The 57,261-nt window shown below is 63.7% G+C and carries 50 protein-coding genes and 2 tRNA genes (1 of these 52 only partly in view); 33 read left to right on the top strand and 19 right to left on the bottom strand.

Features of this window, described 5'->3' with window-relative positions; translation table 11 throughout:
• The 4 genes from carA to JQ628_RS31095 form a co-directional block, all read left to right on the top strand.
• Positions 1 to 1,166, top strand: partial view of a glutamine-hydrolyzing carbamoyl-phosphate synthase small subunit gene (gene carA, locus JQ628_RS31110; protein WP_212229417.1) — the 3' portion only. 25 nt of this gene lie to the left of the window's left edge; only the last 1,166 of its 1,191 coding nucleotides appear in the window; its start codon lies beyond the left edge, outside the window; its stop codon occupies positions 1,164 to 1,166.
• Between the two features lie 92 nt (positions 1,167 to 1,258).
• Positions 1,259 to 2,353, top strand: coding sequence for a mandelate racemase/muconate lactonizing enzyme family protein (locus JQ628_RS31105; protein ID WP_212229415.1), 1,095 nt, complete (start codon positions 1,259 to 1,261; stop codon positions 2,351 to 2,353).
• Between the two features lie 66 nt (positions 2,354 to 2,419).
• The gene (locus JQ628_RS31100; protein WP_212229413.1) at positions 2,420 to 2,947 is read left to right on the top strand and encodes a cupin domain-containing protein; all 528 of its coding nucleotides are present in this window, start codon (positions 2,420 to 2,422) and stop codon (positions 2,945 to 2,947) included.
• A 413-nt stretch (positions 2,948 to 3,360) separates the two neighbouring features.
• A complete protein-coding gene (locus tag JQ628_RS31095; RefSeq protein WP_212229411.1) occupies positions 3,361 to 4,827 on the top strand; it encodes a DUF1254 domain-containing protein in 1,467 nt (488 codons plus the stop codon).
• Between the two features lie 163 nt (positions 4,828 to 4,990).
• Here JQ628_RS31095 and JQ628_RS31090 read toward each other — a convergent pair whose 3' ends face one another.
• On the bottom strand, positions 4,991 to 5,518 hold the full coding sequence (locus JQ628_RS31090) for a Dps family protein (protein ID WP_212229409.1): 528 nt from the start codon (positions 5,516 to 5,518) through the stop codon (positions 4,991 to 4,993).
• Positions 5,519 to 5,631: 113 nt separating this feature from the next.
• Here JQ628_RS31090 and JQ628_RS31085 point away from each other — a divergent pair, with 113 nt between their 5' ends.
• The 5 genes from JQ628_RS31085 to JQ628_RS31065 all read left to right on the top strand — a co-directional run bounded on the left by JQ628_RS31085 (position 5,632) and on the right by JQ628_RS31065 (position 11,810).
• Positions 5,632 to 6,330, top strand: coding sequence for a class I SAM-dependent methyltransferase (locus JQ628_RS31085; RefSeq protein ID WP_212229407.1), 699 nt, complete (start codon positions 5,632 to 5,634; stop codon positions 6,328 to 6,330).
• A gap of 65 nt (positions 6,331 to 6,395) precedes the next feature.
• Positions 6,396 to 6,472: transfer RNA gene (locus JQ628_RS31080), tRNA-OTHER, on the top strand.
• 291 nt (positions 6,473 to 6,763) lie between these two features.
• Positions 6,764 to 10,228 carry a carbamoyl-phosphate synthase large subunit gene (gene carB / locus JQ628_RS31075; RefSeq protein ID WP_212229405.1) on the top strand — a complete coding sequence of 1,155 codons (3,465 nt, stop codon included), beginning with the start codon at positions 6,764 to 6,766 and terminating at the stop codon, positions 10,226 to 10,228.
• Positions 10,229 to 10,435: 207 nt separating this feature from the next.
• Positions 10,436 to 10,909, top strand: coding sequence for a transcription elongation factor GreA (gene greA / locus JQ628_RS31070; protein WP_212229577.1), 474 nt, complete (start codon positions 10,436 to 10,438; stop codon positions 10,907 to 10,909).
• 478 nt (positions 10,910 to 11,387) lie between these two features.
• Entirely contained in the window at positions 11,388 to 11,810 is a 423-nt protein-coding gene (locus tag JQ628_RS31065) for a DoxX family protein (RefSeq protein ID WP_212229386.1), read from the top strand.
• A 146-nt stretch (positions 11,811 to 11,956) separates the two neighbouring features.
• Here the strand turns inward: JQ628_RS31065 and JQ628_RS31060 are convergent, their stop codons facing one another.
• Positions 11,957 to 12,436, bottom strand: coding sequence for an Lrp/AsnC family transcriptional regulator (locus JQ628_RS31060; protein ID WP_212229384.1), 480 nt, complete (start codon positions 12,434 to 12,436; stop codon positions 11,957 to 11,959).
• A gap of 264 nt (positions 12,437 to 12,700) precedes the next feature.
• Here JQ628_RS31060 and trxB point away from each other — a divergent pair, with 264 nt between their 5' ends.
• The 3 genes from trxB to dapA all read left to right on the top strand — a co-directional run bounded on the left by trxB (position 12,701) and on the right by dapA (position 15,969).
• A complete protein-coding gene (trxB, locus tag JQ628_RS31055) occupies positions 12,701 to 13,666 on the top strand; it encodes a thioredoxin-disulfide reductase (RefSeq protein ID WP_212229382.1) in 966 nt (321 codons plus the stop codon).
• A 2-nt stretch (positions 13,667 to 13,668) separates the two neighbouring features.
• A complete protein-coding gene (locus JQ628_RS31050) occupies positions 13,669 to 14,592 on the top strand; it encodes a LysR family transcriptional regulator (RefSeq protein WP_212229374.1) in 924 nt (307 codons plus the stop codon).
• Between the two features lie 459 nt (positions 14,593 to 15,051).
• Positions 15,052 to 15,969 carry a 4-hydroxy-tetrahydrodipicolinate synthase gene (dapA, locus tag JQ628_RS31045; protein WP_212229372.1) on the top strand — a complete coding sequence of 306 codons (918 nt, stop codon included), beginning with the start codon at positions 15,052 to 15,054 and terminating at the stop codon, positions 15,967 to 15,969.
• A gap of 214 nt (positions 15,970 to 16,183) precedes the next feature.
• On the opposite strand, the gene JQ628_RS31040 is transcribed toward dapA, so the two are convergent.
• On the bottom strand, positions 16,184 to 18,562 hold the full coding sequence (locus tag JQ628_RS31040) for a heavy metal translocating P-type ATPase (protein ID WP_212229371.1): 2,379 nt from the start codon (positions 18,560 to 18,562) through the stop codon (positions 16,184 to 16,186).
• Between the two features lie 66 nt (positions 18,563 to 18,628).
• Here JQ628_RS31040 and JQ628_RS31035 point away from each other — a divergent pair, with 66 nt between their 5' ends.
• The 5 genes from JQ628_RS31035 to JQ628_RS31020 all read left to right on the top strand — a co-directional run bounded on the left by JQ628_RS31035 (position 18,629) and on the right by JQ628_RS31020 (position 22,431).
• The gene (locus tag JQ628_RS31035) at positions 18,629 to 18,904 is read left to right on the top strand and encodes a metal-sensitive transcriptional regulator (protein WP_212229575.1); all 276 of its coding nucleotides are present in this window, start codon (positions 18,629 to 18,631) and stop codon (positions 18,902 to 18,904) included.
• Positions 18,905 to 19,075: 171 nt separating this feature from the next.
• A complete protein-coding gene (locus JQ628_RS31030) occupies positions 19,076 to 21,478 on the top strand; it encodes a sensor domain-containing diguanylate cyclase (protein WP_212229370.1) in 2,403 nt (800 codons plus the stop codon).
• A gap of 140 nt (positions 21,479 to 21,618) precedes the next feature.
• Positions 21,619 to 21,834: a hypothetical protein gene (locus tag JQ628_RS31025; protein ID WP_212229368.1), complete on the top strand. Its 216-nt coding sequence runs from the start codon at positions 21,619 to 21,621 to the stop codon at positions 21,832 to 21,834.
• A gap of 134 nt (positions 21,835 to 21,968) precedes the next feature.
• Positions 21,969 to 22,103, top strand: coding sequence for a hypothetical protein (locus JQ628_RS34795; RefSeq protein ID WP_283815856.1), 135 nt, complete (start codon positions 21,969 to 21,971; stop codon positions 22,101 to 22,103).
• A 133-nt stretch (positions 22,104 to 22,236) separates the two neighbouring features.
• Positions 22,237 to 22,431 (top strand): hypothetical protein, encoded by a 195-nt coding sequence (locus JQ628_RS31020; RefSeq protein WP_212229594.1) that lies wholly within the window; start codon positions 22,237 to 22,239, stop codon positions 22,429 to 22,431.
• Positions 22,432 to 22,510: 79 nt separating this feature from the next.
• Here the strand turns inward: JQ628_RS31020 and JQ628_RS31015 are convergent, their stop codons facing one another.
• The 4 genes from JQ628_RS31015 to JQ628_RS31000 form a co-directional block, all read right to left on the bottom strand.
• The gene (locus JQ628_RS31015; RefSeq protein ID WP_212229366.1) at positions 22,511 to 23,191 is read right to left on the bottom strand and encodes a ParA family protein; all 681 of its coding nucleotides are present in this window, start codon (positions 23,189 to 23,191) and stop codon (positions 22,511 to 22,513) included.
• Positions 23,192 to 23,390: 199 nt separating this feature from the next.
• On the bottom strand, positions 23,391 to 23,702 hold the full coding sequence (locus tag JQ628_RS31010) for a hypothetical protein (protein WP_212229364.1): 312 nt from the start codon (positions 23,700 to 23,702) through the stop codon (positions 23,391 to 23,393).
• Between the two features lie 137 nt (positions 23,703 to 23,839).
• Positions 23,840 to 24,184, bottom strand: coding sequence for a hypothetical protein (locus JQ628_RS31005; protein ID WP_433996177.1), 345 nt, complete (start codon positions 24,182 to 24,184; stop codon positions 23,840 to 23,842).
• A gap of 122 nt (positions 24,185 to 24,306) precedes the next feature.
• Entirely contained in the window at positions 24,307 to 25,347 is a 1,041-nt protein-coding gene (locus JQ628_RS31000) for an alpha/beta hydrolase (RefSeq protein WP_349628145.1), read from the bottom strand.
• Between the two features lie 199 nt (positions 25,348 to 25,546).
• On the opposite strand from JQ628_RS31000, the gene JQ628_RS30995 reads away from it, so the two are divergent.
• From JQ628_RS30995 to JQ628_RS30985, 3 genes are all read left to right on the top strand, one after another.
• Complete coding sequence (locus tag JQ628_RS30995; protein ID WP_212229362.1) at positions 25,547 to 27,106, top strand: MFS transporter; 1,560 nt, start codon at positions 25,547 to 25,549, stop codon at positions 27,104 to 27,106.
• 277 nt (positions 27,107 to 27,383) lie between these two features.
• A complete protein-coding gene (locus JQ628_RS30990) occupies positions 27,384 to 28,025 on the top strand; it encodes an HD domain-containing protein (protein ID WP_212229360.1) in 642 nt (213 codons plus the stop codon).
• 53 nt (positions 28,026 to 28,078) lie between these two features.
• On the top strand, positions 28,079 to 29,029 hold the full coding sequence (locus JQ628_RS30985; protein ID WP_212229556.1) for an NADP-dependent oxidoreductase: 951 nt from the start codon (positions 28,079 to 28,081) through the stop codon (positions 29,027 to 29,029).
• A 63-nt stretch (positions 29,030 to 29,092) separates the two neighbouring features.
• On the opposite strand, the gene JQ628_RS30980 is transcribed toward JQ628_RS30985, so the two are convergent.
• From JQ628_RS30980 to JQ628_RS30970, 3 genes are all read right to left on the bottom strand, one after another.
• A tRNA-His gene (locus JQ628_RS30980) sits at positions 29,093 to 29,169 on the bottom strand.
• Positions 29,170 to 29,370: 201 nt separating this feature from the next.
• On the bottom strand, positions 29,371 to 29,799 hold the full coding sequence (locus JQ628_RS30975; RefSeq protein WP_212229358.1) for a phasin: 429 nt from the start codon (positions 29,797 to 29,799) through the stop codon (positions 29,371 to 29,373).
• Between the two features lie 249 nt (positions 29,800 to 30,048).
• Complete coding sequence (locus JQ628_RS30970) at positions 30,049 to 30,432, bottom strand: phasin family protein (RefSeq protein ID WP_212229356.1); 384 nt, start codon at positions 30,430 to 30,432, stop codon at positions 30,049 to 30,051.
• Positions 30,433 to 30,712: 280 nt separating this feature from the next.
• Here JQ628_RS30970 and JQ628_RS30965 point away from each other — a divergent pair, with 280 nt between their 5' ends.
• Positions 30,713 to 33,754, top strand: a complete 3,042-nt coding sequence (locus tag JQ628_RS30965; protein ID WP_212229354.1) for a PAS domain S-box protein — start codon at positions 30,713 to 30,715, stop codon at positions 33,752 to 33,754.
• 230 nt (positions 33,755 to 33,984) lie between these two features.
• Here the strand turns inward: JQ628_RS30965 and JQ628_RS30960 are convergent, their stop codons facing one another.
• Positions 33,985 to 34,302, bottom strand: a complete 318-nt coding sequence (locus tag JQ628_RS30960) for an ArsR/SmtB family transcription factor (RefSeq protein WP_212229352.1) — start codon at positions 34,300 to 34,302, stop codon at positions 33,985 to 33,987.
• A 62-nt stretch (positions 34,303 to 34,364) separates the two neighbouring features.
• Here JQ628_RS30960 and JQ628_RS30955 point away from each other — a divergent pair, with 62 nt between their 5' ends.
• Entirely contained in the window at positions 34,365 to 35,321 is a 957-nt protein-coding gene (locus tag JQ628_RS30955) for a threonine/serine dehydratase (RefSeq protein WP_212229350.1), read from the top strand.
• A 164-nt stretch (positions 35,322 to 35,485) separates the two neighbouring features.
• Positions 35,486 to 36,313: a metallophosphoesterase family protein gene (locus JQ628_RS30950; protein WP_212229341.1), complete on the top strand. Its 828-nt coding sequence runs from the start codon at positions 35,486 to 35,488 to the stop codon at positions 36,311 to 36,313.
• Here JQ628_RS30950 and JQ628_RS30945 read toward each other — a convergent pair.
• On the bottom strand, positions 36,252 to 36,737 hold the full coding sequence (locus JQ628_RS30945) for a Crp/Fnr family transcriptional regulator (protein WP_212229339.1): 486 nt from the start codon (positions 36,735 to 36,737) through the stop codon (positions 36,252 to 36,254). The genes JQ628_RS30950 and JQ628_RS30945 overlap by 62 nt on opposite strands.
• A 279-nt stretch (positions 36,738 to 37,016) precedes the next feature.
• Here JQ628_RS30945 and JQ628_RS30940 point away from each other — a divergent pair, with 279 nt between their 5' ends.
• The 5 genes from JQ628_RS30940 (at position 37,017) to JQ628_RS30920 (ending at position 44,011) form a co-directional block, all read left to right on the top strand.
• The gene (locus tag JQ628_RS30940; protein WP_212229337.1) at positions 37,017 to 38,366 is read left to right on the top strand and encodes a cytochrome c; all 1,350 of its coding nucleotides are present in this window, start codon (positions 37,017 to 37,019) and stop codon (positions 38,364 to 38,366) included.
• Positions 38,363 to 38,884 (top strand): (2Fe-2S)-binding protein, encoded by a 522-nt coding sequence (locus tag JQ628_RS30935; protein WP_212229328.1) that lies wholly within the window; start codon positions 38,363 to 38,365, stop codon positions 38,882 to 38,884. Before JQ628_RS30940 ends, JQ628_RS30935 begins: the two co-directional genes overlap by 4 nt.
• On the top strand, positions 38,881 to 41,109 hold the full coding sequence (locus JQ628_RS30930; protein WP_212229326.1) for a xanthine dehydrogenase family protein molybdopterin-binding subunit: 2,229 nt from the start codon (positions 38,881 to 38,883) through the stop codon (positions 41,107 to 41,109). The genes JQ628_RS30935 and JQ628_RS30930 overlap by 4 nt, the downstream gene beginning before the upstream one ends.
• 187 nt (positions 41,110 to 41,296) lie before the next feature.
• Entirely contained in the window at positions 41,297 to 42,283 is a 987-nt protein-coding gene (locus JQ628_RS30925; RefSeq protein WP_249128640.1) for a Fe(3+) ABC transporter substrate-binding protein, read from the top strand.
• Positions 42,284 to 42,391: 108 nt separating this feature from the next.
• Positions 42,392 to 44,011, top strand: a complete 1,620-nt coding sequence (locus tag JQ628_RS30920; RefSeq protein WP_212229554.1) for an ABC transporter permease — start codon at positions 42,392 to 42,394, stop codon at positions 44,009 to 44,011.
• 17 nt (positions 44,012 to 44,028) lie between these two features.
• On the opposite strand, the gene JQ628_RS30915 is transcribed toward JQ628_RS30920, so the two are convergent.
• The 4 genes from JQ628_RS30915 to JQ628_RS30900 form a co-directional block, all read right to left on the bottom strand.
• Positions 44,029 to 44,757 (bottom strand): class I SAM-dependent methyltransferase, encoded by a 729-nt coding sequence (locus tag JQ628_RS30915; RefSeq protein ID WP_212229552.1) that lies wholly within the window; start codon positions 44,755 to 44,757, stop codon positions 44,029 to 44,031.
• A 64-nt stretch (positions 44,758 to 44,821) separates the two neighbouring features.
• Positions 44,822 to 45,472, bottom strand: coding sequence for a GNAT family N-acetyltransferase (locus JQ628_RS30910; RefSeq protein WP_212229322.1), 651 nt, complete (start codon positions 45,470 to 45,472; stop codon positions 44,822 to 44,824).
• Positions 45,473 to 45,477: 5 nt separating this feature from the next.
• Positions 45,478 to 46,128: a 3-oxoacid CoA-transferase subunit B gene (locus tag JQ628_RS30905; RefSeq protein WP_212229320.1), complete on the bottom strand. Its 651-nt coding sequence runs from the start codon at positions 46,126 to 46,128 to the stop codon at positions 45,478 to 45,480.
• A gap of 22 nt (positions 46,129 to 46,150) precedes the next feature.
• On the bottom strand, positions 46,151 to 46,858 hold the full coding sequence (locus JQ628_RS30900) for a CoA transferase subunit A (RefSeq protein ID WP_212229318.1): 708 nt from the start codon (positions 46,856 to 46,858) through the stop codon (positions 46,151 to 46,153).
• A 246-nt stretch (positions 46,859 to 47,104) separates the two neighbouring features.
• On the opposite strand from JQ628_RS30900, the gene JQ628_RS30895 reads away from it, so the two are divergent.
• Entirely contained in the window at positions 47,105 to 49,036 is a 1,932-nt protein-coding gene (locus JQ628_RS30895) for an AsmA family protein (protein ID WP_212229316.1), read from the top strand.
• A 120-nt stretch (positions 49,037 to 49,156) separates the two neighbouring features.
• Here JQ628_RS30895 and JQ628_RS30890 read toward each other — a convergent pair whose 3' ends face one another.
• Positions 49,157 to 50,920 (bottom strand): peptidoglycan-binding protein, encoded by a 1,764-nt coding sequence (locus JQ628_RS30890; protein WP_249128632.1) that lies wholly within the window; start codon positions 50,918 to 50,920, stop codon positions 49,157 to 49,159.
• Between the two features lie 845 nt (positions 50,921 to 51,765).
• On the opposite strand from JQ628_RS30890, the gene JQ628_RS30885 reads away from it, so the two are divergent.
• Both JQ628_RS30885 and JQ628_RS30880 read left to right on the top strand, forming a co-directional pair.
• Entirely contained in the window at positions 51,766 to 51,981 is a 216-nt protein-coding gene (locus JQ628_RS30885; protein ID WP_212229307.1) for a hypothetical protein, read from the top strand.
• Between the two features lie 35 nt (positions 51,982 to 52,016).
• A complete protein-coding gene (locus tag JQ628_RS30880) occupies positions 52,017 to 52,970 on the top strand; it encodes a sulfonate ABC transporter substrate-binding protein (RefSeq protein ID WP_212229305.1) in 954 nt (317 codons plus the stop codon).
• Between the two features lie 31 nt (positions 52,971 to 53,001).
• Here JQ628_RS30880 and JQ628_RS30875 read toward each other — a convergent pair whose 3' ends face one another.
• Both JQ628_RS30875 and JQ628_RS30870 read right to left on the bottom strand, forming a co-directional pair.
• Complete coding sequence (locus tag JQ628_RS30875; protein WP_212229303.1) at positions 53,002 to 53,964, bottom strand: Bug family tripartite tricarboxylate transporter substrate binding protein; 963 nt, start codon at positions 53,962 to 53,964, stop codon at positions 53,002 to 53,004.
• Positions 53,965 to 53,992: 28 nt separating this feature from the next.
• Positions 53,993 to 55,033 carry an LLM class flavin-dependent oxidoreductase gene (locus JQ628_RS30870; RefSeq protein WP_212229299.1) on the bottom strand — a complete coding sequence of 347 codons (1,041 nt, stop codon included), beginning with the start codon at positions 55,031 to 55,033 and terminating at the stop codon, positions 53,993 to 53,995.
• Positions 55,034 to 55,160: 127 nt separating this feature from the next.
• On the opposite strand from JQ628_RS30870, the gene JQ628_RS30865 reads away from it, so the two are divergent.
• Together JQ628_RS30865 and JQ628_RS30860 are read left to right on the top strand one after the other, a co-directional pair.
• Positions 55,161 to 56,099 (top strand): LysR family transcriptional regulator, encoded by a 939-nt coding sequence (locus tag JQ628_RS30865; protein WP_212229298.1) that lies wholly within the window; start codon positions 55,161 to 55,163, stop codon positions 56,097 to 56,099.
• A gap of 79 nt (positions 56,100 to 56,178) precedes the next feature.
• Positions 56,179 to 56,817: a nuclear transport factor 2 family protein gene (locus JQ628_RS30860; protein ID WP_212229296.1), complete on the top strand. Its 639-nt coding sequence runs from the start codon at positions 56,179 to 56,181 to the stop codon at positions 56,815 to 56,817.
• Positions 56,818 to 57,261 lie beyond the last annotated feature (444 nt).

Below are 57,261 nucleotides of genomic sequence, written 5' to 3'. Positions count from 1 at the left end.
CCTGGCCGGACCACAAGCCGACCGCGCTCCTCGTGCTTGCCGACGGCACCGTGCTGGAAGGTTTTGGCCTCGGCGCGGAAGGCCACGCCGTCGGCGAAGTCTGCTTCAACACCGCGATGACCGGCTATGAGGAGATCCTCACCGATCCCTCCTATGCCGGCCAGCTCATCACCTTCACCTTCCCGCATATCGGCAATGTCGGCACCAACGACCAGGATATCGAGACGGTGAACATGGCGGCAACGCCGGGCGCACGCGGCGTGATCCTGCGCAGCGCCATCACTGATCCCTCGAGTTACCGCTCGACGCGCCATCTCGATCAATGGCTGCGCGCGCGCGGCATCATCGGCCTCTCCGGCATCGACACCCGCGCGCTGACCGCGCTGATCCGCAGCAAGGGCATGCCCAATGCCGTGATCGCGCATTCCAGGGATGGCCACTTCGACCTGCACGGGCTGAAGGAAGAAGCGCGCGAATGGCCGGGGCTGGAGGGCATGGACCTCGTGCCGATGGTGACCTCCGCCCAGCGTTTCACCTGGGACGAGACGCCATGGGCGTGGGACAAGGGATTTGGCCGCCAGACCGAGCCGGAGTTCAACGTCGTCGCGATCGACTACGGCATCAAGCGCAACATTCTGCGGCTGCTGGCCGGTGAAGGCTGCAAGATCACCGTGGTGCCGGCGACGACATCCGCCGAAGACATTCTGGCGATGAAACCGGACGGCGTGTTTCTGTCGAACGGCCCCGGCGATCCCGCCGAGACCGGCAAATATGCTGTGCCGGTCATTCAGAAGGTGATCGAATCGGGCACGCCGACTTTCGGCATCTGCCTCGGCCACCAGATGCTTGGCCTCGCCGTCGGCGCCAAGACCAAGAAGATGCATCAGGGCCACCACGGCGCCAATCACCCCGTGAAGGACGAAACCACCGGCAAGGTCGAGATCACCTCGATGAACCACGGCTTTGCGGTCGACCAGGCGACGCTGCCGCCGGGGGCGACGCAAACCCACATCTCGCTGTTCGACGGCTCCAATTGCGGCATTCAGCTCGACGGCAAGCCGGTGTTTTCCGTGCAGTATCACCCGGAAGCCTCCCCGGGCCCGCGCGACTCGCATTACCTCTTCAAGCGCTTTTCCGATCTGATGCGGGCGAAGAAGCAGGCGTAACGGCGGCGCTGGATCAGCGCCGCCTATTTGTGATTGAATTTCCCTGCGCCGCGATCGGGCCAACATGATCCGGCGGGAAAGGGAAACGTCCAATGACCAGCCCCGACATGACCATCCGCGACGTGCGCGTGACGATGTTGCGCGTGCCGTGGGCCGATGATCCCTGGCTGAAGGGCGCGGCGCTCGGAGCTGCGCGCGACATTCTCATCTGCGAGGTCGAGACATCAGGCGGCATCACCGGCATGGGATATCTGTTCCTGTTCCGGCCCGGCATAAAGTCGATCGCCGCCTGTCTCGACGAGTGCATCATTCCGCGCGTGAAGGGCAAGGACGCGACCGCCATCGAGGCGATCTGGCGCGATCTGTGGACCGCGACCATGACCTATGGCCGCGGCGGCATCGCTGTTATGGCGATGTCGGCGCTCGACATTGCGCTGTGGGATGCGGTGGGTAAGCGGGCCGGGCTGCCGCTGCACCGGCTGTGGGGCCACTACCGCTCCAAAATTCCGATCTATGGCTCCGGCTGTTTTCGCGGCGCCGGCGGCGACGGCATGATCGAGAAGGCGCTGCATTACGTGAAACGGGGCTATAAGGCGATCAAGATGCAAGTCGCCCATGTTCATACACAAGCGCAAGACCTCGACAATGTGCGCCGCATGCGCGAGGCGCTCGGGCCCGACATCGACATCATGATCGACGTCAACATGGGCTGGAGCGCCGATGTCGCGATCGAGATGGGACGCAAGTTCGAGCGTTACGATATCTACTGGCTCGAGGAGCCGGTGCCGGCCGACGATTTCGCCGGCTATCAGCGCATCGCGGCAAGCCTCGACATGAGGATCGTCGGCGGCGAGACCCATTTTACGCGCTATGACCTGCGGCCATTCTTCATCAATCCCTGCCTGCCGATCCTACAGCCCGACCCGATGCGCGGCGGCATGACGGATTTGCGCAAGATCGCCACCCTCGCCGACACTTTTGGCGTGACCATTGCGCCGCATCTGTTTCCCGAACTCAACGTGCATCTGCTCGCTTCGATTCCCAACGGCATCTGGTGCGAAAACATGGGGCTGCTCGACGATCTCTGGATCGATCCGCCCGAGATTGCAGGCGGCATGATCACGGCGCCGGAGCGGCCCGGACACGGGCTGAGGTTCAAGGAAGAGGTGTTTCGGTTCAGGATCTAGCGGGAACGGTTTGCCAGATGCCAACTTGATTGTCCGGAAGCTCCCACCAAATGCAGGAGAACCGCCATGTCCGTTGTTAACGCCGACGCAAAACCCCTCACCATCATATTCCCCGACGACGGCCTCGTGCCCAACAATCCGATGCCGTTCCTGGTCTACAAGGGCGCGGTCGATGTCGGCAACGATCACCCGGAAAAGACCATCGAAGGATTGTTCGGCGCCAATGGCTGGGGCGCGATGTGGCGTAACGGCGTGTACAATTTCCTGCACTATCACGCCACCGTGCACGAAGTGCTCGGCATCGCGCGCGGGCATGCGAGCGTGCGCTTTGGCGGCGACAAGGGCGAGGTGCTCGAGATTTCGGCCGGCGACGTTGCGATCCTGCCCGCCGGCACCGGACATCAATGCATGTCTGCAAGCCGGGATTTCTCGGTGGTCGGCGCCTATCCGCCGGGGCCGCCGATGGACCTCCAGCGGGCGACAGCGGAAAATCATGCCAACGCGCTGAAGACGATTCCGAAGGTCGCGGTACCCACGACCGATCCGGTGCTCGGCGCGGAGGGGCCGCTGGTGAAGCTGTGGAAGCACCGCTGATGGAGAGGCGTGCGATCAAATCGCGCGCCCGACGATCGCTACGAAGCTGCGATCAGCTTGCAGGAAAACGCGCCAGGAGTCGGTGAGATCGCGCAGACGATCGTCCCATCCAACGCGTTGGGTTTTCGATAACTTGGACCTGAAACAAGATCATGGTCAGCATTGGAACCCTGTGCTAGCCTGATGCTCGTGGAGGTAGCTGAAGCAGCCCTTCGACGTCGTCATTAACGATACGCTCTTTGAACCAGCGCGAACCTGTCTCGATACCTGCGGGCGCCAGCGGCGTCTTTGCGGCTGACGTTGTTTGTCTTGCACGCAGCGTCCGGCCGAAACGAGAGAGCCAACCGATCTTACTTCACAAAGGGGATGAATACCTCAGGCACGACAAACGAAGTCAGAATGGAGTGTTCGACATGTTCCGGCGTTTCCTGAATCTGACATTTTGCCTCTGTCTTGCAGCATTCGTCGCGCCGTCGGCGCGGGCGCAAGGCACATCGTCAGCCATCACCGAGCAGGAGGCACGCGCCATCGCGGCGGACGCCTATGTCTACTTTTACCCCCTGCTATCGATGGACATCACGCGAAAGCAGTTCACCAATGCCGAGCCGAGCAAGGGCGGCTTCAAGGGCCCGATGAACACGTTCGTCAACGTGCCCGAATATCCGCCGGCCGACTTCAAGGGCGTGGTGCGGTCCAACTTCGATACACTGTATTCGTCCTCATGGCTGGACATGAGCAAGGAGCCGGTCGTCATCTCCGCGCCCGATACCGACGGACGCTATTATCTGCTCCCCATGCTCGACATGTGGTCGGATGTGTTCGCCTCGCCCGGCTGGCGCACGACCGGCACCAAGGCGGGGACCTACCTGATTACGCCCCCGGGCTGGCGGCCCGATCTGCGTGACAAATTCGCCGAGGAGTTCAAGCTTCCCAAGGACACCCAGCGCATCGATGCGCCGACGCCGTATGCCTGGGTGATCGGCCGCACCAAGACCGACGGCCCACCGGACTACGATGCGGTCCACAAGATCCAGGCCGGCTACAAGGTCACGCCGCTTTCGGAATACGGCAAGCCGCCGAAGCCGGTCGAGGTCAAGATCGACCCAGGCGTCGACATGAAGACGCCGCCGAAGGTGCAGGTCGACACGATGTCGGGCGACGCTTACTTCGCCTATGCAGCCGAACTGCTGAAGCTGCATCCGCCGCACATCACCGACGAGCCGATCATCGCGCAGATGAAGCGGATCGGCATCGAGCCCGGCAAGAGTCTCGACGTCGCCAGGCTCGATCCGGCCGTGCAGCGGGCGCTGAAAGCTGCGCCGGAAGAGGCGCAGAAGCTGATGGCGTGGAAGGTACCGACGCTGGCGCGGGTCGCCAACGGCTGGTCGATGAATACGGACACGATGGGCGTTTACGGCAACTACTATCTGAAGCGGGCCATCGTCGCGCAAGTCGGGCTCGGCGCCAACCTGCCGGAGGATGCCATCTATCCGCTCAACCTCGGCGACGAATCCGGCAAGCCGCTCGACGGCGCCAACAAGTATACCATCACCTTCGACAGGAGTACCGCGCCGCCCGTGAACGGCTTCTGGTCGATCACGCTGTACGATCCCGAAGGATTCCAGGTGGGCAACGCGCTGAACCGGTTTGCCGTCTCCAGTTGGATGCCGTTCAAGTACAACGCCGATGGTTCGCTCGACATCTACTTCCAGAACGAGAGCCCGGGAAAGGACAAGGAGGCCAACTGGCTTCCTGCGCCGAAGGGAGCCTTCAATCTAACGATGCGGCTTTACGCTCCGAAATCAGAGGCCCTGACCGGAAAATGGAATCCCCCGCCGGTCGTGAAATCGCAGACGACGATCGGACTGTCGGCTCAATGAGGGCTGGGCGCGCCGGAGTCGCAACCGGCGCACCAGATGCTTTGACACAGGCGAGGCTGCTCACCTCGAAACAAGCGACCACTCCACCTTCTCCCGTTGTGAAAGAAGGTGGAGTGAGTGACTCCGATTTCGCGGAGACGCCCTCGCCCCGCGCCATCATATCCTACGCCTCGTTGGCGCCTTCCTGGCGGCTGGCTTCGAACAGGAACCAGGTGCGGCGCTCGGCGGCGTCGATGAAGTTTTCCAAAATGCTGGTGGTCGCGGAGTCGTTGTACTTGTCGGCCACCTCGTGCGCCTTGCGCATGTTCACCACGGTCTTCTTGTTGTCTTCCATCAATTCGCGCAGCATCTGGCGCGGCGGGACATAGTCTTCGTCGTTGTCCTTGATGGTCTGCAATTTGGAGACCTGACCGATCGAGCGCAGCGTGGTGCCGCCGATCTTGCGGACGCGCTCGGCCAGTTCGTCGATGGTGCCGAAAATCGCCTCGCCCTGCTCGTCCAGCATCAGATGATAGTCGCGGAAATGCCGGCCGCTGACGTGCCAATGGAAGTTCTTGGTCTTCAGGTAGAGCGCAAACGCATCGGCAATCAACGGGTTGACGGCGGCGGAGATCTTTTCGACCGCCTCCTGCGACAGGTCGGTGGGCGTGTCGAGATCGGGGGAAACTTTGTCGGGCTTGGCTTTGCTCACGGGGACACCTTCCTGTAGGAAACCGGGCAGACGGCATTGGACACTGCCTAACGCCTGATATAGGTGCCGGTTCCTGCCAATGGAACCCGCTGAATTCGCCGGACACCCTGCCGATGGACGAATGGATCGACTATTACGATTCCACGCATACGATCTATGCCAGCAAGCTGCACCGTGACCTGCATTTTGCGGTGATCGCGCGCGACATCATCGGCTACATCGCCTCACCCGACGCGGTCGTGCTCGACTATGCCTGCGGCGAGGCGCTGTCGGCGGCAAGGGTCGCGGACGCCTGCGGCAAGCTCTATCTCGCCGAACCGGCGCCCGGCGTGCGCGGCCGCCTGATCGCGCGCTTTGCGCCCAATACCAAAATCCGGGTGCGCTCGCTCGAGGACGTACGCAAGATGGCGGAAAAATCGATCGATCTCGCCGTCATGAATTCGGTCGCGCAATACATGACGCCGGACGAGCTGGACGCGGCGTTCGTTACGATGAAGCGGATACTCAAGCCGGCCGGACGCCTCGTGCTCGGCGATATCCTGCGACCCGAAGTCGGCATGTTTCGTGACGTGGTGGCGCTGTTGCGGTTTGCTGCGAAAAACGGATTCCTGAAGGACGCGCTGGTCGGACTGATCTCGACCGCGCTGTCCGACTACCGGCAATTGCGCACGCGCATCGGATTGCAACGCTACAGCGAACAGGAAATCGTCGCCAAGCTGGAGAAGGCGGGCTTCACCGCCGCCCGCGCCCATCAAAACATTGGGCACAATCCGTGGCGAATGACTTTTGTCGCACGGCATCCCCTTACCTAGCTGGTATTAGGGTTAACCAAAAGTAGGCATTGGCAAGCTTTCACAACTTGGGCGATGATCCGATCGGCCCGGTGGCGGAACGCGTCGACGCGGGAGCGGTGCAACGCTCTTTATCCTGGTTCAAATCCAGGCCGGGCCTCCACGCTTCGCGCTGACGGGCTACGCGTGGCGCAGCCACGCTGGACCGGCGGGGCAAAGCGTGTCCGGCGTAGCTGAGCACAGCGAAAGCGTAGACGGACTGAGGCAGCCACTCCCGACCATCCCTCCCAGCTCACCCAAAATGCCCGTTGATGGCCCGTTTTTGGGGGTTTCGCGGGTGCGGAAACTGGTCTAAAGACCTCCCGCGCGCGAGGGGCTCCCTCACGCTGTGGCAAGGGGACGCGCGGCCAGCGCGCCCTTTTTTTGTGCCTAAATCCCGCATCCGTGAGACTTGATGCCCAAACGAACCGACATCTCCACCATCCTGATCATCGGCGCCGGCCCCATCGTGATCGGCCAGGCCTGCGAATTCGATTATTCCGGCACGCAAGCGGTCAAGGCGCTGAAGGAAGAGGGCTACCGCGTCGTCCTCGTCAATTCCAATCCGGCCACCATCATGACCGATCCGGAGCTGGCGGATGCGACCTATATCGAGCCGATCACGCCGGAGATCGTCGGAAAGATCATCGAGAAGGAGCGCTACGTCATTCCCGGCGGCTTTGCGCTGCTGCCGACCATGGGCGGACAGACCGCGCTGAACTGCGCGCTGTCGTTGCGCAGGCAGGGCACGCTCGACAAATTCGACGTCGAGATGATCGGCGCCACGGCAGATGCGATCGACAAGGCGGAAGACCGTCAGCTTTTCCGCAACGCCATGGAAAAGATCGGCCTGCAAACGCCGAAATCCCGCCTCGCCAACGCATCCGCGCTGAAGAAGTCTTACCGCGACCAGTACCAGGCCGAGCGCGCCAAACTGTCCGGCGCCGCGCTGGAAGAACTCGACCGGCAATGGACGCTTAACGAGAACGAGCGGCGCAAGCTGTACCAGCAGCATGCGCTCGGCGAAGCGCTGATGGCGCTGTCCGAGATCGGGCTGCCCGCGATCATCCGCCCGTCCTTCACCATGGGCGGCACCGGCGGCGGCATCGCCTACAACAAGGAAGAGTTTCTCGACATCATCGAACGCGGCCTCGACGCCTCCCCCACCAACGAAGTCCTGATCGAGGAAAGCGTTCTGGGGTGGAAGGAGTTCGAGATGGAGGTGGTGCGCGACAAGAAGGACAATTGCATCATCATCTGCTCGATCGAGAACGTCGATCCGATGGGCGTGCACACCGGCGATTCCATCACCATCGCGCCGGCGCTGACCTTGACCGACAAGGAATACCAGATCATGCGCGACGCCTCGATCGCGGTGCTGCGCGAGATCGGGGTGGAGACCGGCGGCTCCAACGTGCAGTTCGGCATCAACCCGGTCGACGGCCGCATGGTCGTGATCGAGATGAACCCGCGCGTGTCGCGCTCCTCCGCGCTGGCCTCGAAGGCCACCGGCTTTCCGATCGCCAAGGTCGCGGCAAAGCTGGCGGTCGGCTACACGCTGGATGAGATCGCCAACGACATCACCGGCGGCGCGACGCCGGCCTCGTTCGAGCCGACCATCGACTACGTGGTGACGAAGATCCCGCGCTTTGCGTTCGAAAAGTTTCCCGGCGCGTCTCACACGCTGACGACCTCGATGAAGTCGGTCGGCGAAGTGATGGCGATCGGCCGTACCTTTCAGGAGAGCCTGCAAAAGGCGCTGCGCGGGCTCGAGACCGGCCTCACCGGCCTCGACGAGATCGACATCGAGGGGCTTGGCCAGCACGACGACAAGAACGCGGTCCGCGCCGCGCTCGGCACGCCGACGCCGAACCGCATCCTGCAAGTGGCGCAGGCGATGCGGCTCGGCTGGTCCAATGAAGAGATCTTCAATTCCTGCAAGATCGATCCCTGGTTCCTCACCGAGATGCGCGGCATCATCGAGATGGAAGCCAAGGTGCGCGCCAATGGCCTGCCGCCGAACGCATTCGGCATGCGCACGCTGAAGGCCATGGGCTTTTCCGACGCGCGCCTTGCCGTGCTGGCCGAGAGCACCGAGGCCGAAGTCACCGCCAAACGTCACGCGCTCGGCGTCCGTCCCGTGTTCAAGCGAATCGACACTTGTGCCGCAGAGTTCGCCTCGCCCACGGCCTATATGTATTCGACCTATGAGGCGCCGTTCGCGGGCAATCCGGCCGACGAAAGCGCGCCGTCGGACAAGAAAAAGGTCATCATCCTCGGCGGCGGTCCCAACCGCATCGGCCAGGGCATCGAGTTCGACTATTGCTGCTGTCATGCCTGCTTCGCGCTCGACGATGCGGGCTATGAAACCATCATGATCAACTGCAATCCGGAAACGGTGTCGACCGACTACGACACCGCTGACCGGCTGTACTTCGAGCCGCTCACCGCGGAAGACGTGCTGGAGATCGTCGCGACCGAGCGTAAGAACGGCACACTGCATGGCGTGATCGTGCAGTTCGGCGGCCAGACGCCGCTCAAGCTGGCGCGCGCGCTGGAGGCGGCCGAAGTGCCGATCCTCGGCACCTCGCCGGATGCCATCGATCTTGCGGAAGACCGCGACCGCTTCAAGCGCGTGCTCGACAAGCTGCGGCTGAAGCAGCCGAAGAACGGCATCGCCTATTCGGTCGAGCAGGCGCGGCTGGTGTCGGCCGATCTCGGCCTGCCGCTGGTGGTGCGTCCGTCCTATGTGCTGGGCGGCCGTGCGATGCAGATCATCCGCGAGGAGACCCAGCTCAACGACTATCTGCTCGGCACCCTGCCCGAGCTGGTGCCCGCCGACGTCAAGGCGCGCTATCCCAACGACAAGACCGGGCAGATCAACACCGTGCTCGGCAAGAACCCGCTGCTGTTCGACCGCTACCTGTCCGATGCAACGGAGGTCGACGTCGACTGCCTCTGCGACGGCCAGGACACGTTCATCGTCGGCATCATGGAGCATATCGAGGAGGCCGGCATTCACTCCGGCGACTCGGCCTGCTCGCTGCCGCCGCATTCGCTCGATGCCGACATGATCGGCGAGTTGGAGCGGCAGACTCGCGAGCTCGCGCTCGGCCTCGACGTGGTCGGCCTGATGAACGTGCAGTACGCCATCAAGGACGGCGAGATCTACGTGCTCGAAGTCAACCCGCGCGCCTCGCGCACGGTGCCGTTCGTCGCCAAGGTGATCGGCACGCCGGTCGCCAAGATCGCGGCCCGCATCATGGCGGGTGAAAAGCTTGCCGACTTCAATCTGAAGAAAAAGAAGCTCGGCCATGTCGGCGTCAAGGAATCGGTGTTCCCGTTCGCGCGCTTCCCCGGCGTCGACACCGTGCTTGGTCCGGAGATGCGCTCGACCGGCGAGGTGATGGGCATCGATCGTTCGTTCGAGGTGGCGTTCGCGAAAAGCCAACTCGGCGGCGGCACCCGCGTGCCGCGCAAGGGCACCGTGTTCGTCTCGGTTCGCGAGACCGACAAGGACCGCATCTCGGGCGCGGTGCGGCTGTTGCACTCGCTGGGCTTCAAGGTGATCGCAACGTCAGGCACCCAGCGCTTCCTGACCGACTACGGTGTGCCGACCGAGAAGATCAACAAGGTGCTCGAAGGCCGGCCGCATATCGTCGATGCCATCACCAATGGCGACGTGCAGCTCGTCTTCAACACCACCGAGGGTCCGCAGGCGCTGGCCGACAGCCGTTCGCTGCGGCGGGCTGCCCTCTTGCATAAAGTGCCGTATTACACCACTCTTTCCGGGGCCGTGGCGGCGGCCCAGGGCATCCGGGCCTATCGGGACGGAGACCTTGAGGTTCGCACGCTCCAGAGCTACTTTTCCGAGAACTGACCGTTAGCCGGGCCGAATCGCCCGCTAAGTGGTTGGCGAAAAAGCCGGTTGGCTGGAACTCACCGCTTCCGTGGATGTTGAATCGGCCCTTAACGGGGCCGAAAATTACTGGATTTTGCAGGCCCTGGATTCGGGCCTTCCTGGGCCCGACCAGAACAAGCGTCTCATGTGTGCCACGGCTCGCATGAGGGAAGGACGAGAGAGATGATGGAAAAGGTTCCGATGACGGCCGGCGGCTATGCCGCGCTAACGGACGAATTGAAGAAGCGCCAGTCGGAAGATCGTCCGCGCATCATCGAGCATATCGCGGAAGCGCGCTCGCACGGCGACCTATCGGAGAACGCGGAGTATCACGCGGCCAAGGAAGAGCAGTCGCACAACGAGGGCCGCATCGCCGAGCTCGAGGACAAGCTCGCGCGCGCCGACATCATCGACATCTCGAAACTGTCCGGCGACACCATCAAGTTCGGCGCCACCGTCACGCTGATCGATGAGGACACCGACAAGAAGGCGGTGTGGCAGATCGTCGGCGAGGTCGAGGCCGACGCCAAGAAGGGCCGCATCTCGATCACCTCGCCGCTCGCGCGCGCGCTGATCGGCAAGAAGAAGGGCACCACTGTGGAGGTGGTGGCTCCCGGCGGCGCCAAGGCCTACGAGATCACCAAGGTCGAGTGGCGATAGGCACGGCACGCCACCTGAACGCCTGACAACAACCGGCGGAGAGCGACATGCGGCATTTCGGTTTCGCGGTCGCTCTTCTCGTTTTATGGGCTACGAATGCTCGCGCCGCGGAGATCGAAATCCCGCCCGTGCGCACCCCGCAAAATGTCTCGATGCAGAAGGGTCCGCCGAATTGCAGCCGGTGGACCGACGAGTGCGTCAATTGCACGCGGGGCGCGGGAGACGAAGCTCCAGTCTGTTCCAACATAGGCGTTGCGTGTCAGCCCAAATCGATCCGCTGCCTGAGCTCCGAAACTTCAAGCAAGTAGAGATTTCAGGCAAGCGGCAAGTCACTCGCAGGTGACCGCGTACACTTCGGCCGCGGCATTATTCCCCGATGCTGCTTCGCAATACATAAAGCTTTTCTTATCGCCGCGTGCTTTTCCTCCGCACGCCGACGCGATACGAATTATTGCGTCTCAAACTTGGGGGATACATCATGGACAAGTTCGATCAGTTGATGGCGAAGTTTCAGCCGGCGGCGCTGAGCCTGCTTCGTTTCATCACCGGCCTGCTGCTGCTTCAGTTCGGCATCGCAAAAATCCTGAAATACCCGGTTATTCCGGAAGGCAACGCCTACGCTTTCCTCAACAAGGTGCAAATGGGAACGCTTCCCGGCACGGCCGGCTTGCTCGAGTTGATCCTGGGCGCCCTTCTCGTGGTCGGACTATTCACGCGGCCCGTCGCCTTCCTTCTCGCCGGCGAGATGGCGTTTGCCTATTTCATCGGTCATGCGCCGAGGAATTTTTTCCCGCTGATCAACGGCGGCACGCTCGCGATCATGTTCTGCTTCGCGTGCCTGTATCTGTCGACCGCCGGCGGTGGCCCATTCAGCCTCGATGCGATCATGCGGAAGAAGTGACGTAGTTCGTCATTGCGAGGAGCGTCGCGACGAAGCAATCCATAGCTCCACAAGCCGAGAAATGGATTGCTTCGCGGAGCCTGTCATCGGGCGCGCAGTCGCGCGACCCGTTGGCTCGCAATGACGATGTAGGGACAGCCGGGCTCTCAGCCCGCCATCTTCAAATCGAGCGGCACCGCCGCCTCGTATTTGGAATTATGCAGCACCAGCGACGTCCTGACATTGCGCACATGCGGCGCGGCGGTCAGGTGCGTGACGAATTCCTGGAACGTCGCCATGTCGGGCGCGACGCATTTTAGGATGAAATCGACCTCGCCCGACAGCATCCAGCATTCCCGCACCAATGGCTCGGCGCGCACGAATTCCTCGAACGCGCGCAAATCGGCATCCGCCTGGCTGGAGAGGTGAACGGAAGCGAAGACGGTGACGTCGAAACCGAGTTTTCGCGGGTCGAGCAGGCCGCGATAGCCCTGGATGTAGCCCTCCTCCTCCAGGGTGCGGACCCGGCGCAGGCAGGGCGGCGGCGAAATGCCGACGCGCTTGGCCAGTTCCACATTGGTGATTCGGCCGTCGGCCTGGATCTCGCTGAGGATTTTGAGATCGATTTCGTCCAGATTCTTCGACACGCCGGTTCCGGTCCTTACGTCCAATTTTGGGGCTCCATGCCACTGCAACTCTCTTAGCGCGGCGAACATATATTGCGCAATTTTATTGCGCGTGCACTGCGACATTTCTCACAAATGAGGGAAAATTCGCCGAGATGGATTGCAAAACTTGCATAGCTAGCCACATGTCTTAGACTTGGAAATGACAATTTCGGCGCCGCCGCGCTGCCTTTCCGGGCAGTTTCCCCCGACGCGCCGGCCTGCCCCATTCGAAAGCACAGCCACATGCCAGCCCCTATCCATGCCAAGGTCGTCATCATCGGTTCGGGCCCGGCGGGATATACGGCGGCGATTTACGCTGCGCGCGCGATGCTCGAACCGGTGCTGATCCAGGGCATCCAGCCGGGCGGCCAACTCACCATCACCACCGACGTGGAAAACTATCCGGGCTTTGCCGACGTCATCCAGGGACCCTGGCTGATGGAGCAGATGGAGAAGCAGGCGGCCCATGTCGGCACCAAGATCGTCACCGACCACGTCAACAAGCTCGAGCTGTCGCAGCGGCCGTTCCGCCTCACCTGCGACAGCGGCGACGTCTATCTGGCGGAAACGGTGATCCTTGCCACCGGGGCGCAGGCGCGCTGGCTCGGCATTCCCTCCGAAGAGAAGTTCAAGGGCTTTGGCGTCTCGGCCTGCGCGACCTGCGACGGCTTCTTCTATCGGGCCAAGGAAGTGTTTGTGGTCGGCGGTGGCAACACCGCGGTGGAGGAAGCGCTGTTCCTCACCAACTTCGCTTCCAAGGTGACGATCGTGCACCGCCGCGATCATTTCCGCGCCGAGCGCATTTTGCAGGACCGCCTGTTCAAGAATCCGAAGATCTCCGTGATCTGGGACAGCGCCATCGACGAGATCAAGGGCGAAGAAAATCCGAGCAAGGTCACCGGCGTGCGGCTGCGCAACGTCAAGACCGGCGCGCTCACGGAATTGCGGGCCGACGGCGTCTTCATCGCCATCGGGCACGCGCCCGCGACCGAGCTCGTGAAAGGCCAGATCAAGCTGAAATCGTCCGGCTATGTCGAGGTCGCGCCGAACTCGACCGCAACTTCGGTGCCCGGCCTGTTTGCGGCCGGCGACGTGGCCGACGAAACCTACCGCCAGGCGGTGACAGCAGCGGGCCTCGGCTGCATGGCGGCACTCGAGGCTGAACGGTTCCTCGCATTACGCGCGAGCGATCGCGCAGCGGCAGAATAATCATGGCACGATCACGGGACGGATTTACGGATATGGATTGGGACAAGCTGAAGGTGTTTCACGCGGCCGCGGAAGCTGGCAGCTTCACGCATGCCGGCGAGCAGCTTGGGCTTTCGCAATCGGCGGTGTCTCGGCAGGTCTCGGCGCTGGAGCAGGAACTGGCGGTCTCGCTGTTCCATCGTCACGCCCGCGGCCTGATCCTCACCGAGCAGGGCGACCTTCTGTTCCGCACGGCGCATGACGTGTTCATGCAGTTGCAGGCCGCGCGCGCCAAGCTCACCGACAGCCGCGAACGGCCGAGCGGCGATCTGAAAATCACGACGCCGCCGGCGCTGGGCATCAATTGGCTGATCCCGCGGCTCGACGAATTCACGGCGCTCTATCCCGATATTCGCATCTCGCTGATCGTCACGGATGAAGAGCTCGACCTGTCGATGCGCGAGGCCGATGTTGCGATCCGCACCCGCAAGCCGACCCAGCCGGACCTGATCCAGCGCAAGCTTTTCTCGATCGGCTTCCATGCCTATTGCTCGCCGGAATACATCAAGCGTTTCGGCACGCCGCGCACGCTCGACGATCTCGACCAGCACCGCATCATCATGCTGAGCGACACGCAGGTGCCGCCGCATCTCCAGAACCGGAGCTGGCTGATCGACGCCGGCCGCAACGGCTCGGGTCCGCGCGAGGCCTATTTCCGGGTGAACAACATTCTGGGCCTGGTCCGTGCCTGCCAGCAGGGCCTCGGCATCGCCGCGCTGCCGGACTATCTGGTCGAGGAAAACAACCGCCTCGTGCAGTTGTTCGGCGAATCGGATTCGGTCGCGATCGACACCTACTTCGTCTATCCGGAAGAGCTGAAGACCGTCGCCCGCGTCCAGGTGTTCCGCGACTTCGTGGTCAGCAAGGCGCAGCGCTGGCCTTCATAAAGCGCTACTCCCCGGTATTGCGCATGTCTGACATGCGGCCGCCATGCTTGCTGCAAGGTGCTGCGAAGGCCCATAGTATTTCCACGCTGAGCTTTCGCGTTGCGCATTTGTCCCCCTCCTCCAGTGGCGCGGACGTTCAGTAATCCCTCTTGGAAGGTGATTGTGTCGGCCTCACGTGGCCAATACCTTAAGCCGGGCTCTTTTGGGCCCGGCTTTTTTTCTGAGAATTTGAATTGGCAGTACACTGGCAATGTGTCCGGCTTCCTTGACACGCACGGCGTGTGCCCTCATCATGCGTCCATGATCACGAATTCGTGCACGGTCTCGAAAAAAGGTCTCCTTCCGGGGACTGGAGATCGCGCGCGCTGAATTCTGGCAAAGCCTACCGATCCCAAAACCCCGCCGTTCGGACGGGGTTTTTTGTTGGTCCCGTCTCCGGCTCACATGAGGAGATGGACTATGACTGATTTACGAAACCTGCTGCGGGGCCTGTGGCTGCCGCTGGTCACGCCGTTCCAGAACGGCGAGCTGGACGAGGCCTCGCTCAGGCGGCTGGTCCGCCACTACGCCTCAGGTCCCGTGGACGGGCTGATCCTCGCCGCCACCTCCGGCGAAGGCATGTCGCTGACGATGGCCGAGCTCGAACGGCTGGTGAGCCTGGTGCGGGCCGAGCTCTCGAACGGCAAGCGTTATGTTCCGATCTGCCTCGGCCTGTCGGGCGCCGCCACTCACCGGATGTTCGATGCGCTGGATGAGACGGCGGCCTGGCCGATCGACGGCTACCTGATCGCGAGCCCCTATTACGTCCGCCCCTCCCAGCGCGGCCTGCTCGCACATTTTACGGCGCTGGCCGGTCACGCCTCCTGGCCGATCGTGATGTACAACATCCCCTATCGCACCGGCGTGTTGATCGACAACGACACGCTGCTGCGGCTCGCCGAGCATCCCAACATCGTCGGCATGAAGGATTGCTGCGCCGACCGCGAACAGTCGATCGACTTGCTCCGGCGGCGGCCGGCAGGCTTTCGCGTGCTGACCGGCGAGGACGCGCAATATCACAACGCACTGGTCGACGGCGCCGACGGCGCGATCCTGCTGTCCGCCCATATCGAGACGGAGGCTTTTGCGGCGGTGCGCACGATGTTGTGGGAGGACAACCAGGAAGCGGCTAGCGCGCAGTGGCGGGCTGTGGCCGAGCTGACGAGTTTGCTGTTCACCGAGCCGAGCCCGGCGCCGGCCAAGTACTGGCTGGCAAAGAGCGGACTGATCGACAGCGCGGAGGTGCGCCTGCCGATGGTGGAGGTGAGCGCGGAGTTGGCGGCGCGGCTGGATGCGGAGATGGCGCGGCGAAGTGTTCCGCCAATTCGCGCGGCATAGAAGGTGCCGATCCCGCCCCCTTGTGGGGCGGGTGGCACATCGTGAGCGAGGCGAACGATGTGACGGGCGGGGGTCCGCGCACGGCAGTGCGCGAGAAAAGCACTTACGATTTACGTGGAGCAAGCGGCTAAGGGATTTTCTGCGCGCTGCCGCGCGCTACCCCCCGCCCGGCGCTTCGCGCCACCCGCCCCACAAGGGCGCGGGATAAGCAAGCTCAATCCAGCTTCGTCCTTGCCAGTCGCAGCGCGTTGCCGATAACGCTGACCGACGACAGCGCCATCGCCGCGGCGCCGATCATCGGCGACAGCAAGATCCCGAACACCGGGTACAGCACGCCGGCCGCGATCGGCACGCCGGCGGCGTTGTAGACGAACGCGAAGGCGAGGTTCTGGCGGATGTTGCGCATGGTCGCGACTGACAGGCGGCGGGCGCGCACGAGACCTATCAGATCGCCGGTCAACAATGTGACGCCGGCGCTTTCGATCGCGACATCCGTGCCGCCGCCCATGGCGACGCCGATATCGGCAGCCGCCAGCGCGGGCGCGTCGTTGATGCCGTCGCCGACCATCGCGACGCGGCGGCCCTCGCCGCGCAGCTTTTGCACCACCTCACTCTTGCGCTCCGGCAGCACGCCGGCCTCGACCTCGTCGATGCCGAGCCGCTTTGCCACGGCGCGCGCCGTGGTCGCGTTGTCGCCGGTCAGCATCACGATGCGCAGGCCTTCGCCGCGCAGCGCCGCCAGCGCGCTCTGCGCCGACGGTTTGACGGGATCGGCAATCGCGATGACGCCCGCGGCGCGGCCCTCGACCGCGACAAAGATCGCGGTGGCGCCGTCCTGACGCGCGGTCTCCGCGGCCGCGTCGAGCGCTTTTGTGTCGATGCCCACTTCACCCATCAACATGGCGTTGCCGAGCGCAACAGTCCTGCCCTCGATCCTGCCGGTGGCGCCCTTGCCCGAGGGCGAGGCGAAATCGCTGACATCGCCGACGGCCAGCTTGCGCTCGCCGGCAGCGTTGACGATGGCAAGCGCCAGCGGATGTTCGCTGGCGCGCTCCACGCTTGCCGCAAGCCGCAGCAGTTCGCTCTCGTCGAAGCCATCAGCCGGAATGATCTTCACCACCTTCGGCTTGCCTTCGGTCAGCGTGCCGGTCTTGTCGATGACCAGCGTGTCGATGCTTTCCATCCGCTCCAGCGCCTCGGCGTCGCGGATCAGGATGCCGGAATGCGCGCCGCGCCCGACGCCCACCATGATCGACATCGGCGTGGCGAGGCCGAGTGCGCAGGGACAGGCAATGATCAGCACGGTGACGGCCGCCACGAGCGCGTAGGTGAAGCGCGGCTCCGGTCCAAAAATCATCCAGGCGGCAAATGCCGCCACGGCAGCGGCGATCACGGCCGGCACGAACCAGCCGGCGACCTGATCGGCCAGCCGCTGGATCGGCGCGCGCGAGCGCTGCGCCCGCGCCACCATGTCGACGATGCGGGCGAGCATGGTGTCGCGCCCAACCTTTGCCGCGCGCACGACCAGGCCGCCGCTCTGATTGACAGTGCCGCCGATGACGCCGGCGCCTTCCACCTTCGACACCGGCATCGATTCGCCCGTCACCATGGACTCGTCGACCGACGAGCGGCCTTCGGTGACGACGCCGTCGACCGGGATCTTTTCGCCGGGGCGCACGCGCAGGAGGTCGCCGACCGCAATCGTATCGATCGCGACGTCCTCATCGCCCGCGGCGGTGATCCGGCGCGCGGTTTTCGGCGCGAGTCCCAGCAGTGCGCGGATCGCGCCGGAAGTCTGCGCCCGCGCGCGCAATTCCAGCACCTGGCCGAGCAGCACCAGCACGGTGATAACAGCGGCGGCTTCGAAATACACCGCGACCGCGCCATGCATGTCGCGGAAGGCTGGCGGAAACAGATTCGGCAACAGCGTGCCGATCACGCTGTAAACCCAGGCAACGCCCGTGCCCATCGCGATCAGCGTGAACATGTTGAGATTGCGCGTCTTCACCGAGAGCCAGGCGCGTTCGAAGAACGGCGCGCCGGCCCACAACACGACAGGCGTTGCCAGCACCAGCGAAATCCAGTTCGACCAGTTTAGCGGCAGCAGATGCATGAAGCCGAGATGGCCGCCCATCTCCAGCACAAAGACCGGCAGCGTCAGCGCCAACGCGATCCAGAAGCGCCGCGTCATGTCCAGGAGTTCGGGATCCGGCTTGTCGTCGAGCGAGACCTGCTCGGGCTCCAGCGCCATGCCGCAGATCGGGCAAGTACCGGGGCCGACCTGGCGTATCTCGGGATGCATCGGGCAGGTGTAGATGGTGCCGGCGGGCGCAGGTAGTTCCGGCTCGCGTGCTTTCAGGAAATTTTCCGGATCAGCCGAAAAACGCTCGCGGCAGCGTGCGCTACAGAAGAAGTAATCCTGGCCCTTCCAGGCGAAGCGATGCCTGGCGGTGGCCGGATCGACCTTCATGCCGCAGACGGGATCGATCGCGGTCCTGGTTTCATTGCCGTGCTTGCCGCTGCAACAGGAATGCGGCGTCGCGCCGTGCGCGTGGTCGTGATGGTGGTGATGATCGTGATGTTGGTGCGCCACCTGAATCTCTCTTCCGGCCACCACGGCGGCCTTGATCTTTATACCCTAGGGGGGTATATGACGCGCATGCGTGCAGAGATCAAGACCTCCTGTTTGAAACGACTCAAAAGGATCGAAGGACAGATCCGCGGCCTCGCCGGCATGGTCGAGGACGACCGCTACTGCATCGACGTGGTGACGCAGATCGCGGCCGCGAAGGCGGCGCTGCGCCGGGTCGAGGAGGAAATCTTGCGCGACCATGTCGCCCATTGCGTCGAGCACGCGATCCGGTCGGGCGACAAGGCGGACCAGCGCCGCAAGATCGCGGAACTGATGGATGTGGTCAGCCGCGCCGACAGATAGACGTCTGCGGCGCTTCGCGCGGCGGTAAGGTTGATTTGGAGTTACGAAACTGCCCGCGGATGCGCAGGTAGAATCACTATGCATGGTTCCGTTCATTACTCCTTACACAATTGATATTACTGATTGTCTTCAGCAATAGCGCGGCATTTCCGCCTCCGATGGTATCTTTTCATGCTGAAGATTTATAATTGCATCGCCTACGCCCACGACCTGAAGCTCGTGGTGCTCGCCGCTATCGTCTGCGTATTGGCCTCGCTCGCCGCGATCAACCTGCTGCATCATGCGCGCAAATCGCAAGGCCAGATGCGCAACGGCTGGCTCGCCGTGTCGGCCATCTCGACCGGCTTCGGCATCTGGGCCACGCATTTCGTCGCGATGCTGGCGTTTACGCCGGGCATCCCGAGCGGATACAACATCGCACTCACCGCGCTGTCGCTGGTTGCCGCGATCCTGCTCACCTTCGCAGGACTTGCGGTAGCGCTGATTCCGAACTGGCGACATGGGCCGTGGCTTGGCGGCGCGATTGTCGCCGGCGGCATCGCGGCGATGCATTACACCGGCATGGCCGCCTTCGAGGTCGAGGGCACCATCCTGTGGGATCCGGTGTTGGTCGCCACCTCGATCGTGCTCGGCGCTGCGATCGGCGCCATTGCGCTGCCGGTCGGCCTGCACGGCCCGCAACAGAAATGGAAGTTCGGCGGCGCCTTGCTGCTGACGCTGGCGATTGTCAGCCATCACTTTACTGCGATGGGCGCGGTGTCGATCATTCCCGATCCGACCAGGCAGATTTCCCCTTCAGCGCTGCCCGCCGGCTGGCTCGCGCTCGGCGTCGCGGCCGCGAGCTTTGTCATCATCGGTCTGGCGCTGGCCGCCGCAATGCTCGACCTCCGTGACCGCCGCCGCTCCGAGCTGGAAGTCGACCGCATGCGCGATCTCGCCAACGCGTCGGTCGAAGGGCTCGTCGTCTGCGACGGCGAAACCATCGTCCATGTCAACACCAGCTTTGCGACGCTTGCCGGCTTGTCGCCTGCCGAGCTTATCGGCACGCGGCTTGACGGCTGCTTTCCCGACAGGACGGCGCGTGCGGCGCTGATGTCCAGCTCCGGCCAGCCGGTCGAGACGGCCGTGCGGCAGGCGGACGGCACGATGGCGCCCGTCGAGCTGATCCTGCGGCCGATCGACTTCGCCGGTAAACCGCATCATGTCGTCGCCGTTCGCGACCTACAGGCGCGCAAGCAGGCCGAGCAGCACATTCACTATCTCGCCCATCACGACGCGCTGACGTCGCTGCCGAACCGCAGTCACTTCAACGCAAGGATCGACCAGGAGATCGCGGCGCTCGGCAAGGGCGAGCGGCTCGCCGTGCTCTGCCTCGACCTCGACCGCTTCAAGGAAGTCAACGATCTGTTCGGCCATGCCGCCGGCGACGCCGTGCTACAGGCCGCGGCCGCGCGTGTCAGCGCGCTCCTGAGCGAGCGCCAGATGATGGCGCGCCTCGGCGGCGACGAGTTTGCCATCCTGATGCCGGGAATCGCCAATCCGAGCGCTGCCGGCGGGCTGGCCGAGAGCGTGCTCGAGACGCTGCGCGTGACCGGGGATGTGCCGGAGATCAACGGCATCTCGAGCAGCATCGGCATCGCGCTCTGCCCGGACGATGCCACCGACCGCCATGCCTTGCTCACCCATGCCGACACCGCGCTCTATCGCGCCAAGAGCGAAGGCCGCAACACCTATCGGTTCTTCGAGGCGAACATGGGCTCCGAAGTGCGCCAACGCCGGCTGCTGGAGCATGACCTGCGCCTGGCGATCACCCGCAACGAAATGCGGCTGGTGTATCAGCCGCAGGGCGATATCGAGAGCCACACCATCACCGGCTTCGAGGCCTTGCTGCGCTGGGAGCATCCGGCGCGCGGCGCGGTTTCGCCGGCCGTGTTCATTCCGATCGCGGAAGAAACCGGCGCGATCCTGGACATCGGCAATTGGGTGCTGAAGACTGCCTGCCGCGAGGCCGCGAGCTGGACCCGGCCGCTGACGATCGCCGTCAACGTGTCGGCGGTGCAGCTCTATCATGCCGAGTTCGCGCGCGAGCTGCATCAATTGCTGCTGGAGACCGGCCTGCCGCCGCGCCGCCTCGAGATCGAGATCACGGAGACGGCGCTGGTCCGCGACTTCGACCGCGCGCTCGCCACGCTGCGCCAGATCAAGGCGCTTGGCGTGCGCATCGCGATGGACGATTTCGGCACCGGCTATTCCTCGCTCTCCAACCTGCGCGCATTCCCGTTCGACAAGATCAAGATCGACGGCTCGTTCATCAAGCAGGTGAACAGCAACGACCAGGCCGCCACCATCGTCCGCGCCGTGCTCGGTCTCGGGCGCGGCCTCGGCCTGCCGGTGCTGGCGGAAGGAGTCGAGACCGATGCCGAGCTGAAATTCCTCCAGCGCGAACAGTGCGACGAGGCGCAGGGCTATTTGCTCGGCCGGCCGGCGGCGATCAGCACCTTCCGGCATCTCACGCATGGCGACGTGGCGGCGCAAACCGCTGACGTCCCGCGTGCGCTGGCGAAGGCCGGCTGAGGGCGAGGCGCCGCCTGCGAAGGCCGTCGTGGCCAGACACGCAGTCGTGTTCGGTTTTGAGCTTCCCGGCCTGACGGCGAGGCGGCCGCGCGAGCAAGCCCGTGCTATGCTTGGCGCAGGCAGCACCGGAGCCCGCGCAGATGAGCAGCGTTACCTTCGACGGCCACGTTCTCTTCACATTGCTGACGATCGCCACGATCGGCTCGATGTATCTTGCCGGCCGGATGGCCGAGCGGCGGGGACGCCGCTTCACGGTCTGGGCGTGGATTGCCGCGCTGATCGGACCGTTCGCGCTTCCGCTGGTGCTGCTGTTTCCGGACCGGCACGGCAGGAACGAGGCGCGCCCTCAAGGATAACTGCGGTCGAAACAATGCGGCGGGTGGTTAGCAGCCGGTAAATCCGTTCGCTCGCATTGCAAAGAGGCGCGGGCCGCAACGTTAAAATTTTCGGCGTATTGATGTCCCCATCTGGACCAAAACGGGGGGACATCATGAAGACCAGTCATTTCAGGAATCATGCGATGGCCGAGCGCGTCAACGACGTGCTGATGGTGTCGTCGTTCGCGTTGTGGGCGATGGTGCTCGGCTTTGCGCCGGTGCTGACGTATCGCCTGCTGGTGAGCTGAACGCCGCGCCGGGCTGCCGTGGTTAATCCGGGGTAGCACCTGCGGTCAAATGCCAGCGAAATTGCGACCGGGATTTTAAAGCCGCATCGCTATCGTCAGCCCATAACCAAGCAAGAACTGCGCGGGGGCGTTTGTGAACAACCACATTGAAGCGGTCATTGCGCCGCAAGGCTATGCTGCGCCGGATTTTCCGGTGCGCGACGTCGAGGCAGTGCGCGTCGAGACGCCCGGCTTCACGACGGAAGACATTCTCTGGTCACTCGGCATCTGGACCGTGATCCTGACGCTGTCGCCGGTGATCGTGTTTTACATGCTGATGGTGGCGTAACGCCGCCGCGCAAACATAAAAGAATCGCGCGGGAAAAGCGCCGCGCGTTCTTCTGGCTGCCAAGAAAAAAGGCGGCGAGTTACGCCGCCTGCTTGTGCATCGCGCCGCTGGCCGAAGCCGAACCGCGGATCGCCTTGACCGAGCGTTCGATCGCCGCCCACAATCTTGCGATCTCCGCCGCCGCGCGGCCTTCCGCATAATATTCGCGGGCGCCTTCGCCATGGCTCAGCGCCATCAGCAGATCGGCCCGGTTGGTGATCTGGCCGCCCCAGACCGGTGCGCGGAATTTCGTCAGCGTCTCGCGCGCGATGGTGACGATCGGGCTCTCCAGCCCGTCGCGCTGCGCCGGCGCGCCGTTGATCACGACCGCATAGGGCTTTCGCGCACTACGGCAGGTCTGAATGGTTTCCTGCACCGCGTTGACGTCGAACACGCCGGGCCGCGCCGGAATGATCACCATGGTGGCGTTCTTGATGGCGTCGTCGACGACGGCCGAGATGTTCGGCGGCGTGTCGATGAAAACCCATTCCATGCCATCGCGCTTGGCGGCGGCGCAGATCTCGCCGACCGAGCGAACGGCGGTGCGGATCGGCGGCTCGTTGGTGCCGCGCAATTTGTGCCAGAGAGTCAGCGAGCCCTGCGGATCGCCATCGACCAGCAGGCACGGTCTCGTTGACTTGTGGACATGCGCGGCAAGGTGGGCCGTCAGGGTGCTTTTCCCCGAGCCTCCCTTGCGTGATGCGAAAACAATGACGTTCATTCCTTGGCCTCCAGATTGACCCCAGGAAGCAAAAATGAATCAGCGCGGTGATTCGCGAAAGAAAAATTTAGGGGCAAAATTGAGGTAGCCACTGAATATGGCTTTGAAGTTGCTTTTTTGACTCACATCGGCGACGGCAGGGAGTCAAAACGCCGCATGCGGAGTCGAAATCGACTCTCACAAGCCTTTTGCGCACGCTCTATTGCGCATTATTGGCACGTTGGCGTTCGAGCCATTTCCGCTCAACCCAAGCGAGCGCGCGCGCCAGCGGCGGCTGTAGCCACGGCACGTCCTGCGCGAACAAAAGGAGTCCGAGCGGCAGCATCCAGAGGCCCAGGATCGGCAGGAAGCCGAGGACGCCGCCGATCATCAGGAGAATGGCGAGCGGAATCCGCACCCAGCGCGACGATGGCTTTCGCAGCCATGCCACGCATTTCGCCGGTCGCGGCGGCAAGTGTGATTCGAACCAGGCGAAATGCCGGTCCAGTTCCGCTTTGGATTCGATGCTCAATGCCCTCTCCTCGTCCAAGGGCAAATGATACCGCAACGCGCCGACGCAAGGCGTCAGTCTGTCGCGTATGGAGGGTCTTGAATCGACCCTCGATGCGCTTCTGCCGCGATTGCGGCAGGCCGGCCGCAGTCACGCCGTCAGGTGCTGGCGGGCTTGACCGGCTTTTTGGTCTTCTTCGCCTTCGAGTTGACGGGCTTGCGCGACGCCGGCGCGATGTTGACGGGCTTGCCTACGGGTCTGGTCGCGGCAGCAGGTTCGGGCTCCGGCCTGAAATGCGCCCGGCACGCCGGCGAGAGCCGCGCCTTGTTGCGTATCATGCAGGCCGTGACGCGATCGACGTCGGGAATTTCGGGCCCGCAAAGTTGCATCGCGTCGCCAGTACAGGCCGCCTGCTGCTCCTGCGTGTAGGCAGATGCCGGCGTGGCGAAGGCGGCAACCGACATCGCCGCCACAAGCACCAGGCCGCGGCGAAAACTTCTCAAGCAAATAGCTGTCATAAATCCCCCAAAACCATGAGTCAGCGGATTGTGGGTGAACGTTTCAGTGTTGGCAAGCAGGCGCCCCGGCCCTCGTGGACCGGCAGCGCCCGCAGCAGTTCAAGCGTTCAGGATCGCTTCGCCTCGTCAAGAAACGCCTGAACCGCTTCGAACAGCTTCAGCCGATTGCGCTCCATGATGATGCTGTGCGTGCCCTCGGCGAGGCCGACCATCCGCTTGCCCGGTGAATTCATCAGCAACGGAAACAGCGTCTGCGCCATATAAGGCGGCGTATCCCGGTCCCACTCCGCAACGACCAGCAAGGTCGGCACCGTGATCTTCGCCGGATCGTAATAAGGTTTTCCGGCACCGAAGAATTCGATGCCGTCCTGCACGACGCCGTTGGGCGCACGAACCACCGGCGGATTCATTTTCGCACCGACCGGATCGGTCGCGAAGGTCGCATCGGCCCAGGCGTCGAACCAGCCGGCGGGAATGAGATCCGCCTTCTTGTCCTCGGCGACGCCAGTGTACCAGCGCTGCTTGGCCTGCTCGCGATTGACCATCCGGTACGACGGAGTCGGCCCGGGCCCGGCCTGCACCAGCGACGCCGTCTGCCTGATCCAGGCCGGCGCGTACAGCACGAGACGTTCGACCTTCTGCGGATTCTGCGTCGTGTAGGTCGCCATCAGCGTGGTGCCCCAGGACCAGCCCAAAAGATTGAGCCGTGCGATGTTGCGCTTTTGCAGGATGAAGTCCACGGCGGTGCCGATGTCCTTTACCGCGGTCTCGCCGCGCACGATCGGCGGATTGGCCTCCGGCTTGTCGGCCATTTCCGGCGGGCGGGTCGATTTGCCGTAGCCGCGCAGATCGAGCAGCCACACGTCGTAGCCGCGCGAGGCGATGTATTCCATCCACGACAGCCCATCGAGCTTGAGGTCGAACGCGGTTTCCGACGGATAGGTTGCGCCGTGAACATAGAGCACCGTCTGCTCCGGCCGGAACGAGGTCATGTTCGCCGGCCGCTTGTTGCGGACATAGATTTCGATTCCGGGATCCGCCGTCTTCACCATCATCTCTTCGGTGACGAGCGCGGGTGTTTGCGCGAGCGCCGGCATGACGGCGATCGCGCAGAGGAACGATGCAACGGCGGCGAGTTGGAATTTCACGGCAGTCTCCCTTTGTTGCCCGATACTTTCGACCGGGTTCTCGTGGAGGATAGCGCCGAACCGGTCAGGCAGCCATCCGCGTTCACGCACTTGTGGATGCTGCCCGGCCATCGTGGCGCGTCGGATAAGGGCCAGCAGACCTCTGCGAAATGGCCGAAATTGGCGGTTGCCAACGGTACAGGCGAGGCGCACGCTGACGGTGATCGCCACGCTTCTCCAGCACCAAATGGTTGGTTTCATGCGGCCACCCTGCGAAACCAACGTTATCCTCTCAACACCGGCTTTTGGCGCAGCACTGTCGCAAAGACGCGAGCGACTGACGCTGGCAGCGACCATATTCGGATCGAGCCTGGCGTTCGTTGATGGCTCGGCAATGAATATTGCCCTGCCGGCGATCCAGCACGCCCTGCAAGCCAGCGTGGCCTCGACGCAGTGGATCATCAATGCCTACCTGTTGCTGTTGAGCGCGATGGTGCTGGTTGGAGGGGCCGCTGCCGATCTTTACGGCCGTCGACGCATCTTTCTTCTGGGCATTGCAGTATTCACCGCCGCCTCCATCGCATGCGGCCTCTCGCCGAACATTACTGCGCTAATCGTCAGCCGCGCGATCCAGGGAGTTGGCGGCGCACTCCTCATCCCTGCAAGCCTCGCTATGTTGGGAGCGACTTTTGGCGAGCACGCGCGCGCCCATGCGATCGGCATATGGGCGGGCGCCGGCGCGCTGACTTCGGCTGTCGGTCCTGTCCTGGGTGGCTGGTTGGTCGACCAGGTGTCGTGGCGCGCCATTTTCCTGCTCAATGTACCGCTGGCGATGGTCGCGGCGGGGCTTGCCGCCGGCTTCGCTGGCGAAAGCCGCGATGAAAACGCAAAATCACTGGACTGGGCGGGGGCAATCACGGTTGCCGCCGGTCTCGCCGCGATCACCTGGGGGCTCAGCGCTATTCCCGCCTCGGGATTTTCTGACAAAACCGTACTCGTCGCACTCGGCTCGGGATTTCTATTGCTCCTGTTGTTTCTCGCAATCGAAGCCCGGCTGGGCGCACGGGCAATGATGCCGCTGTCGCTGTACCGCTCTCGCCGTTTTTCCGCAGCCAACGCGTTGACGCTATTGCTTTACTTCGGACTCGGCGGCGCGCTCTATTACCTGCCGTTCGGCCTGATCCGGCTCGGCCACTATTCCGCGACACAGGCCGGCGCGGCGTTGCTTCCATTTGCTCTCATCATGGGTTTCGGCGCGCAATTCGTCGGCACGCTTTCCGACCGCTTCGGATCCCGGCAATTGCTCACCTTCGGCCCCATCATCGCAGGCTGCGGATTGGCGCTGCTGGCTTTGGCCGATTTCCGGCGAGCCTACTGGGCCGGCGTGTTTCCAGCGATCTCTCTATTTGGCATCGGCATGACCATCACCGTCCCGCCGCTGACGTCCACCGTCATGTCATCTGTGGGAGAAGCCCACGCCGGGCTCGCCTCGGGCGTCAACAACGCGGTCGCCCGGGTTGCCGGCCTCTTTGCGGTCGCAGCGCTCGGCGCAGTTTTATTCGCCAGCTTTGCGCATCATCTTGCCGGCACGCCGCTGACACAAGCGAACGAAGCGCTGAATGCGATATTGGCCGGACAGGCAGACATTGCCGAGGGCGCGACGGCAGCGTTCGACCAGGCACTCCGCATGGCGTTGCAGGTGGCGGCATTCTGCTGCTTGCTCGCCGGCATCGGTTTTTGGTTATGGACCCGACCGGTTGGAACGCAGCCGGCGCGTTGAGCCCGATCATGAGTGCGGCTCTGGGAGACATGATCCTTCTCGGAGGATACACCTGGCCGGCAACCTTCGTGCTGACCCTTCGTAAGATACGTGCGAACTTGGAAGGCGCAGATCAAAACAGAAGAGCGCTGTTTTTTCGAAGTGCTATCTTGCTTGCCGCTGAGAAGGCCTTCGACATGACACAAACCCATGATCGGAGCGATCAGATGCATCGGGCAGCGGCTGCCCCGTCGATGCAAGCAGCGCAGATCACAGACAAGGGCTCAAGGGTTCGACAATGGCCAATGTTCTTTCCGGCATCAGGATTCCCGACAGCAAGATCGCGCGTGAAGCCGCTGAACTGGTGCGGCAACACGAAGCCGAGCTGTTGTTCAACCACTCGGTTCGAGTCTTTGTGTTCGGCGCGATGAAAGGCATTCGCCAGAATCTGAAGTTCGACTCTGAGCTGCTCTATGTCGCCGCGCTGTTTCACGATCTGGGCCTGGTCGATGCTTACCATACCGAGACAAAGCGGTTTGAAGTCGACGGTGCTGATGCAGCGCGCGAGTTTCTCAGAAGCCACGGGATCCCCGAAGCGAAGGCGGACCTGGTGTGGGAAGCGATCGCCCTGCACACCACGCCCGGCATCCCTCAATACATGCGGCCCGAGATCGCGCTGACAAACGCAGGTGTCCTGGTGGACGTCATCGGGATTGGATACGACGAATACACGCCGGAGCAACGCAACCAGGTCATCGCCGCCTTTCCCCGCGGGGATAATTTCAAAAGTGATTTTATCCAGGTTCAGACATGCTCGGCCCTGAAGAAGCCTCTGACGACATACGGCACCGTCAATTTCGACTACATCCGCGAGCACGACCCCGCGTTTCACCTGCCGAATGCATGCGCCCGGATCCGCAACGCGCCCTGGCAAACCTGAGGTTCGGAATGGCAAGCACCGTCAGCGGCAAAGCATCCCGACCTCCCCATTCCATGCTGGCGTGGCGAGTACACAATTTTGGACCACCGGACGTCATGATTTTGGAGAGGATTCCGAGGCCGGAACCTGGGCCGGGCGAGGTTCTCGTCGATGTTCATGCCGCAGGTGTCGGCCCCTGGGACGGCTGGATCAGGGCCGGCAAGAGCGCCTTGACGCAGCATCTTCCCCTTACGCTGGGCTCTGATTTATCCGGGACAGTCGCGGCGGTCGGATCCGACGTCGCCAACATGACGATCGGAGACCAGGTCTTCGGCGTCACCAACACCCAGTTCCTGGGGGCTTACGCCGAATACGCGGTGGCCAGTGCCGGGATGCTCGCGAAGAAACCGACATCGCTGGGCTACGCCGAAGCGGCTTCCGTTCCTGTTGTCGCGGTCACGGCGTGGCAAGCATTGTTCGACTACGCGGGCCTGCAAGCCGGTCAGACGGTGGTCATACATGGTGCAGCCGGCAGCGTTGGAGCGTACGCAGTTCAGCTCGCCCGTCGCGCCCGCCTGCATTCAATCGCCACGGCAGGTGCCAAGGATATGCAGTATGTGCGGTCCCTCGGAGCCGACAAAGTACTGGATTATCACACGCAACACTTTGAGGACGAGGTGAAGGATGTCGACGCGGTACTCGATCTCGTCGGAGGCGAATCGCAAACGCGTTCTTTTCAGGTTCTTCGCCGGGGCGGCAAGCTGATCTCGGCCGTTTCGCAGCCTGACCAGAACCGCGCGCAGCATCATGGAGTCACGGCAACATTTTTCCTGGTGGAAGTGACCACGGAGCGCCTGCGCGCAATTGCCGACCTCATTGACCACGGTGCACTGAGAACGAGCGTAGGTGCCGTCCTCCCGCTTAGCGATGCACGAGATGCCCACATGATGCTGGAGGGCCAACGGTCACGGCCGAAGGGAAAGATCGTTCTCGACGTCAAGGCGGCGGGCAAAGCGTCGGCTTAAGATCGGCGCAAATATGTCAGGTCCATCAGTACGTTGCTGAGAGTGCGGGGGATTCAACTGCGCTGGTACAGTTGGGTGGGCTCGAACCACCGACCTCCTGTTCCACAGACAGGCGCTCTAACCAACTGAGCTACAACTGCATCCTTTCGCGGGCCCCATAAAGGGGGGCGCGATTTGCCGGGAAACTAGGTGCAACGCCGCGCTTTGGCAAGGCCGGAGGCGGCCCGAAAGCACCTGATTCAACTCCGTTTTGGCCGCCCTGAGGGCCAGCGGCATTCGTGGCCGCAATGAAAAGCCCGGGCTCGCGCCCGGGCCTATTCTCAAATCCAAAAACAGGCGGCTCAGGCGGCCGGCTTGTAGTACTTCGAGGCGTTGGCCTTGATCGGCTCGACGGTCTCGCTGGCGGCCTTCTGGCTGAGTTCGGCAAGCTCCTTGGCCTGCGCGGCGAACGTCTCATACTGCTTGCGCAGATGGGAGGTCCACAGCTCCATCGCCTCGGAGGGCGTCTTGGCGCTGAACAGCTCCTGCGCAAAATCGAGCGAGGAGGTCGTGTTGGCCTTCATGAACTCGACCATCTTGGACGAGTAGGCGCTGTAGCCCTTGGTGGCGTTGGTGAACACCGCTTCCATGGTGCCGTTATGGGCCTCGGCGGCATCCTTGAACTTGGCGTAGTTGTCGCGGGCCTGCGAAACGCCCTTCTCGGCGAAGGCGCGCATCTGCTCGGGGACTTCGAAGGGGATAACGGAAGAGGAGAAGGCATCAGTCGACATGGTTCATCCTTGGCAACGGTTGAATCGATGTGGTCCCTCCGCCCGGTGGGGCGGAATGGATCACGCTCAGCTTTTCAAGTCTCGGGATTGGCCTTCGTCAGGCGCCAGTACCAAACACCATTATCATGTCAACATTGTGCAACGCAGCGGAAATTTCAGCACAATCAGACATGGCAGACCCGGGCCGGATGCAAGTTCCGGCCCAGGAAATTTTGGGTTGCATTGAAAAAGCTCAAGATTTTCGCGCGGTCAGGTCTTGGGCCTGGCCGCATCCATCGCCGCGCGGCCGACGAGCTGGCCCATTTCGCTCGCCTGCTCCGACAGCGAGCGCATCTGGCCGGTGACGTATTCGCCGTGCAGCCGCATGACCTCGGTCAGGTCCTTTGCCTTGAGTAGCGACTGCGCATAGTCGAGCGAGGTCTGCACGTTCTTCTGGGCATAGGAGACGGCCTTCTCCTTGATTTCCTTGGCGCTGGCGCGCACCGCTTCGCCGCGCTGCTCCAGCGAACCCGCGCCGGCATGCGCGCTCGACAGGAACTGCTCGAACGACCTGCGGGCCTGCTCAAAACTCGCCTCAGCCATCGACCGCATGTCTTTCGGAATCGCGAATGGGTCACGTCCGTCAATGCTCATGGTGCACTCCCTGTTTGGCTGGTTTGCACGGCTCCCCGGTTCCCGATCGTGAACCTCCCGCGGCCATTTGCAAGGCTTTCAGCACCCCGGATTCGGCGTCCCGAAAACCCAACGCCGACGGCGCGGTAAGGGTTCGCCGGGGATTAACGTTATCACCGCTTTGGAACACACCCTTGCGGCCGGCCCGTGGACCTGCCAATCCGCGCGGGCGATACTAACGAGTTGTTAATTTGCCGCCCTCGGCGGGGCGAATACGAAACCAGCGCGATCCAATTAGTCGATGAACGGAACGGAGTTTTTGGGGCAGTTCGAGCGCGATCCGCGGCTGGCCCCCCACGCGAACAGCGCCTTGCCCGCCTGGTTATGGTCGGCCGATGGCGCGCGCATCGTCTGGGCCAACGCGGCGGGCGCCGCCGTGTTCGGCGCAAGCGATGCCGCCGAACTCGCTGCCAAAAAATTCGGGCCCGCCGATCCGCATCGCCGCCAGGTGGCGCGGCTGGCGAGCCGGCTGCCGGCCCATGGCGCGATCCGGATGGAGCGGATGCGCGGTTTCGGCGCGGCCCCCGGCGCGCTGATGACCTGCGGCTGCTCGCGGCTCGATGATCCCGATGGCGGCCGCGGCGTGCTCGTGGTCGCCGCCGAGCCGGCAAGCCGCATGTTCGCGCGGGCCCAACCGGGAAGCACGGCGCCCGCTCAGCCGCAGGCCGCTCCCGTCACGCCGCCGCCTGTTTCACCGCGGCCACCGGCGCCGGATCCAGAGGCGCCCGTGCCGACCGGCGAGGCGCCGGCCGCATTCGCCCTGTTCGACGCGCTGGAAGACGATAGCGAGCCCGCCGCCTCCGCAGCGCCGGAAGAGCCCGATCTGCAAAGCGTGCTGCAACTCGATCTGCCGCATGTCGCAGCGTCACGCGAGCCATCGCATGCGGAAACGCTCTTCCCTCCGCAAGGCGCGGATGCTCCGGCTAACATCCGCCGTCATCCGCTGCGCTTCGTCTGGCAGACCGATGCCGACGGCCGCTTCGTCCTCGGCGAGGGCGAATTCACCGAGTTGATCGGCCCGCAAACTGCCGCCGCCTTTGGGCGGCCATGGCATGACATCGCACGCGATCTGGCCCTCGATCCGCAAGGCCGCATCGCGCAAGTGCTGGCGGGCCGCGAAACCTGGGTCGGGATCGATCTCGATTGGCCGGTCGATGGCGGGCAGGTGCCGGTCGAATTGTCGGGATTGCCGGCCTTCGATCGCGAGCGCAATTTTCTGGGCTATCGGGGATTTGGCATCTGCCGCGATCCGGATCGCCTGATGCAGCTCGCGGCGCAGCGGCGGCACGAATTTACCGGCACCGCCTTCACGCCGCAGCCGCTTTCGGCCGATATCGTCCAGGCCGGCCCGGCCGGAGATTTGGCTCCGGCGGACGAAGACGCTTCAGCGTCCGCGCCGATTGAATTGCAAGCAGCATTACTTCCAGAAGATTCACCGCAAACCGATTTGGATGCACCAGTGGATACGCCCAGCGAACCCCAAGCGGAATCCGTGGCGGAGCCGCCGAAGAACGTATTGCCGTTTCGCCCCATCGGGGAAGCCAGGCCGCTCGCACTGACGCCGGTCGAGAACAGCGCCTTCAACGAGCTGGCGCGGCAATTGTCAGCGCGGCTCGACACCGACAACGGCGCGGCCGCGCCGGAGGCGGCCGAGAGAGCACATGAGGCGGCGCCCGAGCCTGCGGAGCCGGTGATGGCGTCCGAGCCTGCCGCCGACACGCCGGAATGGCTGGCGCCGCCGGAACCGCCGGCGCGCGGAACGGCACGGCGCGACAAGGCGCTGCTCGATCTCATTCCCATCGGCATCCTGATCTATCGCCTCGACCGGCTGGTCTATGCCAACGCGGCTTTCCTCAAGCGCATCGGCTACGAGAGCCTGCACGCGCTGGAAGAAGCCGGCGGACTGGACGCGCTCTATGTCGAGCCGGGCGTGTCGACGGCGTCCAGCACGTCGGAAGCCGGCACGCCGGTGACGATTTCGGCGAGTCACGCCGGCGAGAACGGCGTGCCGTCCGAGGCGACGGATGCGCGGCTCTATACGATTTCGTGGGACGATGATTCCGCGCTCGCCCTGATCTGCTCGGGCGAAATCGTCGAGACTGCGGCGGTCGCTTCCGCGCGCGCGGAAACAACGCCGGCGCCGGCCGGCGCGCCGCCGTCGGCGGTTGGCCACGCCGATGCCGAAGAGCTCGCCGCCATCCTCGATACCTGCACCGAAGGCATCGTGATATTCGACGGCGAAGGCAACATCAATTCCGCCAATCGCAGCGCCGAGGCGCTGTTCGGCTACGACGCCGACGCGCTCGCAGTGCGCAATCTCGCCGACCTGTTTGCGCCGGAAAGCCGGCACGGAATATTCGAATATCTCGCCGGCGTGAAATCGCAAGGCGCCTCCAGCCTGCTCGAACACGGCCGAGACGCGCTCGGGCGCGTGCAGAGCGGTGGCATCATTCCGCTCTCGATCACCATGGGCCGCACCCGCCCCGACGGGCCGAATTTCTTTGCCGTGTTCCGCGATCTCTCGCAGAGCCGCAAGAGCGAGAGCGAATTGTTGCAGGCGCGGCGGCTGACCGACCGCGCCGCCAGCGCGAAAGCCGATATGCTGGCGCGCATCAGCCACGAAGTGCGCACGCCGCTCAACGCCATCATCGGCTTTGCCGAGGTGATGATCGGCGAACGTTTCGGCAAGCTCGGCAACGAGCGCTACGTGGAATATCTGAAGGACATCCGCGCCTCCGGCGAGCGGGTGATCTCGGTCATCAACGATCTGCTCGATCTCAGCCGAATCGAAACCGGCAAGCTCGAGCTGACCTTCACCAACCAGAACCTCAACGAGCTGGTCGAAAGCTGCGTCGCGGTGATGCAGCCGCAGGCCAACCGCGAACGCATCATCATCCGCACCTCGCTCGCCCACTCCCTGCCGCCGGTGGTGGCGGATGCGCGCGCGCTGCGCCAGATCGCGCTCAACCTGATCGGCAATTCGATTCATCTCGCCAATGCCGGCGGGCAGGTCATCGTCTCGACCGCGCTGTCGGATTTCGGCGAGGTGATGCTGCGCCTGCGCGATACCGGCCAGGGCATGAACGAGAACGAGGTCGCCGCCGCGCTCGAGCCGTTCCGCACCCCGCCGCCGGCCGACCAGGCGCCCGACCGCGCCGGCGTCAGCCTGTCGCTGACGAAGGCGCTGGTGGAAGCCAACCGCGCGCAATTCCACATCAAGCCGGGCCCGCATTCCGGCACGCTGATCGAAGTGGTGTTCTCCCGCGCGGTGGCGCGGGCGTGAGGCTTGCCGCCGCACGTTTTCGTTCGGTGGCTTCATCCTTCGAGACGCGCGTGCGCGCTCCTCAGGATGAGGTCGGTGGGTGTGGCGCCGAACAAAACAGCAAGACCCTCATGGTGAGGGGCGCGTCGGAGTTTATCATCGGGCCGCGCTTCGCGCGGACCCGTTGGCGCGTCTCGAACCATGAAGGCCGACGCTCGCACGGCACGAGTCGATTTAAACCGGAAAATGCCTCAGATCTTCTCCAGCATCGCCGTTTTTAGCCGGGCGATGCGTTGCTCGTCGCGCTTGTAGAACGTCCACTGCTTGACGCGCTTGGCGGTCACAAGGCCCGCCTGCGAGAGGATTTTCAGGTGCTCGCTGACGGTCGGCTGGCTGACGCCGAGCTTTTCGGCGATCAGCACGCCGCAGACGCCATCCCTGACGAGATCGCCGTCGACCTGCGGCCGGAAATGCGCCTTCGGGCGTTTCAGCCATTCCAGGATCAAAAGCCGCCGGTCGCTGGCCAGCGCACGAAAAGCGGACTCGACGTCGTCGTTCAAAGAAGCCATATTGCTAATTAGCTAAATGACTAATTTCTGTCAATCCGCGGCGCCCGCGTGGAGAGCAAGCAATGAATGCATCCGGCCGTACCGTCACGAATCAATCGATCGCGCAATGCGAAAAACTGATCCGGCAGCACATCCGGCGAACGCCGGTCATCGAGGTCGCAGGACAGGATTTCGGCCTGACGGCGGAATCGCTGACGCTCAAGCTTGAGCTGCTACAGCACTCGGGCTCGTTCAAGGCGCGCGGCGCGTTCGCCAATCTGCTCTCGCGCGCCGTGCCGGCGGCCGGCGTGGTCGCGGCATCCGGAGGCAATCACGGCGCGGCTGTCGCCTATGCCGCCATGAGGCTCTCGAAACCGGCCAAGATTTTCGTGCCCAGCGTCTCGTCGCCGGCCAAGGTGGCGCGCATCCGCGACTATGGCGCCGACCTCACGATCGAGGGTGACCGCTATGCGGACGCGCTCGCGGCCAGCGAGCAATGGGCGCAACGGACCGGCGCGATGCTGCTGCCCGCGTTCGATCAGGACGAGACCATCACGGGACAAGGAACGCTCGGCCTCGAACTCGAGCAGCAGGCCCCAGGCATCGATACCGTACTGGTCTCGGTGGGCGGCGGCGGACTGATTGCCGGAATCGCCGCCTGGTATGCCGGCCGGATCAAAGTGGTCGGCGTCGAACCTTCCGCTTCCCCTACCCTGACAAGAGCGCTCGAAGCCGGACGCCCGGTCGATGCCGAGGCCGGCGGGCTCGCGGCGGATTCGCTGGCGCCGCAGCGGGTTGGTGAACGCGTCTTCCCGATCGTCCGGGAATATGCGTCGAAAACCGTGCTGGTTTCCGACGAGGCGATCGCCAACGCGCAGGAGACGCTGTGGCGCGTCCTGCGGATCGTGGCCGAGCCGGGAGGAGCCGCGGCGTTCTCGGCGCTGTTGTCGGGAGCCTATGTACCGCAGCCCGGCGAACGGGTGGCTGTCATCGTCAGCGGCGGCAACACCACTGCGGTGGATTTCGACATCAAGCGTTGATCGCGCGGACATCTCTCGGCCAGGCACAGGCTTGCTCGCCAGGAGATGCGTGCCTGTGTCGCGCTCGGCCGGTTCCACGCGGCACAATAATTGCTCGTATTTCACCTACCTGAATACATCCGCCTGCTGCCGCCTAGTTTTTAAGCGATTTGGATCAGCCCGCGATGCGCTGCCTCGTCGTCGCCGATTTGCACTATTCGTTGCCGCAGTTCGACTGGCTGCTGGCGGCCGCGCCCGAATTCGATCTCGTGATCTTTGCGGGCGATGCGCTCGACGTCGGCTCGTTCGTCGACTTTCGCGCCCAGATCGTGGTGGTGAAGAAATATCTTGCGCTGCTCTCCGGCATCACAAAAGTCATCCTCTGCTCGGGCAATCACGACCTCGACGAGCGCAGCGCCGAGGGCGAGAAGATCGCGCGCTGGATCGGCGAAGCGCGCGAGCTCGGCATTGTCTGCGACGGCGATGATCTGACGATCGGCGACACGCTCTTCACAGTCTGCCCATGGTGGGATGGGCCGCTCGTCAAACAGCGTCTCGAAGATCAGTTGCGCGAAGCCTCTGCGCGACGGCCGGGACGATGGATCTGGGTGCATCACGCCCCGCCCGCGAACTCACCGACCAGTTGGGGCGGCAAGCGCTTTTTCGGCGATGTCGATCTCGTGCAATGGATCGCACGCTATCAGCCGTCGATGGTGATCTCCGGCCATGTGCATCAATCGCCCTTCATCCATGACGGCTCGTGGTTCGACCGGCTCGGTGAGACCTGGGTGTTCAACAGCGGCCTCCAGCCCGGCCGGCCGCCGGTCTACATCGTGCTCGACATCGACGATGCGAAGGCGTTCTGGCTTCCCGCGGGCGATGCACGCTACATCGACCTCAAGGCGCCGCTCGCGCGGCCGGCGCTGCCGATCGTGCAGCCGCCGGCCTGGCTCACAACCTTGGATCGGATTGCCGATCCGAACCTGGCGAAACCTGAGCCGATGGCAGGTTGATCATGCTCTGTAGGAGATCGCCGACCATCGCAAGATGGTTGCCGTGCCCGGCATATTGCTGCTTGAGGTCGGCGAGATAGGTGTTGGCGACGTTGAGCCGCTGCGCCAGCATTTTCGCGATCAGGATCGCCACCGCCGGCTGCTTGCGCAGGAAGGAAGCGGCATCGTCGATCTCGTAGATGATGGAGTCGGCGGCCGCGCGCACCGTCGCGGTATGCGGCTTGTCGAGCAGCACACTCATCTCGCCCAGCACGGCGCCGGGTTCAGTGATGGTGGCGACAATCGTCTCGCCTTTCACCACTTCGAGACGGCCCTCGATCAGCACGAAGAGATGGCCGGTGCGGCCGCCCTCATGCAGCACTTCCGTGCCGGCCGAAACGTTCCGCCGCAATCCGCCGACACAGTATTCCAGGATATCGCGCATGCCTGACCGCCCAAAGCCCTGCACCAGACTAGGCGGCAGGATAGCACCGGTCGAATGGATATTGTGGCCGCCCCCGCTCAAATAACCGGCATTTCAAGGGGCCAAGTGTGTTCAGACCGGCGAGGCGGCACAACTGCGGGACAGCCCGGAAGCATTCCGGCTTCAACACGATAACAACCTGTTGCGTGCCGGAACCCGGCGGCCCCGGCATGACTTGGTCCAGCCACGGATGATCCCGTGCTGGCAGGAACAGGCTCAGGCGGCTCAAAAAGGTGCAAAATGGCATCGCCGCGGATGATCGGAAACATCATTGCGATAGCCGCAATCGCCGTTGCGATTGCCGCGATTGCTGTCGTGTGGCGGCCGGCGATTGCCACGATCGATCCGCCGGCGCCGCAGTCCTTCGACAGCGCCCTCGTCAAGCGCGGCCGCGACCTTGCGGCGATCGGCAATTGCAGCAGTTGCCACACGCTGCGCGGGGAAAAGGACTTTGCCGGCGGCGTCGCGGTGCCGACGCCGTTCGGCACCGTCTATTCCTCGAACATCACCCCGGATCCCGAGACCGGAATCGGCCGCTGGTCCGAAGCCGCGTTCCGCCGCGCCATGCAGTCAGGCATCGACCGCGACGGCCGGCATCTCTATCCGACCTTTCCCTATGATCACTTCACCAATGTTTCCGACCAGGACAATCGCGCGCTCTACGCCTATTTGATGACGCGGCAACCCGCTCATGCCCCTGCGCGCGAGAATCAATTGTCGTTTCCGTTCAATCAGCGCGTCCTGGTCGCCGGCTGGAAGCTGCTGTTCCTGCGCCACGGCACCTACCAGGTGGACCCGGAGCAAAGCGCTGAATGGAATCACGGCGCGTACCTAGTCGAGGGGCTGGCGCATTGCGGCTCCTGCCACACTCCGCGCAACGCGCTGGGTGCGGAAAAGGCCCGCGTGCCGTTTGCCGGCGCCGACGTCGACAACTGGCACGCTTACGCAATCAACAATCAGTCGCCCGCGCCGGTGCCGTGGAATGCGGAGGCGCTGTTTGAATATCTCCGTCGGGGCTGGCATTCCGAGCACGGCGTCGCGCGCGGTCCGATGGCGGAGGTCGTCAGAAATCTGTCTGAAGTGCCCGCGAGCGATGTCCGCGCGATCGCAACCTATATGGCCGACATGTTCGGCGCGCCGACAGCCGAGCGCAAGCGCCGCGGCGACGAGCTGCTGGCGCAGGCCGGTTCACGTTCGCCGCAAGCGCCACCTGCCAACGGCAATGCGGCGGGCGCATCGCTATACGCCGCGACTTGCGCGCCATGCCACGCCGCCGGCCGGGCGCCACCCTATGGCGGGATCGATCTTGCGCTCTCCACCGCCCTCAGCGCTCCCGACGCGCGCAACGCCGCCAACATCGTGCTGTCGGGCATCCGTCCCGAGCAAGGCGAAGCCAGCCCGATCATGCCCGGCTTCGCCGACAGTATGAGCGACGACCAGATCGCGGCGCTGCTGAACTATTTGCGCGCACAGTTCAGCCACCGGCCGCCATGGACGGATGTAACCGGAACGGTACGGGATGCGAGACGAACCCAGACCGTATCCCTGCCAAATCCGCCCGCCGACACAACGCAGCGAGACAAGCCATGATGACATTGAAGGTCAATGGTCAGGACCACCAGGTCGACGCCGATCCCGATACGCCGCTGCTGTATGTCCTGCGCGACGATCTCAAGCTCAACGCCGCCAAATTCGGCTGCGGACTCGGCCAATGCGGATCCTGCACCGTCATCGTCGACGGCAAGGCCGTGCTGTCCTGCGTCACGCCGCTGCTGCTGCTGGAGGGCAAGAAGGTCACCACGCTTGAGGGGTTGGGCAGCATCGAAGCGCCGGCCCCGATCCAGCGCGCCTTCATCGAGGAGCAGGCGGCGCAATGCGGCTATTGCATCGCCGGGATGATGATGCGGGCGCAGGCCCTGCTACAGCGCAATCCGAAACCGACCGACGAGCAGATCAGAGCCGAGCTCGAGATCAATCTCTGCCGCTGCGGCACCCATATGCGCATTCTCCGCGCCGTGCATCGCGCGGGCCGGCTGATGCAGACCGCCGATGCTTCACCTGCCAAGGGATCTATCCAAGAGGGATCTATCCAAGGGAGCATGCCATGAACGGCCCCGTCAGTCTCAATCGCCGCAGCGTGCTTGCAGGCGGCGGCGCTCTGATTGTCAGCTTCTCGCTTCGTGGCGCATTCGCGCAGGACCAGAGCGCGCCGCCGGCGCCGAAGCCGCCCGGCAGCCTGGCGCAGACGCCGTTTCTCGATTCCTGGCTTCGCATCGATGCCGACGGCGCGATCACGGCCTTCACCGGCAAGGCAGAACTCGGCCAGGGTTTTAAGACCGCGTTCCAGCAGATCGCGGCGGAGGAGCTCGACGTGCCCTTCGAGTCCGTGAACGTCGTGACCGCCGACACAAGCCGCACCGCCAACGAAGGCTATACCTCCGGCAGCAACTCGATGAAGAACAGCGGCACCGCCGTCCAGAACGCGGCGGCGCAGGTTCGCGAACTTCTGGTCGCGCAGGCAGCGCGCCGTCTCGATCTGCCGGTCGAAGCCTTGAAGACCGGTGGCGGCGCCGTCATCGCCCCCGACGGCCGACGGCTCGGTTACGGCGAACTGGTCGCCGGCGAGATGTTTCACGTGCAGGCGCAGCCCAAGTCGAGGTTGAAGGATCCGGCGACCTATCAGGTCATGGGCCGGCCGGTACCGCGCGTGGATATTCCGGCCAAGGTCACCGGCGGCGCCGCCTATATTCAGGACATGCGGCTGTCCGGCATGGTGCACGCGCGCGTGGTGCGGCCACCCGGCTATGGCGCGGAATTGATCGGGTACGATGCCGCTGCAATCGAAAAAATGCCCGGCGTGGTGAGGATCGTCCGTGACGGCAACTTCCTCGCCGTCGTCGCCGGCAAGGAATATCAGGCTGTCAAGGCGATGGTCGCATTGGCTGCCGCGGCCAAATGGCGTGAGACGGCGCGGCTGCCGAAGCAGGATGATCTGCCAGGCGTGCTGACCGGCCTGCCGTCAGAAGACACGACCATCTACCAGCAGAGCGATCCGTCCGCAGTCGTCGCGGCGCTTACGATCGAGGCCACTTTCACCCGCCCCTACCAGGCCCACGGATCGATCGGACCGTCCTGCGCGGTGGCGCAATGGCTCGACGACCGCATGACGGTGTGGAGCCACACCCAGGGCGTCTATCCGGACCGCGCGGGCATTGCGGAGATGCTGCGGGTGCCGCCGGCCAGCGTGCGGCTGATCCACGTAGAGGGCTCCGGGTGTTACGGCCACAACGGCGCCGACGACGCCGCAGCCGACGCAGCGCTGATCGCGCGCGCGTTGCCCGGCGTGCCGGTTCGCCTGCAATGGATGCGCGAACAGGAACACGCTTGGGAGCCGTTCGGTCCGGCGATGGTGACCCGGTTGAAGGCCTCGCTCGACGGCGATGGCGCGATATCGGACTGGAATTTCGAAGTATGGAGCAACACCCATTCGATGCGGCCGGGTGGCGCGGGCGCGATGCTGGCGGCCCAGCACATTGCCCAGCCGTTCGCGCCGCCGGCGCCCAAGCCGCTTCCGCTCCCGGACGGCGGCGGCGATCGCAACGCCATACCGATCTACAAATTCCCGAATGCAAAGGTCGTGCATCATTTTATCCCGGCGATGCCCCTGCGCATTTCCGCGCTGCGCGCGCTCGGCGCCTATCACAACGTGTTCTCGGCCGAGAGTTTCATGGACGAATTGGCGGCGGCGGCCGGCGCCGATCCGGTCGAATTCCGCCTGAAGCATCTTGACGACAGGCGCGGACGCGACGCGATCGAAAAGGCGGCGCAAGCTTTCGGATGGCGGAAGGGCCAGAAGGCGCCGCCCGGCCGCGGCTACGGCTTTGCCTTCGCGCGCTACAAAAATCACGCCGCCTATTGCGCAATCGCGAGCGAGGTCGAGGTGAACCGGCAGACCGGCCGGGCGCGCCTGATCCGCGCGGTAGCCGCGGTCGACAGCGGCCAGGTGGTCAATCCGGACGGGCTGGTCAACCAGATCGAGGGTGCGATCCTGCAATCGATGAGCTGGACGCTCTACGAAAGCGTCACGTTCGATGATACCAGGATCACCAGCATCGACTGGCAGACCTATCCCATCCTGCGCTTCGACGCGGTGCCCGAAAAGGTCGACGTGCACATCATCAACCGCCCCGGCCAGCCGTTCCTGGGAAGCGGCGAGACCGGCCAGGGCCCAGCCGCCGCCTCGATTGCCAATGCCATCGCCAGCGCCACCGGAAAACGGCTGCGCGATTTGCCCCTGACGCGAAAGCGGATCAAGGACGCGATCGACGCGTGAGGATCGCTGGCGGCGCGGCGCGTCAAATGGAATCGTTCTAAACTGGGTAATGGAATCGCTCTAAATCGCAACCTTCGCGACATCGCGTCGCGCACGAAGATTGCTTCCACTGCGCTACTGGATCGGCATCCCCTCACCCGCCGCCGGAGCGCCTCATATGAATCTTCGCAGCATCACTGCCACCGCCATGGTGCTCTCGTCTCTCGCGACGACGTCGGCGTTCGCGCAAGGTGAAGTCAACGTCTACACCTATCGCGAGACAAAGCTGATCCAGCCGCTGTTCGACGCCTTCACCAAGGACACCGGCATCAAGGTCAATGTGGTCTCGGCAAGCTCCGGCCTCGAGCAGCGCATGAAGGCGGAGGGCGCGAGCAGCCCGGCCGACGTGCTGCTGACGGTCGATCTCGGCCGCCTCGACGACGCCGTGAAGGCCGGGGTGACCCAACCGATCAAGTCGGTGGCGATCGACGAGATCGTGCCACCGCAATACCGCGATCCGGACGGCCAGTGGGCCGGTATTTCGATGCGCGCGCGCGTGATCTACGCCTCGAAGGATCGCGTCAAGCAGGACAAGATCACTTACGAAGAACTCGCCGACCCCAAGTGGAAGGGCAAGATCTGCATCCGTTCCGGCCAGCACATCTACAATAATGGGCTGTTCGCGGCCTATGCGGCCAAGTACGGCGAGGCCAAGGCCGAGGAATGGCTGAAGGGCGTGAAGGCCAATCTGGCGCAAAAACCCTCCGGCGGCGACCGCGAAGCCGCGCGCGACGTTGCGGCGGGAAAATGCGACATCGGCATCGGCAACACCTATTACTGGGCGCTGATGATGAACAACGATCCCGAGAAAAAGCCGTGGGCGGAAGCGACCAAGGTGATCTTGCCGACCTTCGAAGGCGGCGGTACCCACGTCAATCTCTCCGGCGTGCTGCTCGCCAGGCACGCGCCGAACAAGGATAACGCCGTGAAGCTGATCGAGTGGCTTGTCGGCGAAAAGGCGCAGCAGATCTATGCCGATTCCAATTACGAATACCCGATCCGAGCCGGCGTCGCCGTCAACCCGACGATTGCCGGTTACGGCAAGCTGGTCGCCGACCCGATCCCGATTGCCAGGATCGTCGCCAACCGCAAGTCCGCCGCGACGCTGGTCGACAAGGTCGGTTTTGACAATTGATGCTGCCAGGCTGAGGCGCGCTTCCCTCTCCCGCCCTGGCGGCGGGAAGCGGCTGCGGATATCGCCGGCCGGCGATCTCGCGTGAACCGAAACCGCCACGCCGGGCGGATGGTCGCCGTCGTCGCCGTGGCCACCGCCATCATGGTGGCCGCGCCGGTGATCTCCATCGTCGCGCTCGCGATGCAGCCGGCGCCGGAAGTGTGGCGCGACCTCATCGACTATGTGCTGCCGCGCGCCGTGCTGGACACCGCCTTGCTGCTCGGCGGCGTCGCCGCGTTTGCGCTGCTGGCCGGCGCCGGCACGGCCTGGCTGATGTCGATGTATGATTTTCGCGGGCGTGGCCTCTTGCTGTGGCTGCTGCCGTTGCCGCTGGCGATCCCGACCTATCTTGCCGCCTACGTCTATGTCGACCTGTTCGAGCCGCTCGGCCTCGTGCATCGCACGCTGGCGCTGTGGCTTCCCCTGCCGGATGCGGTCCGCCTGCTGCCGAACTTGCGCTCGCTGCCTGGCGCGATCGCGATTCTCGGCCTCGTGCTCTACCCTTACGTCTATCTCTCGGCACGCGCGATGTTCCAGTTTCAAAGCGCCGAATATGTCGAGGCCGCGCGTACCCTCGGCGCCAAAAGATGGACCGTGTTCTGGCGCGTCTCGCTGCCGATGGCACGGCCGGCGCTGGCGGTCGGCACAGCCCTGGTGGCGCTGGAGACGCTCAACGATATCGGCGCCAGCGAATATCTCGGCGTGCGCACGCTGACGGTTTCGATCTTCACCACCTGGCTCAACCGCGGAAGCCTCGCGGGGGCCGCGCAGCTTTCCTGCCTGATGCTGGCAACCGTCGCCTGCCTGATAGCGCTCGAGCGCTACGGAAGGCGCAACGCGACGACGGAATTTTCCGCGGAAAGTCCCCGCCTGCAACCGCGTACGACGCTTACCGGCGCAACAGCGGGAGCGGTGTTCGCCGCATGCCTGCTTCCGGTCCTGCTCGGCTTCGTGGTGCCGCTGCTGTTCCTCGCGCACCAGAGTTTCAAGCGCGGCCTGCTGGCGAATTTCGACGTCTCGTTGTGGCGCGATGCGTTCAACTCGGTCGCGTTCGCGACCCTTGCCACACTGGCCGCGCTGCTGCTTGCGTTCGCGACCATTCTGGCCTGGCGCTGGCGGCCGAACGCCTTGCGCCTTGCCGCGATGAACGTCTCGCAAACCGGCTACGCATTGCCGGGCCTGGTGCTGGCGATCGGCCTGCTCACGCCGGTGCTCGCGGTCGACCACGCCGTCAACGCGCTCGCCGGATGGGCCGGCCGTTCGCTGCCGGGATTGATCATCGTGGGCTCGGGCGCGGCGGTGGTGATCGCCTACGTCATCCGCTTCCTCGCGGTGCCGACCGGCTTGATCAAATCGGGCTTCGAGCGAATTCCGCGCGACTATGACGACAGCGCGCGTGCGGCCGGCGCCGGGCAAGCGACCACGATGCGCCTGATCCATCTGCCGCTGCTGCGGCCGGCGATGCTGGGGGCCGTCATCATCGTGTTCGTCGACTGCCTGAAGGAATTGCCGGCGACGCTCTTGCTGCGGCCGCTCAACGTGGAGACGCTAGCGACCTCGATCTACCAGTTCGCCAGCCGCGGCAGCTTTGAGGAAGGCGCGCTCGCCGCCCTGCTGATCATCGCCGCCAGCATCGGCCCGGTGGCGTGGCTGACACGATTTTCGGACATGCCGAACGGGCCGGCGTAAGGGAGCCGCGTCGCAGCTCACCGCTGCGCGGAGACCAGCAGCATCATCGGGCGCTGCAACTCCTCCGCAAGAGATGGATTTTCCGCGATCTGGTCGGCCGTCGGGGCAAATTCCTCGACATGACGAACAGTGAATCCGGCGCCAATCAGCGTATTCAACGTTGTCCCGATCATACGGTGATATTTCAGCACGCCTTCGGTGAACCAGTCCGTGCGACGCCTACCCTCTTCGGCGTAACGGTTGACCGGCCAGGTCCTGCGGCCATCCTTGTCCGTCCACCAGTGCGGGTGCGTTGCCGCCATGTAGATCGGGTGCTCGATCGTGAAAACGAAAAGCGCCCCGGGAACAAGCGAGCGATGCACCCTCCTCACCAGCCGTCCAAAATCCTCGATGTAGTGGAAAGCAAGCGCGCTGTAGGCAAGGTCGAACGATGCATCAGGAAGTTCGAGACCTTCGAGATCTGCAATCCTGTACTCGATCGCGGCGTCGGCAGTATCGGCCTTCGCGCGAGCAATCATTTTTTCGGAAAGATCGATTCCAAGAACCGATGTGGCGCCCTCGGCCCGCGCCCATCGCGCAAACCAGCCAAAGCCGCAGCCGAGATCGAGGACATGCTTACCGGCCAGAGCCGGGAGCATCGCGCGGATCGCCGGCCATTCCGGCGCCCCGGCGAGCCCCTGCACCTGCCGTGGCAACTGGCTGTAGCCTGCGAAGAATGCAGGATCATCGTAGATGTTCTGTGCCATAGGTCTCACCGCATGGAAATCTTTGGGCTGGATACATTCGATATCAGCGCGCACCAGCCGTTCGCTAGATAGCTCGCACAAACCGCCGAAAGCCCGGCGAGCCTGTCAGCACCTCGAAGGCCGGGTCGCGCTTCTCCTCCGCGAAGACAAAGCCGGCCCTGGCATAGCTGCGCTCCGCCGCCTCATTGCCGATCAGGAACGAGATCGACGCGCGCGAAAACCCCGCTTGCTTGCCCGCCGCCAGCGCCTGCGCGATCAGCGCCTGCACCAGTCCGCGCCCGCGATACTCGGGTAGCGTCGCGACATGCTCGATCAGCCATTCGCCCTCGCCGCCCTGCACCCAGCACCTCGCTCCATAGGCGCCGCGCCGGAAGATTTCCGTGAGATCGCCGGCGCCCATCCCGATCGCCGCCGCGACCTCCTTGATCGCCGCCCGTGCGGCAGCCTCGGTGCCGGCGGCAGGCAGTGCGCAGAGCGAAGCCGCAGGCCTTCCCTCGACCTCGGCGACGATGAACTTTGAGACGTGCCACCACGATGGCGTTGGCGCAAGCGCGATGCACTCGACGAACGAAAGACATTGCGGCTCATCCCAGCCGAGCGCGATGTCGAACCAGCCGCGCGGGAACGGGCCGCGCTGCGAGGCCAGGATGTTGCGGGCGATGAACCTGGCGTCTTCGGGGTGTGCCGGGCGGATCGTGGGCGACGATCCCGCCATCGGCGTCAGGCGTTCTTCAGCGCGACACGGAATTCGGCTTCGGTCTTCGCCTTCACCTCGTCGAGCGTGACGCCGTCGGCGAGCTCGATCAGCGCCATGCCATCCTTGCCGTGCTTGTCGATGGTGAATACGGCGAGATCCGTCACGACCATGTCGACCACCCGCTCGCCGGTCAGCGGCAGGTTGCACTTCTTCAGAAGTTTTGGACCGTCCTTGGCGGAGTGCTCCATCACGACGACGACGCGCTTGACGCCGGCAACGAGGTCCATCGCGCCGCCCATGCCCTTCACCATCTTGCCGGGAATCATCCAGTTGGCGAGATCGCCGTTCTGCGCCACCTGCATCGCGCCGAGGATCGACAGATCGATGTGCCCGCCGCGCACCATGGCGAAGGAATCGGCCGAGGAGAAATAGCTGGTGTCGGGCAGTTCGCTGACCGTCTGCTTGCCGGCGTTGATGAGGTCGGCATCCACCTCGTCCTCATACGGAAACGGACCCATGCCGAGCATGCCGTTCTCGCTCTGGAGGCTGACGTCGATGCCTTGCGGGATGTAGTTCGACACCAGCGTCGGGATGCCGATGCCGAGATTGACGTAATAGCCGTCGCGCAATTCCTTTGCGGCGCGCGCTGCCATCTGTTCGCGGGTCCAGGCCATCTGAGCCTCCTTTGATTGATGTTTACGCCGCGGGCCGCGGGCGGGTGTTGCGGAACTCGATGCGCTTCGTGCCGGTGCCGACTTCGACGATGCGCTTCACGAAAATGCCGGGCGTGTGGATGTGATCCGGATTGAGCTCGCCGGCCGGCACCAGATGCTCGACCTCAGCCACCGTGATTTTCGCGGCGGTCGCCATCATCGGGTTAAAGTTGCGCGCGGTCTTGCGGTAGATCAGGTTGCCGGCGGTGTCGCCCTTCCAGGCGTGCACGATCGCAAGGTCGGCGAACAGGCCGCGCTCCATGATGTATTTTTCGCCGTCGAATTCCTTCACTTCCTTGCCTTCGGCGATCAGCGTGCCGACACCGGTCTTGGTGTAGAAGGCGGGAATGCCGGCGCCGCCCGCGCGGATGCGCTCGGCCAGCGTGCCCTGCGGGTTGAATTCGAGTTCCAGCTCCCCGGCAAGATATTGCTGGGCGAACAGCTTGTTCTCGCCGACATAGGACGAGATCATCTTCTTGATCTGCCGGGTCTCGAGCAGGCGGCTCAGCCCGATACCGTCGACGCCGGCATTGTTGGAAACCACGGTCAGTCCCTTGACGCCGGAATCGCGGATCGCATCCGACAGGGTCTCGGCGATGCCACACAGGCCGAATCCGCCCGACATGATCATCATGCCGTCCTTCAAAATGCCTGACAGTGCCGATTTGGCGTCGGGATAGACCTTGTTCATGGGAAAATCTGACCTGATGGAGGGAGGTGTTTGCCGGGTCCGGATTGCGGGGATTATTAGGCGAAATCTTCGCAACGCGTCAATGATGGGCATATGCCCGTTTGCGCGGCAAACTGGCCTTGAAAGGGACAAGAAAACCCTTCAAGTTGCGGGGGTTGGCGCGGGCGGATGGACCCGGATACGGTTGGCGCGCCGCCCTTTCTTTGACAACGAACCGACGACATCAAACTGAATATGTCACCGACGATGGCCCAAGGAATAAGGCGCCTGGCGATGCCGGTTGCGGCATTTTTCGGCGTAGCCCTGATCGGCCTGATCGCGACGTCGTGGTTCCTCAACCGGGATGCCCTGCAAAAGGCCGTCGAGGCGCAGATCCGCGCCGTCACCGGGCTCGACCTCGTCGTGAAGGGCAAGATCGACATCTCGGTATTCCCGGCCAGCTACGTCTCCTTCCATGACGTCGGATTGAAGGGCGGCGGCACCTCCGATCCGGCGCTGCATGTCGACGTGCTGACGGCGAATTTGCGCCTGGTGCCGTTGCTGCTGCGGCGGTTCGAAATCTCCGACGTCATGATGCTGCGCCCGGCCATTCACGTGGTGCGCGACGGCAACGGCGAGAGCAACTGGACGCCGTTCGTCGAGACCATCGTGCGCACCATGAAGCCCGGCGCGGAGAACCAGGTGTCGTTCTCGGAAATCCGCATCCAGGACGGCGTGCTCAACTATCGCGACGCGGGCGGCGAGGCGACCGAGAAATTCGCCGACATCGACCTGTCGCTGGCATGGCCGTCGATCTCGCGCTCCTTTGCCGCGACCGGACAGTTCGACTGGCGCGGCGAGCGCGTCGACGGCTCGATCAGCGCCAGCGATTTCGTGGCGCTGCTGTCGGGCGACCGTTCCGGGCTGAAGGCGCGGCTCACCTCCGCGCCGCTGAAACTCGCCTTCGACGGCAATGTCGCCAACCGCACCAGCCTGATGATGGAAGGCACGGTGACGGTCGACTCGCTGTCGCTGCGCAACGCCTTGCGCTGGACCGGCCAGCCGCCGCCGGGCAGCGGTGGTTTCGGCCGCTTCGCGCTGAAGGCGCGCGCCAATGTGGTGGGCGGCTCGGTGGCGCTCACCAACGTCAATGTCGAGCTCGACGGCAACGTCGCCGAGGGCGTGATGACGTTCAACAACAGCGGCCGCCAGACCCTACAGGCGACGCTGGCTGCCGGCGCGCTCGACTTCACGCCTTACATCTCGACCTTCCGCCTGCTGGCGAGCGGCCAGCGCGACTGGAACCGGCAGTTGTTCGATCTCAACGCGCTGTCCGCCACCGATCTCGACATGCGCCTGTCGGCGGCAAAGGTCACGGTCGGCGCCACGAAACTCGGCCGCACCGCGTTCGGCGCGAATTTGCGCGGCGGCGCGCTGGCGCTCAGCATCGGCGAAGCGCAGATGTATGGCGGCATCGTCAAAGGCTCGTTCGGCGTCGCCCGTTCCGATGCGGTGGCCGACGTGAAAGCGCAATTCCAGTTCAACGACGTCGACCTCCAGGCCTGCGCTTCCGAACTGTTCGGCATCACAAAGCTCTCCGGCCGCGGCAATTTCAATGTCTCGCTGGTGGCATCCGGCGCGAGCCCGTTCGGCCTTGCGCAATCGCTTGACGGCACCGCCATGCTGACCGGCCATGACGGCGCGATCTCCGGCTTCAATGTCGAGCAACTGCTCAAGCGCCTGGAGCGGCGCCCACTCTCGGGCGGCGGCAATTTCCGGCAGGGTTCGACGCCCTACGACAATCTCACCGTCGCACTGAAATTCGCCGACGGCATCGCCACCGCCGAGGACATCCGCCTCGAGGGCCCGACTGCCAAGCTGACACTGACCGGCACGGCCTCCGTTCCCTCGCGCGAATACGACATGAAGGGCGTTGCCAGCCTGATTTCCGCGCCGAGCGGCGCCGCCGGCTTCGAGCTGCCCTTCGTGGTGCAGGGCCCGTGGGACGATCCTCTGATCTTCCCCGATCCGGAAAGCCTGATCCGCCGCTCACCGGCCACCGCACCGCTGCTCGATGCCGTCAAGGATCGCAAGGCGCGCGACGCCGTGAAGTCGGTGATCGAGCGCTTCACCGGCGGCCCGCTGCGACCGGCGGCGCCGGATGCTCCAGCGGCCGTCGAGGCAGGCAAGACGAACTAGCGATCTCGCGCAACTCGCGACGCCAATCCAGACCCGAGAACTTGTCTCTTCGCACAAGCCACAAACAAATGGCCCCGCCGAAGCGGGGCCAAGTCGTGTTTGTTTACAAGTCGTGTTTGTTTATCGGTTGGGCGTCGTGTTCTGCGCCGGCGGATTCGTGCTCGAGCCGGTGCCCGGGGACTGCGCCGGCGCCGCGTTCTGGTTCGCCGGTGCAGGGCTGTTGCTGCCTTGCTGCTGAGGCGTGGTTTGGCCCGCCGTGTTCGGCTGAGCGGGAGGCGCCTGGCCGGTGGTCGTCGATGGCTGCTGGTTCGGCTGCGAAGGCGCGTTGGCGGCCTGACCGGTGCCCTGCTGAGCAGGAGACTGGCCGGCGGCATTCTGCTGGCTCGGCGCCTGCTGCTGACCGCTTTGCCCCTGCTGCCCCGTCGTTGCAGCCTGCCCCTGCTGGCTCGTCGTGGCCTGTCCCTGCTGACCCGTTGTCGAAGATTGGGTTAGATTGAGACTCTGGCTTGTCTGCGCGCTGAGCCGGTTGGACACGCCAAGCGAAGTCACGGTCCGCGTATCGATGCTGCCACTGACCTCAATGCCCTGCTGACGCTGGAACGTCACCAGCGCTTCGCGCGTCTGCGGTCCGAAGACACCATCGGCTTCGCCGGTCAGAAGACCACGCTCGATCAAGACGCGCTGCACGACGCGAATATCGTCGGGCGGAAGGTCGGCTACCGCGACGCCGCCGATGCTGCCGCCGCTGCTGCTGCCGGTGGCATGGCCGCTGAAACGCGTCCGCGGGCCGGCGGGAACGACGTCCACGATGCGCCGCTCGCGGTCGACGAACACGATCTCGTCTTCCACCACGAAGAAGCTGTAGTCGCGGTAGGCAGGGAACGTGTCAATCAGCACCGGATAGGTTGACGCCGACACGATCGAGACGCTCGAGGGCACAGCCACGCCGGTCCGGACCTGGAAGTTGACCGAATTGACGTTGACGTGCGGCGCGTTGTTCGCGTGCAGCACCGACTGTTGCAGAGTCGTCTGCTGCTGCGCGGTCAGGTTCGCGCCGGCTTGGGTCCGGATCTGGGTGTTGCCCGCCGTCGTGCTCTGGTTCTGGCCGGTCGCGGTATTCTGACCCTGGGCAGGCGTGTTGGTCTGGCTCTGGTTGACGTTCTGCCCCTGTCCGGTCCGTTGCTGGCCGGTGCCGGAGGTCTGGCTTCGATCCCGTTCGGTCTGGCCCGGCGCAGTCGAACCGCTCTGGTTCTTGCCGGCCGGCTGCTGCGCCTGTTGGTTGCCGGACTTACCCTTGTCCTGATCCTTGTCGCGGGTTCGATCGTCCGATCGCCGCGTTTCGTCGCGGTCCGACCGTCCCTGGCCCGCGGTCTGACCCTTCTGATCTTCCCGCTGTGCGCGGTCGGTGTCCCGCTGTCGCTGTTCCTTGCTCGACTCGCGCTGCTCCTTGCCGGCCTGTGAACCCTCGGCGCGACCGCTGTCCCGCGCGCCAGACTCTTCACGCTGGGCACGTCCGGACTCGGCGCGTCCGCCTTCCCTCGATTCAGAGGCACGACCCAGCGATTCCGGGCTTCGGCCCTGTGTCATGCCTTCACTGCGGTCGGAGCCGCGGCCTTGCGTCATTCCTTCACTGCGGGACGAGCCGCTCGAACCCGGCGACATGGCTCCGCCGGAGTGACCGCCGGCGCCTGAGGACATGCCCTTCTCGCTTCCACCGCTTGTTCCTGCACCGCCACCCATTCCCTGCGCCGTCGCAAGACTGACTCCGGCCAGCAATGCTGCCGTCGTCACCAAAAATCTGCTCTTCATCATCCTGGTTGTCATGATGTCCTTCTCCTCCGCTCTTGCTTGATCTTCACCAACGCACGTCGGCGCTTGCGACATGCGAACATCCAAACAGAACAGAGTGCCGATGCTATCGTTCCGTCAGCGAGATCATCTGCGTCGAAAGGCCATCGCACTTTTCAATCAGCTTCTTGCAGCACCGCACCAGCGTCGAGCAGCATCATCAAGCAGACGTGCGGAACGTAGATGCGATGCGTGATCAAATTTTGCAGGCAAGCAGGCAGAAGCATTGAACTGCCGCGTTGCTAATTGCGCGCACTCTCAACCGGCATGGTTGTTTATGGTTGCAAGGGGAACGCCGGAACACGGAACATGTAATGCGCGTTCATCAGCGCGCACGCACTCATGCGGCGTTCCCCGCTGCCTGCGGGTACGGCGTTGACCTAACCGGGTCTTGCGCCACGTCGGGAAAAACCGGCAACGATCAACGCATCCAAGGAGAGTGCGTTCCAATAACGGCGGCCATTTCGAAAGTTCGAACTTCTTCGGGCCGGACCGAAAGAGATGCTGCATGCAGCCCGGGATGGCCGAACTGCAAGCAACAATGTGCCGGCTGCGTAAGCCTTGACGGCGCCCACTCGGAACTTGTTCCGTTTTCTTTTGTGCCGCAGCGTTAGAACCGCCGACGCGTTGCGGTGAAAACATCAAAATCCCATTTCATTGACGCGATTGCCGTCATCGATAGTATCGATACAGGGAATTGCCCCGCCGGAAGTTTGCCGCATGCGATCAGAGAGAGCACCAGCGTCCCAACATGCGCCCCAGCGCATGACGCCGCGCTGCTTCTCCGCGGCCACCGGCGCCTGTCGTTAGTCCGCTCAGACTTAAAGAACACACTTCCGAAATCAGATGGGAACACCGGTCCAGCCGGTGAATGAGCAGACATGACTCAAGCGTACATCATTGAAATCGACAGCCGCACCGCGGGCATTGTCGCACGAAACGAGCGGGCATTCCGTTTCTTCTCCTCCGACCGCGCCTTCGACCGCCTCGAGGGCCGCGAATTCGCGTCCGCGCGAGACGCCGAACGTGCCGCGAAAGCGCTGCTGCGTGAACGCCGCGATCCGGCGGGCAAATCACATTGTCCATCGACCTACTGACTCCTCATCCATCCATTCACAGCATGGAGAACACCATGATCGACCGTCGCCATTTTCATGCGCTATCCGCCGGCCTGCTGCTTGGCATCGCCAGCGGATTCGACGTACAGGCGCAAGCCAATAAGACGTTCCGCGTTGCGTTCCAGAAAGGCGCCGGCAACCTCATCTTCCTGAAGGAGCGCGGCATCCTCGAGCGCAAGCTCGCACCGCTGGGATGGACGGTGACCTGGACCGAGTTTCAGGCCGGACCTCAACTTCTCGAATCACTCAACGTTGGCGCCACCGATTTCGGCCTCGTCGGCGAAGCCCCGCCGATCTTCGCGCAAGCCGCCGGCGCCAACATCGTCTATGCGGGCTTTGAGCCGGCCTCGCCGAAGAACGAAGCGATCATCGTGCCCAGGGACAGCCCGCTCAAGACCGTGACCGATCTCAAGGGCAAGCGCGTCGCGCTCAACAAGGGATCGAATGTCAGTTATCTGATCGTACGGGCGCTCGAGGCCAACGGGCTGACCTACGCCGATATCGTTCCCGCCTATCTCGCTCCCGCCGATGCGCGCGCGGCATTCGAACGTGGCGCCGTCGATGCCTGGGTGATCTGGGACCCTTACTACGCGGCCGCGGAACTAAGTCTCGGCGCCAGGCTCGTTGCCGACGGGACCGGCCTTGCGCCGAACGTATCCTTCTACATGGCCTCGCGGCCGATTGCGGAGCGCAACACCGATATCCTGAAGGCGGTGCTCGCCACGGTCGACGAGATCGACGTCTGGATCAGGGATAACCGCAAGCAATATGCGCTCGAACTCGCGCCAAAGGTGGGACTGCCGCCGGAGGTCATCGAACGCGCGGTCAATCGCGCCGAAATCGGCGCACGTCCCATCGATGATGCGACGCTCGAGGCTCAACAGAAGATCGCGGATGTGTTCACCAGGCTGAAGCTCATTCCAGAGTCGCTGAATGTGGCGGAAGCTGCGTGGAAGGTTGGCCTCTGACGCCCGTCCACCATGCGAAGCGGACCAGCGGCTAATTGCCTGCGGTGATTCCGCGCTCCCGGATGACGGCTCCGAACCGTTTGGAATCCTCGCGGGCCCGTTCGCCGAACGCCTCGGGCGACATGACCGCGGGCACATTGCCAACGGCCATGATGCGGTCCTTCAAGGCGGCAGTGGCCAGCGCGCGGCTGATTTCCATATTCAAGCGCGTGACGATGTCACGTGGCGTGCCGGCGGGCGCGTAAACGCCAAAAACAGCATCCGCGTCAAAGCCGGTGAGGCCGAGCTCTTCCAGCGTCGGCACGTCAGGGAGTTGCGGCGAGCGCTGCGGACTTCCGATCGCAATGGCGCGCAGCTTGCCGGCCTTCACGTGTTCGATGGCGATGCCGGGATCGAACAGGAAGTCGATCTGGCCTGCCAGCAGGTCGTTGAGCGCCGGTGCGGCGCCGCGATAGGGGACATGTACCGCGTCGGTCGCCGTCATCTTCTTGAGCAATTCCGTCGCAAGGTGCGGCGAGCTGCCGATGCCGGGCGATCCGAAGTTGCGTTTCCCCGGGTTGGCCTTGAGGTCGGCAATGAAGGCTTTGAAATCCTGCGCCGGATGCTCGGTCCGAACCACGAGATAGAACGGGACGCGCGCGACCGAAGCGACGGGAATGAGATCCTTGGCCGGGTCGAAGGCCATGCTGGCATAGAGATGCGGATTGATCGCCACCATCGAGCCTGACGACATCAGCAGGGTGTACCCATCAGGCGCCGCTCGAGCCACCATCTCACCACCGATATTTCCGTTGGCGCCGCCCTTGTTCTCGATCACCACCGGCTGTCCCAGTGGTTCGCTGAGGGACTGACCTATCAGGCGCCCCAGCACGTCAGCCGCCCCTCCCGGCGGAAAGTTGACGACAAGGCGAATGGGATTTGCAGGCCATGTTTGCGCCAGCGCCGTGGAAGTCAGGCCCGCGACCAAGGCGAACGCGATGATCATTGCCCTCATGCTTGTCTCCCTGGCTTGTAGCACTGGATCAGCCGATCTGCGCCCGGCGCATCAGCGGAATCACTTCCTCGCCAAACAGGGCCATCGATTCGCGGCGCCGAGGCGAAGCAGCCCTGCCCAGTATCGCGAGAAGATGACCTGCCCCGCACTTGCGGCACTGCTCGATGATTTGTTCGGCGACTTGCGCCGGCGTGCCGGCGATATAGTCGTCGTCGTGCAGCGAAAACCCGGCTCCGGCCTTTGGCGCATCAAGCAATGAGGTTGCGCGATCGACGACGCGCGGGTCGCCGGCCACGACTTTCAGCGTGATCGCCTTGGCCGCCCGCGCCTCTTCCCGCGCCGCTTCGGCGTCGCGTGAAATGGAGATATTACGCCGGATGGCGAGTTGATCGGGACCGGCCGGTACGTCCAGCCGGGCACACTCGGTTCGATACGCGTCGAAGATTTCCGAGATGCGAGGGACGGATTCGAAGCCGGTGCAAATTTTCGATCGCCGTTGCGCCGATTTCTGCGCCGAACCGGTGCTGACGACCGTCGTCCATTTCGGCGGGGAGGACTGCCGGAAAACCCCCGGCGTCAGGCTGAGGTTTTCGAGCTTCCAGTACTTTCCGCTGTGGTTGACGACCGGGTTCACAAGCGCGGCATCGAGTATTTCCAAAGCCTCGTTGAACCGCTCACGGGCTTCCTCCATCCCAAGGCCGATCCGCGCCAACTCCTGGGGCACACCGGCCGCAAAGCCGATTTCGAGCCGCCCGTTTGTCAGATGGTCGAGCATCGCCAGTTCTTCGAGGACGCGCCACGGCTGATAGAACGGCACGACCAGTCCCATCGTTCCCAGCCGCAGCCGGCTGGTTTGTCGAGCGATCGCGGCGATCAGGAGATTGGGAGAGGGGCTCAACGAGAGGCCAAAATGATGCTCGCTGAAGAATATTCCCTCGAACCCCAGCCGTTCGGCCTCCAGCCAGAATACGTGCCCTTCGTCGAACGCGGCAGTCACGGCACCGGACAGCGACTTTCCATCTCCGGCAGCCGGAGCCTGCATGAACTCGAAGATCCATGGCTTGATCAAAGTGCTTCCCCCGGGGATGGCCGTTTCTTGATTGGTGGCTTCTTGAACGAGGTATTCTCAATGGGATTTTGAAATTTGAAAAATCAATTGTATTGATCCCTGATATTTACGCTATGGATGTCAGCTCATGCGTTTTGAAGGTCTGGACCTCAATCTTCTGATCGCGCTCGATGCAATCCTCGAAGAACGCAGCGTCATGGCAGCCAGCCGGCGCCTTCATCTCAGCCAGCCGGCGATGAGCGCCGCCATCAAGAGATTACGCCAGTATTTCAACGACGAGATTTTCACGATTTCACAGCGCAAGCTGGTGCCGACGCCGTTGGCGCAATCGCTGGAAAAGCCGACGCGGGACATCCTGCTGCGTATCCGCGCCAATCTGATCTCGCCGCCGAAATTCGACCCGGCGAGCTCGGAGCGTCGTTTCCGGCTGGTCGTTTCCGATTATGCGAGCATCGTCCTGATGCATGCCGTAATGAAGCGTGTCTACCGGATTGCCCCGCATGTCTGTCTCGAAATCCTTCCCTTCAGCGACCGCGTCGCCGAGCAGCTTCAGCGTGGAGAGGTCGATTTTGTCGTCATTCCCGACACGGGTCTGATCGAGGGCCATCCGAGCGAACGCCTGTTTGCGGACGAATTCTGCTGTGTCGCCTGGAGCGGAAGCCGCAAGATCGGGCGTTCGATCTCGCTCGGTCGTTATCTTCAGCTCGGGCACATCACGGCACAGCTCGGGCCCATTCGCGGCCTGTCCTTTGATGAACGAGCGTTGGTCCAGCTAGGCTACAAGCGCCGCATCGAGGTCATCGCTCCGAACTTTACCGCGATGGCTGCCATGGTGATCGGAACAGACCGCGTCGCAACGATGCACCATCGTCTTGCCGCGATCTTCGCGAGAAATTTCCCGCTAAAACTGCTGCGTGCGCCGGTACGCATCCCGGCTTTTCGCGAGGCCCTGCAATGGCCGGCATCATTTCACATGGATCCTGCGCTGGCGTGGCTGCGCAAGATCATCATCGACGTGGCCGCGGAGGTCGATCGGACACCGGCGGCGCAAATGCGGATCGGATAGCAGCGGCTGGAATTGTCCGTCGTCAGACTGTAAGCAGACGTCGCCGGGATCGGCAAACGGCGAAGATCGCGAGGGGCGCATGACTGAATCAAATCTGATCGACCGGTTGACAATCCGCGACCTCGTCGAGAACTGGGCAGTGTGGCGCGATGCCGGCGACTGGGACCGGTTCAGGACGGTCTGGCACGACGACGGCTATATGTGTGCGACCTGGTTCCAGGGCGCAGCGCCGGATTTCATCCGGGTCAGCAAGGAGGGCTGGGAGAAAGGCGTCAGCATCCTCCATTTCCTCGGCGGCACATCTATCGATCTCGATGGCGATCGCGCCATCGCACAAACCAAAATGACGATCTCGCAACGCGCCGCCGTCCATGACGTCACCTGCGACATCGTCTGCACCGGACGCTTTTACGATTTTCTGGAAAAGCGCGTGGGCACCTGGGGCGTCGTTCTGCGGCAACCGATCTATGAGAAAGATCGGCTCGATCCGGTCGATCCCTCCGCCCAACTCGGGTTGGACGCTGAAAAGCTGAAAGGATTTCCCGTCGGCTATCGTCATCTGGCCTACGCGCAGGAAGCCATCGGTTATCGCGTCAAACGCGACATGCCCGGCTTGACGGGGCCCAAGGTTGAGGAACTCTACAGCCATGGGCGAGCCTGGCTGAGTGGAGAGCTCGCTGATGGCGCTGCGTTACGGCAGGCCCGCGGCATCTCCTGACACAAAGAGCGGTCAACAGAACCAAGGCTCTTGCGCCAGCTCTCCGTCATGCCCGGCCTCGTGCCGGGCACCCACTTGGGACAAGCCCGACGGAACCTGGCTCCAAGGTCCGGGCAAATCACCTTCTGATTTTCAGAAGAAATGTCAAGACCCGAAATAAAAAATATTCCTCTTGTCAATTTCGGCAAATCAGAATTATAACAGCGACACCTCATCCCCGAGGAGGGGCGTTGGCCATCGCCACCAAACGTTGGGATGGGATGCGGTGGACGCGCTTGTTCAGCAGACGACTGAGCAAGGGCGTACGGCGAAGTCGTGTGGTCCTGGCGCCGCGACGCTGGCGTTAAGTCGGTGGGAGCAATCCCGCAGGCGATGGTGACAACAAGCCCGCTCACCAGGGAGAGCGCGATATAAGCCGTAAAGCCATTGCGCAGGGGATGTCGG

Source organism: Bradyrhizobium lablabi, assembly GCF_018129385.1.
In the GTDB taxonomy this organism is placed as follows: Bacteria; Pseudomonadota; Alphaproteobacteria; order Rhizobiales; family Xanthobacteraceae; genus Bradyrhizobium; species Bradyrhizobium lablabi_C.
The sequence above is the reverse complement of the archived record's forward strand: the minus strand, read 5'-3'. Positions and strand labels throughout refer to the sequence as shown.

Bases quoted from the DNA above. Each gene is read 5' to 3' on its own strand.
- JQ628_RS30875 (WP_212229303.1), bottom strand. From the start codon at position 53,964: ATGAGGGCAATGATCATCGCGTTCGCCTTGGTCGCGGGCCTGACTTCC.
- JQ628_RS30890 (WP_249128632.1), bottom strand. From the start codon at position 50,920: ATGTCGCAAGCGCCGACGTGCGTTGGTGAAGATCAAGCAAGAGCGGAG.
- JQ628_RS31105 (WP_212229415.1), top strand. From the start codon at position 1,259: ATGACCAGCCCCGACATGACCATCCGCGACGTGCGCGTGACGATGTTG.
- JQ628_RS30920 (WP_212229554.1), top strand. From the start codon at position 42,392: ATGGTCGCCGTCGTCGCCGTGGCCACCGCCATCATGGTGGCCGCGCCG.
- JQ628_RS30865 (WP_212229298.1), top strand. From the start codon at position 55,161: ATGCGTTTTGAAGGTCTGGACCTCAATCTTCTGATCGCGCTCGATGCA.
- JQ628_RS30910 (WP_212229322.1), bottom strand. From the start codon at position 45,472: ATGGCGGGATCGTCGCCCACGATCCGCCCGGCACACCCCGAAGACGCC.
- JQ628_RS31015 (WP_212229366.1), bottom strand. From the start codon at position 23,191: ATGAACGTCATTGTTTTCGCATCACGCAAGGGAGGCTCGGGGAAAAGC.
- JQ628_RS30950 (WP_212229341.1), top strand. From the start codon at position 35,486: ATGCGCTGCCTCGTCGTCGCCGATTTGCACTATTCGTTGCCGCAGTTC.
- JQ628_RS30900 (WP_212229318.1), bottom strand. From the start codon at position 46,858: ATGAACAAGGTCTATCCCGACGCCAAATCGGCACTGTCAGGCATTTTG.
- JQ628_RS31100 (WP_212229413.1), top strand. From the start codon at position 2,420: ATGTCCGTTGTTAACGCCGACGCAAAACCCCTCACCATCATATTCCCC.
- dapA (WP_212229372.1), top strand. From the start codon at position 15,052: ATGACTGATTTACGAAACCTGCTGCGGGGCCTGTGGCTGCCGCTGGTC.
- JQ628_RS30880 (WP_212229305.1), top strand. From the start codon at position 52,017: ATGATCGACCGTCGCCATTTTCATGCGCTATCCGCCGGCCTGCTGCTT.
- JQ628_RS30945 (WP_212229339.1), bottom strand. From the start codon at position 36,737: ATGCGCGATATCCTGGAATACTGTGTCGGCGGATTGCGGCGGAACGTT.
- JQ628_RS30860 (WP_212229296.1), top strand. From the start codon at position 56,179: ATGACTGAATCAAATCTGATCGACCGGTTGACAATCCGCGACCTCGTC.
- JQ628_RS31095 (WP_212229411.1), top strand. From the start codon at position 3,361: ATGTTCCGGCGTTTCCTGAATCTGACATTTTGCCTCTGTCTTGCAGCA.
- JQ628_RS31035 (WP_212229575.1), top strand. From the start codon at position 18,629: ATGCGTGCAGAGATCAAGACCTCCTGTTTGAAACGACTCAAAAGGATC.
- JQ628_RS30915 (WP_212229552.1), bottom strand. From the start codon at position 44,757: ATGGCACAGAACATCTACGATGATCCTGCATTCTTCGCAGGCTACAGC.
- JQ628_RS30940 (WP_212229337.1), top strand. From the start codon at position 37,017: ATGGCATCGCCGCGGATGATCGGAAACATCATTGCGATAGCCGCAATC.
- JQ628_RS31065 (WP_212229386.1), top strand. From the start codon at position 11,388: ATGGACAAGTTCGATCAGTTGATGGCGAAGTTTCAGCCGGCGGCGCTG.
- JQ628_RS30955 (WP_212229350.1), top strand. From the start codon at position 34,365: ATGAATGCATCCGGCCGTACCGTCACGAATCAATCGATCGCGCAATGC.
- JQ628_RS30985 (WP_212229556.1), top strand. From the start codon at position 28,079: ATGCTGGCGTGGCGAGTACACAATTTTGGACCACCGGACGTCATGATT.
- JQ628_RS30885 (WP_212229307.1), top strand. From the start codon at position 51,766: ATGACTCAAGCGTACATCATTGAAATCGACAGCCGCACCGCGGGCATT.
- greA (WP_212229577.1), top strand. From the start codon at position 10,436: ATGGAAAAGGTTCCGATGACGGCCGGCGGCTATGCCGCGCTAACGGAC.
- JQ628_RS31050 (WP_212229374.1), top strand. From the start codon at position 13,669: ATGGCACGATCACGGGACGGATTTACGGATATGGATTGGGACAAGCTG.
- JQ628_RS30935 (WP_212229328.1), top strand. From the start codon at position 38,363: ATGATGACATTGAAGGTCAATGGTCAGGACCACCAGGTCGACGCCGAT.
- JQ628_RS30905 (WP_212229320.1), bottom strand. From the start codon at position 46,128: ATGGCCTGGACCCGCGAACAGATGGCAGCGCGCGCCGCAAAGGAATTG.
- JQ628_RS30965 (WP_212229354.1), top strand. From the start codon at position 30,713: ATGAACGGAACGGAGTTTTTGGGGCAGTTCGAGCGCGATCCGCGGCTG.
- JQ628_RS31025 (WP_212229368.1), top strand. From the start codon at position 21,619: ATGAGCAGCGTTACCTTCGACGGCCACGTTCTCTTCACATTGCTGACG.
- carB (WP_212229405.1), top strand. From the start codon at position 6,764: ATGCCCAAACGAACCGACATCTCCACCATCCTGATCATCGGCGCCGGC.
- JQ628_RS31085 (WP_212229407.1), top strand. From the start codon at position 5,632: ATGGACGAATGGATCGACTATTACGATTCCACGCATACGATCTATGCC.
- JQ628_RS31030 (WP_212229370.1), top strand. From the start codon at position 19,076: ATGCTGAAGATTTATAATTGCATCGCCTACGCCCACGACCTGAAGCTC.
- JQ628_RS30895 (WP_212229316.1), top strand. From the start codon at position 47,105: ATGGCCCAAGGAATAAGGCGCCTGGCGATGCCGGTTGCGGCATTTTTC.
- JQ628_RS34795 (WP_283815856.1), top strand. From the start codon at position 21,969: ATGAAGACCAGTCATTTCAGGAATCATGCGATGGCCGAGCGCGTCAAC.
- trxB (WP_212229382.1), top strand. From the start codon at position 12,701: ATGCCAGCCCCTATCCATGCCAAGGTCGTCATCATCGGTTCGGGCCCG.
- JQ628_RS30975 (WP_212229358.1), bottom strand. From the start codon at position 29,799: ATGTCGACTGATGCCTTCTCCTCTTCCGTTATCCCCTTCGAAGTCCCC.
- JQ628_RS30970 (WP_212229356.1), bottom strand. From the start codon at position 30,432: ATGAGCATTGACGGACGTGACCCATTCGCGATTCCGAAAGACATGCGG.
- JQ628_RS30990 (WP_212229360.1), top strand. From the start codon at position 27,384: ATGGCCAATGTTCTTTCCGGCATCAGGATTCCCGACAGCAAGATCGCG.
- JQ628_RS30960 (WP_212229352.1), bottom strand. From the start codon at position 34,302: ATGGCTTCTTTGAACGACGACGTCGAGTCCGCTTTTCGTGCGCTGGCC.
- JQ628_RS30930 (WP_212229326.1), top strand. From the start codon at position 38,881: ATGAACGGCCCCGTCAGTCTCAATCGCCGCAGCGTGCTTGCAGGCGGC.
- JQ628_RS30925 (WP_249128640.1), top strand. From the start codon at position 41,297: ATGGTGCTCTCGTCTCTCGCGACGACGTCGGCGTTCGCGCAAGGTGAA.